This window comes from Marinomonas shanghaiensis (assembly GCF_003259175.1).
GTDB lineage: Bacteria > Pseudomonadota > Gammaproteobacteria > Pseudomonadales > Marinomonadaceae > Marinomonas > Marinomonas shanghaiensis.
This window is the reverse complement of record NZ_QGOK01000003.1, coordinates 576,714-622,234: the sequence shown is the minus strand read 5'-3', so window position 1 is coordinate 622,234 and position 45,521 is coordinate 576,714. Positions and strand designations below refer to the sequence as shown.

The 45,521-nt window shown below is 43.3% G+C and carries 42 protein-coding genes and 8 tRNA genes (1 of these 50 only partly in view); 34 read left to right on the top strand and 16 right to left on the bottom strand.

Annotated features, from left to right (window positions below):
• Window positions 1–79: 79 nt before the first annotated feature.
• The 3 genes from gcvP to glyA form a co-directional block, all read right to left on the bottom strand.
• Window positions 80–2,944 carry an aminomethyl-transferring glycine dehydrogenase gene (gcvP, locus tag DKT73_RS03380; protein WP_111637155.1) on the bottom strand — a complete coding sequence of 955 codons (2,865 nt, stop codon included), beginning with the start codon at window positions 2,942–2,944 and terminating at the stop codon, window positions 80–82.
• A 77-nt stretch (window positions 2,945–3,021) separates the two neighbouring features.
• Complete coding sequence (gcvH, locus tag DKT73_RS03375) at window positions 3,022–3,405, bottom strand: glycine cleavage system protein GcvH (protein WP_111637154.1); 384 nt, start codon at window positions 3,403–3,405, stop codon at window positions 3,022–3,024.
• A 57-nt stretch (window positions 3,406–3,462) separates the two neighbouring features.
• Window positions 3,463–4,740 carry a serine hydroxymethyltransferase gene (gene glyA, locus DKT73_RS03370; RefSeq protein WP_111637153.1) on the bottom strand — a complete coding sequence of 426 codons (1,278 nt, stop codon included), beginning with the start codon at window positions 4,738–4,740 and terminating at the stop codon, window positions 3,463–3,465.
• 371 nt (window positions 4,741–5,111) lie between these two features.
• Here glyA and gcvT point away from each other — a divergent pair, with 371 nt between their 5' ends.
• The 4 genes from gcvT (at window position 5,112) to DKT73_RS03350 (ending at window position 8,768) form a co-directional block, all read left to right on the top strand.
• A complete protein-coding gene (gene gcvT, locus DKT73_RS03365) occupies window positions 5,112–6,212 on the top strand; it encodes a glycine cleavage system aminomethyltransferase GcvT (protein ID WP_111637152.1) in 1,101 nt (366 codons plus the stop codon).
• A gap of 158 nt (window positions 6,213–6,370) precedes the next feature.
• Window positions 6,371–6,910 (top strand): elongation factor P hydroxylase, encoded by a 540-nt coding sequence (locus tag DKT73_RS03360; protein ID WP_111637151.1) that lies wholly within the window; start codon window positions 6,371–6,373, stop codon window positions 6,908–6,910.
• Window positions 6,891–8,024 (top strand): 4-phosphoerythronate dehydrogenase, encoded by a 1,134-nt coding sequence (locus DKT73_RS03355; RefSeq protein ID WP_111637150.1) that lies wholly within the window; start codon window positions 6,891–6,893, stop codon window positions 8,022–8,024. The genes DKT73_RS03360 and DKT73_RS03355 overlap by 20 nt, the downstream gene beginning before the upstream one ends.
• Before the next feature lie 21 nt (window positions 8,025–8,045).
• Window positions 8,046–8,768: a flagellar brake protein gene (locus DKT73_RS03350; RefSeq protein ID WP_111637149.1), complete on the top strand. Its 723-nt coding sequence runs from the start codon at window positions 8,046–8,048 to the stop codon at window positions 8,766–8,768.
• A 71-nt stretch (window positions 8,769–8,839) separates the two neighbouring features.
• Here DKT73_RS03350 and htpX read toward each other — a convergent pair whose 3' ends face one another.
• The 3 genes from htpX to DKT73_RS03335 all read right to left on the bottom strand — a co-directional run bounded on the left by htpX (window position 8,840) and on the right by DKT73_RS03335 (window position 11,747).
• Window positions 8,840–9,718, bottom strand: coding sequence for a protease HtpX (htpX, locus tag DKT73_RS03345; protein WP_111637148.1), 879 nt, complete (start codon window positions 9,716–9,718; stop codon window positions 8,840–8,842).
• 76 nt (window positions 9,719–9,794) lie between these two features.
• Window positions 9,795–11,012 carry a pyridoxal phosphate-dependent aminotransferase gene (locus tag DKT73_RS03340; RefSeq protein ID WP_111637147.1) on the bottom strand — a complete coding sequence of 406 codons (1,218 nt, stop codon included), beginning with the start codon at window positions 11,010–11,012 and terminating at the stop codon, window positions 9,795–9,797.
• Between the two features lie 165 nt (window positions 11,013–11,177).
• Window positions 11,178–11,747 (bottom strand): YajG family lipoprotein, encoded by a 570-nt coding sequence (locus tag DKT73_RS03335; protein ID WP_111637146.1) that lies wholly within the window; start codon window positions 11,745–11,747, stop codon window positions 11,178–11,180.
• A gap of 131 nt (window positions 11,748–11,878) precedes the next feature.
• On the opposite strand from DKT73_RS03335, the gene DKT73_RS03330 reads away from it, so the two are divergent.
• The 14 genes from DKT73_RS03330 to DKT73_RS03265 all read left to right on the top strand — a co-directional run bounded on the left by DKT73_RS03330 (window position 11,879) and on the right by DKT73_RS03265 (window position 19,865).
• A tRNA-Glu gene (locus DKT73_RS03330) sits at window positions 11,879–11,954 on the top strand.
• 60 nt (window positions 11,955–12,014) lie between these two features.
• A tRNA-Gly gene (locus tag DKT73_RS03325) sits at window positions 12,015–12,089 on the top strand.
• Window positions 12,090–12,146: 57 nt separating this feature from the next.
• Window positions 12,147–12,222: transfer RNA gene (locus DKT73_RS03320), tRNA-Glu, on the top strand.
• 67 nt (window positions 12,223–12,289) lie between these two features.
• Window positions 12,290–12,364, top strand: a tRNA-Gly gene (locus DKT73_RS03315).
• Between the two features lie 57 nt (window positions 12,365–12,421).
• Window positions 12,422–12,497: transfer RNA gene (locus DKT73_RS03310), tRNA-Glu, on the top strand.
• A gap of 46 nt (window positions 12,498–12,543) precedes the next feature.
• Window positions 12,544–12,619: transfer RNA gene (locus tag DKT73_RS03305), tRNA-Glu, on the top strand.
• 54 nt (window positions 12,620–12,673) lie between these two features.
• Window positions 12,674–12,748, top strand: a tRNA-Gly gene (locus DKT73_RS03300).
• 27 nt (window positions 12,749–12,775) lie between these two features.
• Window positions 12,776–12,851: transfer RNA gene (locus DKT73_RS03295), tRNA-Glu, on the top strand.
• A 47-nt stretch (window positions 12,852–12,898) separates the two neighbouring features.
• Complete coding sequence (gene pabC / locus DKT73_RS03290; RefSeq protein WP_111637145.1) at window positions 12,899–13,726, top strand: aminodeoxychorismate lyase; 828 nt, start codon at window positions 12,899–12,901, stop codon at window positions 13,724–13,726.
• On the top strand, window positions 13,713–14,852 hold the full coding sequence (gene mltG / locus DKT73_RS03285) for an endolytic transglycosylase MltG (RefSeq protein WP_111637144.1): 1,140 nt from the start codon (window positions 13,713–13,715) through the stop codon (window positions 14,850–14,852). The genes pabC and mltG overlap by 14 nt, the downstream gene beginning before the upstream one ends.
• A gap of 12 nt (window positions 14,853–14,864) precedes the next feature.
• Entirely contained in the window at window positions 14,865–15,503 is a 639-nt protein-coding gene (gene tmk, locus DKT73_RS03280) for a dTMP kinase (RefSeq protein ID WP_111637143.1), read from the top strand.
• Window positions 15,504–16,442, top strand: coding sequence for a DNA polymerase III subunit delta' (holB, locus tag DKT73_RS03275; RefSeq protein ID WP_111637142.1), 939 nt, complete (start codon window positions 15,504–15,506; stop codon window positions 16,440–16,442).
• A gap of 7 nt (window positions 16,443–16,449) precedes the next feature.
• A complete protein-coding gene (locus tag DKT73_RS03270) occupies window positions 16,450–17,250 on the top strand; it encodes a TatD family hydrolase (protein ID WP_111637141.1) in 801 nt (266 codons plus the stop codon).
• Between the two features lie 140 nt (window positions 17,251–17,390).
• The gene (locus tag DKT73_RS03265) at window positions 17,391–19,865 is read left to right on the top strand and encodes a Lon protease family protein (protein ID WP_111637140.1); all 2,475 of its coding nucleotides are present in this window, start codon (window positions 17,391–17,393) and stop codon (window positions 19,863–19,865) included.
• Between the two features lie 16 nt (window positions 19,866–19,881).
• Here DKT73_RS03265 and DKT73_RS03260 read toward each other — a convergent pair whose 3' ends face one another.
• Window positions 19,882–20,184, bottom strand: a complete 303-nt coding sequence (locus DKT73_RS03260) for a hypothetical protein (protein ID WP_232827765.1) — start codon at window positions 20,182–20,184, stop codon at window positions 19,882–19,884.
• Window positions 20,185–20,351: 167 nt separating this feature from the next.
• Between DKT73_RS03260 and DKT73_RS03255 the strand changes: the two genes are divergently transcribed.
• The 11 genes from DKT73_RS03255 to DKT73_RS03205 all read left to right on the top strand — a co-directional run bounded on the left by DKT73_RS03255 (window position 20,352) and on the right by DKT73_RS03205 (window position 34,428).
• Window positions 20,352–20,783, top strand: a complete 432-nt coding sequence (locus DKT73_RS03255; protein ID WP_111637138.1) for a cytochrome b562 — start codon at window positions 20,352–20,354, stop codon at window positions 20,781–20,783.
• A 61-nt stretch (window positions 20,784–20,844) separates the two neighbouring features.
• Window positions 20,845–21,198, top strand: a complete 354-nt coding sequence (locus DKT73_RS03250; RefSeq protein ID WP_111637137.1) for a hypothetical protein — start codon at window positions 20,845–20,847, stop codon at window positions 21,196–21,198.
• Between the two features lie 124 nt (window positions 21,199–21,322).
• Window positions 21,323–22,384, top strand: coding sequence for an AraC family transcriptional regulator (locus DKT73_RS03245; protein ID WP_111637183.1), 1,062 nt, complete (start codon window positions 21,323–21,325; stop codon window positions 22,382–22,384).
• A gap of 148 nt (window positions 22,385–22,532) precedes the next feature.
• Entirely contained in the window at window positions 22,533–24,302 is a 1,770-nt protein-coding gene (locus DKT73_RS03240; RefSeq protein WP_111637136.1) for an acyl-CoA dehydrogenase family protein, read from the top strand.
• Between the two features lie 97 nt (window positions 24,303–24,399).
• On the top strand, window positions 24,400–26,049 hold the full coding sequence (locus tag DKT73_RS03235; RefSeq protein ID WP_111637135.1) for an electron transfer flavoprotein-ubiquinone oxidoreductase: 1,650 nt from the start codon (window positions 24,400–24,402) through the stop codon (window positions 26,047–26,049).
• A 130-nt stretch (window positions 26,050–26,179) separates the two neighbouring features.
• Window positions 26,180–26,629: a YaiI/YqxD family protein gene (locus tag DKT73_RS03230; protein WP_111637134.1), complete on the top strand. Its 450-nt coding sequence runs from the start codon at window positions 26,180–26,182 to the stop codon at window positions 26,627–26,629.
• Between the two features lie 86 nt (window positions 26,630–26,715).
• A complete protein-coding gene (locus DKT73_RS03225; RefSeq protein ID WP_111637133.1) occupies window positions 26,716–28,005 on the top strand; it encodes an NAD(P)/FAD-dependent oxidoreductase in 1,290 nt (429 codons plus the stop codon).
• Between the two features lie 146 nt (window positions 28,006–28,151).
• On the top strand, window positions 28,152–28,574 hold the full coding sequence (locus tag DKT73_RS03220) for a MerR family transcriptional regulator (protein ID WP_111637132.1): 423 nt from the start codon (window positions 28,152–28,154) through the stop codon (window positions 28,572–28,574).
• 9 nt (window positions 28,575–28,583) lie between these two features.
• A complete protein-coding gene (locus DKT73_RS03215) occupies window positions 28,584–31,181 on the top strand; it encodes a heavy metal translocating P-type ATPase (RefSeq protein WP_111637131.1) in 2,598 nt (865 codons plus the stop codon).
• Between the two features lie 256 nt (window positions 31,182–31,437).
• Window positions 31,438–32,595, top strand: a complete 1,158-nt coding sequence (locus DKT73_RS03210) for an MFS transporter (RefSeq protein WP_111637130.1) — start codon at window positions 31,438–31,440, stop codon at window positions 32,593–32,595.
• A gap of 342 nt (window positions 32,596–32,937) precedes the next feature.
• The gene (locus DKT73_RS03205) at window positions 32,938–34,428 is read left to right on the top strand and encodes a SulP family inorganic anion transporter (protein ID WP_111637129.1); all 1,491 of its coding nucleotides are present in this window, start codon (window positions 32,938–32,940) and stop codon (window positions 34,426–34,428) included.
• A gap of 210 nt (window positions 34,429–34,638) precedes the next feature.
• Here DKT73_RS03205 and yjjG read toward each other — a convergent pair whose 3' ends face one another.
• The 7 genes from yjjG to DKT73_RS03170 form a co-directional block, all read right to left on the bottom strand.
• Window positions 34,639–35,319, bottom strand: a complete 681-nt coding sequence (yjjG, locus tag DKT73_RS03200; RefSeq protein ID WP_111637128.1) for a pyrimidine 5'-nucleotidase — start codon at window positions 35,317–35,319, stop codon at window positions 34,639–34,641.
• A gap of 48 nt (window positions 35,320–35,367) precedes the next feature.
• On the bottom strand, window positions 35,368–35,925 hold the full coding sequence (yjjX, locus tag DKT73_RS03195) for an inosine/xanthosine triphosphatase (protein WP_111637127.1): 558 nt from the start codon (window positions 35,923–35,925) through the stop codon (window positions 35,368–35,370).
• 82 nt (window positions 35,926–36,007) lie between these two features.
• Window positions 36,008–37,105, bottom strand: coding sequence for a chorismate synthase (gene aroC, locus DKT73_RS03190; RefSeq protein WP_111637126.1), 1,098 nt, complete (start codon window positions 37,103–37,105; stop codon window positions 36,008–36,010).
• 3 nt (window positions 37,106–37,108) lie between these two features.
• Window positions 37,109–38,023 carry a 50S ribosomal protein L3 N(5)-glutamine methyltransferase gene (gene prmB, locus DKT73_RS03185; RefSeq protein ID WP_111637125.1) on the bottom strand — a complete coding sequence of 305 codons (915 nt, stop codon included), beginning with the start codon at window positions 38,021–38,023 and terminating at the stop codon, window positions 37,109–37,111.
• A gap of 63 nt (window positions 38,024–38,086) precedes the next feature.
• Window positions 38,087–38,842, bottom strand: coding sequence for a hypothetical protein (locus DKT73_RS03180; protein WP_111637124.1), 756 nt, complete (start codon window positions 38,840–38,842; stop codon window positions 38,087–38,089).
• A 177-nt stretch (window positions 38,843–39,019) separates the two neighbouring features.
• Window positions 39,020–40,039 carry a signal peptide peptidase SppA gene (gene sppA, locus DKT73_RS03175; RefSeq protein ID WP_111637123.1) on the bottom strand — a complete coding sequence of 340 codons (1,020 nt, stop codon included), beginning with the start codon at window positions 40,037–40,039 and terminating at the stop codon, window positions 39,020–39,022.
• Between the two features lie 3 nt (window positions 40,040–40,042).
• The gene (locus tag DKT73_RS03170; RefSeq protein WP_111637122.1) at window positions 40,043–40,687 is read right to left on the bottom strand and encodes an HAD-IA family hydrolase; all 645 of its coding nucleotides are present in this window, start codon (window positions 40,685–40,687) and stop codon (window positions 40,043–40,045) included.
• A 67-nt stretch (window positions 40,688–40,754) separates the two neighbouring features.
• Here DKT73_RS03170 and DKT73_RS03165 point away from each other — a divergent pair, with 67 nt between their 5' ends.
• From DKT73_RS03165 to DKT73_RS03155, 3 genes are all read left to right on the top strand, one after another.
• Window positions 40,755–41,180, top strand: coding sequence for a MaoC family dehydratase (locus DKT73_RS03165; protein WP_111637121.1), 426 nt, complete (start codon window positions 40,755–40,757; stop codon window positions 41,178–41,180).
• A 220-nt stretch (window positions 41,181–41,400) separates the two neighbouring features.
• Window positions 41,401–41,706: a hypothetical protein gene (locus DKT73_RS03160; RefSeq protein WP_111637120.1), complete on the top strand. Its 306-nt coding sequence runs from the start codon at window positions 41,401–41,403 to the stop codon at window positions 41,704–41,706.
• Between the two features lie 42 nt (window positions 41,707–41,748).
• Window positions 41,749–42,342, top strand: coding sequence for a CBS domain-containing protein (locus DKT73_RS03155; RefSeq protein ID WP_111637119.1), 594 nt, complete (start codon window positions 41,749–41,751; stop codon window positions 42,340–42,342).
• Window positions 42,343–42,397: 55 nt separating this feature from the next.
• On the opposite strand, the gene tusA is transcribed toward DKT73_RS03155, so the two are convergent.
• Together tusA and DKT73_RS03145 are read right to left on the bottom strand one after the other, a co-directional pair.
• Complete coding sequence (gene tusA / locus DKT73_RS03150) at window positions 42,398–42,631, bottom strand: sulfurtransferase TusA (RefSeq protein ID WP_111637118.1); 234 nt, start codon at window positions 42,629–42,631, stop codon at window positions 42,398–42,400.
• A 34-nt stretch (window positions 42,632–42,665) separates the two neighbouring features.
• Window positions 42,666–43,250 (bottom strand): alpha/beta family hydrolase, encoded by a 585-nt coding sequence (locus DKT73_RS03145; protein ID WP_111637117.1) that lies wholly within the window; start codon window positions 43,248–43,250, stop codon window positions 42,666–42,668.
• A gap of 208 nt (window positions 43,251–43,458) precedes the next feature.
• Here DKT73_RS03145 and hemN point away from each other — a divergent pair, with 208 nt between their 5' ends.
• Together hemN and fnr are read left to right on the top strand one after the other, a co-directional pair.
• On the top strand, window positions 43,459–44,829 hold the full coding sequence (hemN, locus tag DKT73_RS03140) for an oxygen-independent coproporphyrinogen III oxidase (RefSeq protein ID WP_111637116.1): 1,371 nt from the start codon (window positions 43,459–43,461) through the stop codon (window positions 44,827–44,829).
• Between the two features lie 21 nt (window positions 44,830–44,850).
• Window positions 44,851–45,521: the 5' portion of a fumarate/nitrate reduction transcriptional regulator Fnr gene (gene fnr, locus DKT73_RS03135; RefSeq protein ID WP_111637115.1), read on the top strand. Its footprint extends 94 nt past the window's final position; the window shows 671 of its 765 coding nt (coding positions 1–671); its start codon is at window positions 44,851–44,853; its stop codon lies off the right edge, out of view.

Here is a 45,521-nt window from a genome sequence, read left to right as displayed (position 1 = left end):
GTTTGCCAGCTTCGCTGGGCAAACAAAAAAGGCGAATCATTGCTGATTCGCCTTTCTGTTTTTGCTGCTGTTTAGAAGATTAGTCTTCGTAGCTGTTTATTGGTGGGCATTCGCAGAATAAGTTGCGATCACCGTAGACGTTGTCAATGCGGCCAACCGGTGGCCAGTATTTACGTGCCTTGATCCAATTCAGTGGATAAGCCGCTTCTTTGCGAGAGTAGGCGTGGTTCCACTCCATGTCTAGGAGGCTGTCTGCGGTGTGTGGTGCATTCACTAACGGGTTGTCTTCTAGTGGCCATTCACCCGCTTGGACTTTACTAATCTCTTTACGAATCTGAATCATGGAGTCGCAGAAACGATCCAGTTCTTCAAGGTTTTCAGATTCTGTCGGTTCGATCATTAAGGTACCAGCAACAGGGAAAGACATAGTTGGTGCGTGGAAACCAAAGTCCATTAAGCGCTTAGCAATATCTTCTTCGCTGATACCTGACTCTGCTTTTAGTGGGCGAATGTCGATGATACATTCGTGTGCCACGGTACCGTTTTTGCCTGTGTAAAGCACTGGGTAGTGATCGGCTAAGCGTTTAGCAATATAGTTAGCGTTTAAAATGGCGTTGAAGGTTGCATCACGCAAACCTTTGTCGCCCATCATTTTGATGTACATCCAAGTGATCACCAGAATGCTTGCGCTGCCGTAAGGTGCAGCAGATACCGCACCGTGCTGCTCAAGCATGCCCATTACTGGCGCAACAGCGTGGCCTGGTAGGAAAGGCGCAAGATGAGATTTAACACCAATTGGACCCATTCCAGGACCACCGCCACCGTGTGGAATGCAGAAGGTTTTGTGCAGATTAAGGTGAGAAACGTCACCGCCGAACGTTCCCGGAGGCGCAACACCCACTAGTGCGTTTAAGTTGGCGCCATCTATGTATACTTGACCGCCAAACTTGTGAACAATGTCGCATACTTCACGAATATGCTCTTCGAACACTCCGTGAGTCGATGGGTAGGTGGCCATTATGCAGCTTAGTTCTGCAGCATGTTTTTCGGCTTTTTCTGCAAGGTCAACCAAATCAATGTTGCCATTTTCGTCACATTTCACGATAACCACTTTCATGCCCGCTAATGCAGCAGATGCTGGATTGGTGCCGTGAGCGGAGCTTGGAATCAAGCACACATCGCGTTCATGGTCGCCACGAGATTTGTGGTATTTATCAATGGCAATAAGACCTGCGTATTCGCCTTGTGCGCCAGAGTTTGGCTGTAAAGAAACGGTATCGTAGCCTGTTGCTTTAGAAAGCATATCGACTAGCTCTTGCAACAAGGCATGGTAACCAGCAACTTGATTGCTTGGTGCAAACGGGTGAATGCGGCCGAACTCTGCCCAAGTCACTGGAATCATTTCAGATGCCGCGTTTAGCTTCATCGTACAAGAGCCAAGCGGAATCATGCTTTGATTAAGTGCGATGTCTTTCACTTCCAATTGGTGCATGTAGCGCATCAATTCAGTTTCGCTGTGATGGCTGTTAAACACGGGGTGAGTCAGTATAGCGTCTTGGCGTAGCATAGCGGTGTCAAAACCGTATGCCGTTTCAGCGTTGGTAACGTCTTCTAGCGACAATTCTGCACCGAAGCATCCAGCCAAGTCGATAAGATCGTTTGGTGTGATGGTTTCGTTTAGGGCAACCGATATTTGGCTCTCAGATACTTTGTAGAAGTTCATTAACTTCGCCGCACCGTTAGCCATGATACTGTCTGTTTGCTCGCCAGTATTAATAACAAGGGTATCAAAGTAGCTTGCGTTCGTTGTGAAGTTTTGCTTTTTAATGGCGTTCGCAAAGCAATTCGTTAATGCGGCAATGCGATTGGCAATTTTCTTAAGACCAGCAGGGCCGTGATAAACCGCATAGAAGCCAGCCATCATGGCAAGTAATGCTTGGGCTGTACAAATGTTTGATGTGGCTTTTTCGCGGCGAATGTGTTGCTCGCGCGTTTGCATTGCCATACGAAGTGCTGGTTTGCCATGGCTGTCTTTAGATACGCCAATAACGCGACCTGGCATAGAGCGTTTAAATGCGTCTTTCGTTGCTAGGAAGGCAGCGTGAGGTCCACCAAAGCCCATCGGCACACCAAAGCGTTGAGCCGAACCGAAAACAATATCCGCACCCATATCGCCAGGTGATTTTAGTAGCACAAGTGAAAGGAGGTCTACCGCGATACTAACAAGAGCATCTTGCTCATGTGCTTGTGCAATAACAGGAGTCAAATCCGTGACGGTACCGTCAATGCCTGGGTATTGGAAGATGGCGCCAAACACATCATGCTGTGCAAAGTTAGCGATATCATCGACAATAACGTCAATGTCTAATAGCTCGGCACGAGTTTTAACAACATCAATGGTTTGTGGCAAGCAGTGATTTGCAACGAATAGCTTATCGCTCTTTTTGCGATTTGAGCGCTTCATCAGCGTCATGGCTTCGGCAGCGGCCGTTGCTTCATCTAACAAAGAAGCGTTAGATATCTCCATGCCTGTTAGGTCGATAATGACTTGTTGGAAGTTTAATAACGCTTCCAAACGACCTTGAGAAATCTCTGGTTGGTAAGGTGTATATGCTGTGTACCAGCCTGGGTTTTCAAGTAAGTTACGTAAAATAGGGGATGGCACATGCGTGTCGTGATAGCCCATGCCGATAAAAGAACGCGCCACTTTGTTGTGGTTGGCGATGGCTTTCAACTGCACAAGCGCTTCGCTTTCGCTAACAGGGTTGGCGGAAAGGTCTAGATTTGCTTGACGAATGGCCTCTGGAACGGTTTTTTCAATCAGTTCTGAAAGGCTGCTAATGCCGATTGTTGCTAGCATTTTGGCTTGCTCTGATTCATCAGGGCCAATGTGGCGAGCAATAAATTCATCGTTGTTTAACAAATCGCGAATGCACGAGGTCATGGTTCAATCACCTATTAAGATAAAATCTGGGAGATTAGGCTCTCAACACAGGATAGAGGGAGAGCCTATGTTTGAGACTATTCGATAGTGGCTGAATAGCCTGCAGCATCAAGTAGTTTATCAAGATCGGCTGGGTTGCTTAGCTTGATTTTAGCTATCCAAGCGCCTTCATAAGGAGCTTCATTGATTAGTTCTGGTGCATCGTTTAGGGCGTCATTGACCGCAATGACTTCGCCATTTACAGGAGCATAAATATCGGACGCCGCTTTAACAGATTCGACTAGAGAAAACTGTTCAGTTGCGACGACTTCTGCGCCCACTTCTGGTAGCTCAACGTAAACAACGTCGCCTAGTAGGTCTTGTGCATGGTCGGTAATGCCGACAGTGACAGTGCCGTCACCATTGTCTAAAACCCACTCATGAGAGTCTGCGTATTTTAAGTTATCCGGAATAGTGCTCATAGTGCTTATGCCTCTTGAAAAAAATACCCAAGGAGGTGTGTCCTTGGGTACATGATGTTAGCGGTAAAGTGGGAAGCGTTTACAAAGCTCTTTGACTTCGGCTAATACACGAGCTTCTACTTCAGGGTTGCCCTCAGGCATGTCAACCAAGCCGTCTAGTACGTCACTGATAAGATGACCCACTTTTTGGAACTCTTCAATACCAAAACCACGTGACGTTGCTGCTGGTGTGCCGATACGGATACCAGAAGTAATCATTGGCTTTTCAGTGTCAAAAGGAATGCCATTTTTGTTACAAGTGATGCCAGCGCGTTCTAGTGCTTTATCAACAACGTTACCTTTCAAACCTTTAGGGCGAAGGTCAACCAGCATTAGGTGGTTGTCTGTTCCGCCAGTGACGATATCGCAACCACGCTCAATCATAACTGCAGCCAAGGCTTTGGCGTTAGCAACAACTTGATCGATGTAGACTTTAAACTCAGGCTTTAGTGCTTCACCGAATGCCACCGCTTTACCAGCAATAACGTGCATTAGTGGGCCACCTTGGTAGCCAGGAAACACCGCAGAGTTAATTTTCTTACCAAGGTCTAGATCGTTGGAAAGAATCATGCCGCCACGTGGTCCACGTAGTGTTTTGTGTGTTGTGGTTGTGACAACGTGCGCATGTGGAAGTGGAGACGGGTGAGCGCCAGTCGCAACAAGGCCAGCAATGTGTGCCATGTCAACGAATAGATAAGCGCCAACTTTGTCAGCGATTTCACGGAAACGCTTAAAATCAATAACGCGAGGAATAGCAGAACCACCCGCGATGATCATTTTTGGTTTGCATTCTAGTGCTTGCGCTTCGATTGCATCGTAATCGATCAAGAGTGTCTCAGGGTGAACTTGATACTGAACCGCATTAAACCATTTACCAGATTGAGCCGGTGGCGCGCCGTGAGTCAAGTGACCACCTGCGTCCAAAGACATGCCCAAAATAGTATCGCCTGGTTGAAGTAGGGCAAGCATGACAGCGCCATTTGCTTGAGCGCCAGAATGAGGCTGTACGTTAGCAAATTCACAGTTGAACAGTTGCTTGGCGCGATCGATAGCAAGTTGCTCAGTAACATCAACTGCTTCACAGCCACCGTAGTAACGACGATTCGGGTAACCTTCTGCATATTTGTTGGTTAGAACAGAACCTTGTGCCTCTAAAACAGCTTTTGAAGTGATGTTCTCAGAAGCAATCAATTCAATACCAGTTTCTTGACGTTCTTGCTCTTCAACGATGGTGGCAAAAAGTTCTGGATCTCGTTCAGCTAGGGTTTGGCTGAAAAAGGCTTCGGTGTTGGCCATGGGGTAATTCCTCTTAAATAAACATGTATGCCCAAAAGACAATGAGTCTTGCGTATAATAACACTAAGGCAGTCTAAGATGATGAAAAAAGATCATCTTTCTAAGAGCGTCAGTCATTGTTCGGTTTACGTCAATTTTGCTTATCATAATCAAAAAGTTTCCAATTGGAAACAGTAAAAAGGGGGCAATTAAAAAGTTTGTTTTTAATTATATTTGACCTATCGTTCAGGTTTTTTAATGATTTCTGTTGTATTTGGCTGCAAATATTCTTTAATAAATAGTGCTTAATGCTTGTCAAACTGAGTTTGTTTTAGATACTCTGTTTCCAATCGGAAACAGATCTAATCACAATTTTAATGAAGGTTATCGTTATGAAACGTACTGCTCTGTGTGATCTACATATCGCCTCTGGCGCTAGAATGGTTGAGTTTGCGGGCTATGAAATGCCAGTTCAATACCCGTTGGGTGTTATGAAAGAGCATTTATGGACTCGTGAGAATGTCGGATTGTTTGACGTGTCACACATGGGGCAGGTAATTCTTCGTGGTAAAAATGTGAAATCGGCGCTTGAATCTATTCTGCCTGTCGATGTGCTTAGTCTTGCCGAAGGCACACAACGCTACGGCATGTTTACCACTAAAGAAGGTGGTATTACAGATGATCTTATGTTCGCCAATTGGGGAGATGAGATTTTCATGGTGGTAAACGCAGGTTGTAAAGAGCAAGATTTTGCTTATTTAAAAGCTTCTTTGGTTGATTGTGATGTTAACGTGATTGAAGATCGATCTTTGCTAGCGATTCAAGGGCCAAAAGCGCGTGAAGTTTTTGCTCGTATGGTGCCTGATGCAGTAAAGATGACCTTCATGCAAAGCTTGAAATTTCAGTGGCAGGGTATTGAGTTGTGGGTGAGCTGTTCAGGTTATACGGGGGAGGATGGTTACGAAGTTTCTGTGCCAAACGACCATGCTGAAGCCTTTGCGAATGCCTTGTTGGCTTTTGATGAGGTTGAATGGATTGGTCTGGGGGCTCGAGATTCTCTGCGTTTAGAGGCCGGACTGTGCTTGTATGGCCATGACATTGATACTACAACAACGCCGATAGAAGCATCTCTTAATTGGGCAATACAAAAAGTACGTCGTTTTGATGGTGAGCGTGCAGGTGGTTTTCCGGGTGCTGATATCATATTGCCGCAGTTTGTAAATAAGTCCGCTAGAAAGCGTGTGGGTTTCTTAGTTGAAGGTCGTGCACCTGTGCGTGAAGGCGCTGAGGTTGTCGACGCCACAGGTCAAGTGAAAGGCGTAGTAACAAGTGGTGGTTTCTCACCAACTCTTTCTCAGCCGATTGTGATGGCCTATGTGTCGACATCGGCTTTAGACGCAGGTGAATCCTTGTTTGCGAATGTGAGAGGGAAGAGTATACCTCTTACATTGACAACAATGCCTTTTGTTGCTTCTCGTTATTACCGAGGGTAATGTATTCAAACTGACCGTTTAGGGTGATCTGTGATCACCAATTGATTCATGGAAGATAACGGCAATGGTTTGTTTCGAGTGCGTCACGTGAAGTTTTCTCCTTTGCGTGGCGCATTTTTGTTTCTTCTGTATAATTCTTCGTTTTTGGAGTGTTATCGTTGGCAAGTGCAACACAACTTGTGGCCGCTTTTCGTGCCTGTTTTCATTCAAGTTTTAATACCCGCCTCATTGGTGGTGCAGATGAGCCTCTTTATACACCAGCAAGTGATCATGCTCCTGCGACGATTTTTTTTCGTTATGATTACCCTTCAAGCGCACTACACGAAGTAAGTCATTGGTGTATTGCCGGTCACGACAGGCGTTTGCTAGAAGATTACGGCTATTGGTATGAGTCTGATGCTCGTGACTTACAAACACAGAAGGTGTTTGAGCAAGTGGAAGTGAAACCGCAAGCGGTTGAATGTGTTTTGCATTGGGCGGCGGGTTTGCCCTTTCGTGTCAGTGTCGATAATTTGGCTTTGCCGGATTATGACGCAACGCATTTTGAGCAAGCGGTGATGACTCAAGTTGGTTCGTATATTGATTCTGGTTTACCAAAAAGAGCGGAAATCTTTTCTCGATATTTATTGGCACAACGTTGCCCTAATGTACTATTTGATGAGTTTTTAAAACGACAGTATGAAGATCATTGCAGATGAGAACATGCCAAATGTGAAAGCGTTGTTTTCACATTTAGGTGCTGTAGAGTTAGTAAACGGTCGGAATTTGACTCAAGAGCAAGTAAAAGAGGCCGATATATTGTTGGTGCGCTCCGTTACCAAAGTAACACGCGAGTTACTGGAAGGGAGTTCGGTGCGTTTTGTGGGCAGTGCCACGATTGGTGTGGACCACATTGATTTAGAGTATCTTGCAGAAGCAGATATCGCTTTCAGTAGTGCGCCAGGCTGCAATGCTGAGGCGGTAGCGGACTATGTCTTTAGTGCATTAAGCCATCTTTACATGACAAAAAAAATACGTTGGTTGAAGCAAAAAATCGGCGTCATTGGTTATGGAAATGTGGGTAAAACCGTGTATCAGCGTTTTGCCCGTTTAGGGTGTGAGGTTTGCGTCTATGATCCTTTAAAAGAAAAGGATCAGAGCGAAGTCAATTTTGTGTCTTTAGAACAAATATTGTCTTGCGATGTTATTTCGCTGCATGCTCCATTGACAACCTCTGGGAGCCATCCTACAAAAGGCATGTTAGGTGCGGATGAGTTGAGCCAGCTATCTCCTGGGACGGTAATCATTTCCGCAGGTCGCGGTGGTGTGATCAATGAGAGTGCTTTAATTGAGCGCCATAAGCATTTAGAAGGCAATTTGCACCTTGTTTTAGATGTTTGGGATGGTGAGCCGTTGATTGACCAAGAGTTGGCTTCCATCGTGGATATCGCTACGCCTCATATTGCGGGATACAGTAAGCAGGGTCGTGAAAAAGGCACATGGATGGTTTACTTGGCCTTATGCGAGCATTTAAATAAAGCCGCGTCTGCCGTGTCTCAGAGGGAGGCCATTAGTGCAGGATGGTTTTCGTCATTAAATTTGAATGCTCAGCGACCGCATGAAGAAATGCTGGCTCGTTGTATTCAGGCCATCTATGATGTGGCGCGAGATGACGCACGATTGCGTTTTAAGTACCGAGAAAATAAAGAAAGTAATGTATTTGACTGGTTGCGCAAAAATTACGTAGAAAGAGATGAGTTTAATACCTGTTTAATCGCTTCCACTGGTGATGTATCTCGTTTGTTGGGTGCAATCGGCTTTTCAGTAAAATAATATGAGAACTAAGGTTAGTGCATGGCTGGAGTAATGCAGGTCGATTTAGGCGATCTTGATGTGCCAATAGGAACCAGTGTTCAGTTGGAGTTTATTTCTCCTCCTGGGCGCTATATGGTTAAAGTCCTTGGTAGTCTTCCAGGTCGATCGTTGATTTTATCAACGCCTAAGCTGAATGGGAAAAATATCTTGGTAAGGGAGAGTCAGATTGTCAATGTTAGGCTTATGCTTAGTACTCATGTCTGTGCTTTTTCGAGTAAGGTGGCGAAGAGTTATTTGGAGCCTGCCGCCCATTTACACATCGCTTATCCTAGTTATGTTGAAACATCGGAAGTAAGGCAAGCGGTTCGAGTTGAGACACGTTTAATCTGTAACTTGGAGCCAAATACGTCTGATGCGACCATTGCTGCGCCTTCTTCAGCAATTGTCATTGATCTTAGTTTTGGTGGTGCCAAGTTGATCTCAAAAGAAGATTTTGGCTCGGTAAATCAAACGATGCGCTTGATCTGTAATGTGAAAATTGGACCATACAATCATATTTTAAAGCTAGACTGTGAAATTCGTTCGCAAGAAATTCAGATGCTAGAGCAAGTCCAAGCGGGCTTGGTTGATAATGACTTCCTGACGCGTATGGGGGTAGAGTATTTTTACGTGTATGGTGTGCGTTTTATGGACCTAGCTAAGGAGTTTGGCATCCCACTCATGGCCTTCATTCTAGAGACTCAACATAATAAAACGAAGTAAACTGTATTTGTTTTCTAATGCTATAAAAAACGCCAGCTTTTTGCTGGCGTTTTCATTTCTAAGAATGAATCTTAGAGTGCTTGAAGTGCTTTGATTCTTACTTCAATAGGCGGGTGGCTTGAAAAGAGTTCGCCCAAAGTGGGTGTTTTGCCGCGACGAATTCCAAATGCCAGCATAGAGTCAGGCATACGGCTTTCTTCATGCTCTTGTTGAAGGCGAGCCAGAGCCGCAATCATGGCCCCTTTGCCAGCCAATCTAGCGCCGGCTTCATCTGCTCTAAACTCTCTGAAGCGAGAGAACCACATAACGATCATAGAAGCCAATACGCCAAAGATGATTTCAAATACAAATGTAGCGATATAGTAGCCCCAGCCAACTGAGCCTTCATTGTCGTTTCGACGCAAGAATTGATCAACGGCATAAGCCGCAATGCGTGCGAAGAACATCACAAACGTGTTCACAACGCCTTGTACCAAGGTGAGGGTGACCATGTCTCCATTCGCAACGTGACCAATTTCATGGCCAAGGACGGCTTTGATCTCATCAGGAGAGAAGCGATCTAACATGCCGCTTGAAACCGCAACCAGCGCTGCGTTTTTGTTCCAGCCGGTTGCAAAGGCGTTTGCCTCATGAGCAGGAAATATGGCCACTTCTGGCATTTGTATCCCAGCTTTCTGAGACAACTCCTTAACCGTGTCGAGAAGCCAAGCTTCTTTATGGTTACGAGGTTTCTCTATGACAACGGCACCAGATCCACGCTTTGCCATGAATTTGGAGAGAAACAAAGAAATGAAGCTCCCTGTAAAGCCAAAGACCGCACAGAAAATTAATAAAGACGTAAAGTTTAGACCGTTACTGGTCATATATCCGTTAACGCCTAAAAGGCTTAAGACAATCCCGGCTACCACCATGACAGCTAGGTTTGTCAGTAAGAAAAGAACAATACGCATAAATACGCTCCTCAATAAGTTGTTAAGGAGCATAGTAGGGGTTTATTGGATTATTTCAAGAAAAAATGGCGCAGTATTAACGCTTCCTTAATCGACCTAAAAATGCAGCAAAACGCTCCATCGCAGGCGTGAGTTCTTCGATGTGAGGGAGGAAAACAAAGCGCACATGATCAGGCGTTGGCCAGTTAAATCCTGTGCCTTGAACGATAAGAACTTTTTCTTCGCGTAAAAACTGCAGAACGAGATCCATGTCGTTTTTGATTTTGTACATTTTGGGATCGAGTCTTGGGAATAAATACAGTGCGCCCTCGGGTTTGTGGCAGTGGACGCCGGGGATAGAATCTAATGCTTCCCATGCGACTTTGCGTTGCTCATAGAAGCGCCCACCAGGCACGATAAGCTCATTTATACTCTGATACCCTCCTAGCGCTGTCTGGACAGCGTGTTGAGCTGGTACGTTAGCACATAGTCTCATTGAGCTGAGAATGTCTAGCCCTTCTATATAGTCACTGATTCCGCTTCGGTCACCCGTAATAACCATCCAGCCAGAACGGAAGCCTGCAGTGCGATATACTTTTGAAAGGCCACCAAAAGTAATGCAAGGGGCACGGCCCTCTGTCAGAGTGGCTGTTGGGATGTGCTCAGCTTCGTCGTAAAGGATTTTGTCATATATTTCATCCGAGAAGATAAGCAGGTTGTGCTCTTCCGCCAGATTGATAATAGACTCAAGAACGCCTCTTTCGTACACCGCACCCGTTGGGTTGTTGGGGTTGATGATAACGATGGCTTTGGTTTTGTTCGATATTTTAGACTTAATGTCTTGAATGTCTGGTTGCCATCCAGAGCCTTCGTCACACAGGTAATGACGAACATAACCGCCAGCTAATGTTGCAGCGGCAGTCCAAAGTGGGTAATCCGGTGCTGGGATAAGAATTTCATCGCCATCATTTAGCAGCCCTTGCATTGCCATTACAATCAGTTCGCTGACTCCGTTACCCATCCAAACGTGGTTTACATCAGCGGATTTAATGCCCATGGCTTGGTATTTTTGCATAACAGCTTTGCGTGCAGAATAGAGGCCTTTTGATTCAGAGTAGCCTTGCGCTGTTGGTAGGTTGCGGATCACATCAACGAGTATCTCGTCAGGTGCTTCAAAACCAAATGGAGCAGGGTTGCCGATATTAAGCTTTAGAATGCGCTGGCCTTCTTCTTCCATGCGCACCGCTTCTTTTAATACTGGCCCACGAATTTCATAGCATATATTGGCGAGTTTGTTTGATTTGCGAATTTGCACCACTTTATCCTTACTGAAGCTGGGTGAAAGACACTAACTCTACACTGAACTTGTGAGCATTCAAGATGGGAGGTTTATATAGAGAGAAAAAAACTCAATATTATGTCGGAGCAGGGGGCAGAGGGGGTCGGCTTTCTGTACTAGACTAGAAAGCCGACTTTTAGACTATTTTAACAAAGTAATGATGTTTGGATCACTTAAGAGGCGTGTTACTGTTTGGCTGGCCAATTCATTCATATCATCTTCAATTGCCTTTTGATAAGGCATGGTGCCGTATTCTCTTACTTTCTCAGAGCCATAGTTTGCTTTATAGGTTTGTCCTTTTGCTGCGAGTGTTGTTTTAAGTTCAAATTCTAATGTCGCTACTGTCTTTAATGCTTCAACTTTTGTGGTGTAGCTCATTTTGCTGATTTCGATTTGTAAGTCAGCAGCTGGCATAACGCCTTGTTCAGGCGTAAAGCCCATTTCTCTCAAGCCGCTCAAAACGCTATCTCGAATGCTTTGCTTAATATCATTGGTTGTAAAAATGTCCGCTCGTTCGTTGATGCCTGTTTTGATTGAGCCAACAGCATTGGTGAGTCGAGAGCTTGTGGTGACATGGATGACTCTATCATTTGATAGGGCGGTGGACTTCACATCCGCTTGTGGTGTGATGCTTATATAGTGGGTTGTAGAGCAGCCTGCTAACAAAAGCGTTGATAGGGATAAGGTTAAAAAAAGTTGTTTATTTAGCATAATAGCTCCGATCAGATTGATTTCTAAAGCGACTTTTTATCTAAGTTGCTTAAATTAATGAAAAAAACTGTTGATTTTAAGATTGGTAACAGTAATATACGCACCCGCTCACACAGCAAGATTGTAACGTTGTCCCATTCGTCTAGAGGCCTAGGACACCGCCCTTTCACGGCGGTAACAGGGGTTCGAACCCCCTATGGGACGCCATCTTTTCATTCAGTTGGTGTATAGTTTACATAAAATTAATGCGAAGTGAGAGTGTTAATTGCGGGAATAGCTCAGTGGTAGAGCACAACCTTGCCAAGGTTGGGGTCGCGAGTTCGAGCCTCGTTTCCCGCTCCATCATCATTGTTAGCGATAGCAAGGTGATTTGTTTATAGTTTTATCAAAACTGATTGTGTCCCATTCGTCTAGAGGCCTAGGACACCGCCCTTTCACGGCGGTAACAGGGGTTCGAACCCCCTATGGGACGCCACTTTTTAGGTTGGCTTTATTAATAAAGATAACCAAGAAAACGCTTGAATAGAGTAGAGCGGTACAATGCGGGAATAGCTCAGTGGTAGAGCACAACCTTGCCAAGGTTGGGGTCGCGAGTTCGAGCCTCGTTTCCCGCTCCATCATCGTTGTTAGCGATAGCAGGGTGATTTGTTTACAGTTTTATCAAAACTGATTGTGTCCCATTCGTCTAGAGGCCTAGGACACCGCCCTTTCACGGCGGTAACAGGGGTTCGAACCCCCTATGGGACGCCACTTTCATGTTAAGTGAAAAATGTTTTTGTAGTCGTTAAAAGTTTATGTCCCATTCGTCTAGAGGCCTAGGACACCGCCCTTTCACGGCGGTAACAGGGGTTCGAACCCCCTATGGGACGCCACTTTTACCTTTTCAAAGGTAATTGTATTGCTGAGAAGTTAGCAGCAATAGCAATGCGGGAATAGCTCAGTGGTAGAGCACAACCTTGCCAAGGTTGGGGTCGCGAGTTCGAGCCTCGTTTCCCGCTCCACTTTCTTTGAATAAGAAAGTTTTATATGTCCCATTCGTCTAGAGGCCTAGGACACCGCCCTTTCACGGCGGTAACAGGGGTTCGAACCCCCTATGGGACGCCATCTTTTTACGCTATCATAGCTAACCTTATTTTATTGAGTTTTTAGCCATGACTTGGTTCGTCAATTACAGATTAGACAATTCTCTTTCCGTTGCTGATCGTGGTTTGGCTTATGGCGACGGTGTTTTCGAAACTATTCGTGTTTTTCCCCAATTTTTTTCTCATATCTCGGATCATCTTTCGCGTTTGTGGCGTGGGCTTGCTAAGCTTGGAATGCCTTTGACACTCAGCCAAAAGCATTATTTGTATGACTTTTTGCACTCCAATGTACTGCCATTGATTCTTGAAGAGTCCGTTGTAAAGATCATTGTGACCCGTGGAGAGGGGGGGAGAGGCTATTTAGCACCTAAAAACTGCATTCACTCAATTATAATTGGTATCCTCCCTGCACCACATTATCAATACCAACGTGATAAAGGCATCTCCCTTTCGATTTCTCCCGTTCCTGTTAGTACTAATCGCTTTCTTGCGGGCATGAAACATTTAAACAGGCTTGAAAATATTATTGCTAAGCAATTTCTGGGGCCGGATGATTTTGAAGCTATCATGCTAAACGATAAGCAAGAGTTAGTAGAATGCATCCAGAGCAATCTTTTTTGGTACAAAAATGGCATTTTATATACCCCTTCACTTGCGTTGTCTGGAGTGCAAGGGACTTATCGAAGCGCTATTGTACAAAATCAAAATAATTATATGGTCCAAATAGGGCATTTTTTGCTTGACGATCTGATGGCAGCGGACGAAGTGTTTATTAGCAATAGTCTGATGGGTATAGTGCCTGTTATCCGCGTTTCAGGAGAATCTTTCCCAATTGGCATTCATACTCGTAAGTTACAAATTTTAATGCAAGCTAAGGATATGCATGGCGTTCATTAAATGGTTCAAGCGCGCTAAACGGTTACACCGAGTGAAAAAAACATATCGCTCTAGAAAGTCTTACCGTGCTAAAAAGTCTCGTCTTGCAAGATGGTCTTATCTTAATAAATGGTTTTATCGTGTGGTTGTTTTGGGCATTGCAGTCACTGCCATTGCTGTAGGCCATATTTACAAATCAATTACATCCACTATTCCATTAGATTCGGTTGAAACTTTTGAGGTTCGCAAAGGCGATACCGCCTACAGTTTAGGTGTGAAGTTGAGCGAAAATGGTTGGATTAAGTACCCTTTTTTAACGCGTATTGTGGCAAGGCTGGATCCTGAATGGGTCCCCAAGGTCGGTAAATATGCGATAGAACCGACTATGAATTTACTGGATGTCATGGCTCTGTTTGATTCTGGGCAATCTATTTTTTACTCCATAACGTTATTGGAGGGTAAAACCACTCAAGACTTTCTTTCAGCTATGGCGGCACGCGGTAATATAACGATGACGTTAACGGGTTTATCGAGTGAAGACATTGCTAAGACATTAGGGCTCACGTCTCCACATTCTGAAGGGCAGTTTTTTGCTAATACGTATCGCTATCATGAAGGGGATACTGACGCTAGCATCTTGAAGCATGCGAATGATCTTTTGGTGCAAACATTGGCTGATTTATGGGAGAGTAAGGCCGCTAAACTACCCTATAAATCGCCCTATGAAGCATTGGTAATGGCCTCTATTATCGAGAAAGAAACCGGTGTTCCTGAAGAGCGGCCTTTGATTGCACGGGTTTTTATAAGCCGACTAGAAAAAGGCATGCGTTTGCAAACCGATCCCACGGTTATTTACGGCCTTGGGGATCTGTATAAAGGTAACTTGACCCGTAAAGGGTTGCAGCATTCTTCTCCTTATAATACCTATAGAGTATATGGATTGCCGCCTACTCCTATTGCTAACGTTGGTCGAGAAGCGATTGCCGCGGCATTAAACCCAGGCAACACGGATGCGCTTTATTTTGTGGCTAAAGGCGACGGTACGCATGCCTTTTCTAAAACTCTACAAGAACATAATAAAGCGGTAAGAGAGTTTCAGTTTAAGCGCCGAGAAGATTATCGTTCGACGCCAGCCATTGCGAAATAGAGGAGTGTTAGCATGAGAGGTAAATTTATTTCGCTTGAGGGTGGAGAAGGCAGCGGTAAAACAACCGCTATCGAATGCATTCGTCATTGGTTAGAGGCGCATAATATCCCCTATGTTATGACTCGTGAGCCCGGCGGTACGCCATTGGCAGAAGAAATTAGACAATTGATTTTAAGTCCACGCGAAGAAGCGGTAAATGATGTAACCGAATTGTTGTTAGTTTTTGCTGCTAGAGCCCAGCACATTGCAGAAAAAATTCAACCAGCCTTAGAGAAAGGTGTTTGGGTGATAAGCGATCGTTTTTTGGATTCTAGCTATGTTTATCAGGGTAAAGCTCGTGGTGGCAATATCAACATGCTGAACCAGTTGGCGAATTGGGTAGTTGGCGATAATAAACCCGATGCCACATTGCTTTTGGACGTGCCGGTTGAGCTAGGTCAAGAGCGTGTTATTCAGCGTCAGCATCAAGACCGTTTGGATAAAGAGTCATTGGCATTTCATCATAAAGTTCGAGAGGGTTTTCTCGAGTGCGCACGTTTGGATCCAGAGCGAATAAAGGTGATTGATGCCAGTTTGTCTCTGGATTTGGTAAAAACACAAATTGAAGAGCAACTATTATTGTTGCGCAATGTTTGGTCTGGTGACGTGTAGATGACAGAGCTTGCCCATTGGCTAATGCCTTGTTTGCGACAAGTTCAAGCCTTAAAACAAACCAGTCGTCTTTCTCATGCTTTGTTAATTACTGGGGCAGATGGTGTTGGTCAAGAGGTATTAGCGCGTGAAATAGTCAAAGACTTGATGTGTGAGCAGAATGGTGCGGCGGCATGCGGTCATTGCCATTCTTGTCAATTAATGCAAGCGGATACACATCCAGATTTTCGCGTTTTAGATGGACAGGCAGCCACAATTAAAGTCGATCAAGTTCGCACCCTAGTGCGCCAAATTAGCCAAAAGCCTCAGGTAGGGCAAAACAAGGTTGTGCTGATTACTCATGCCCAAGCAATGAATATCAACGCTGCGAACGCGGTTCTGAAGGCATTAGAAGAGCCCGCGCCACGCACTTATTTTATTCTCACCAGCTCTCAGTCGACCAGCCTTTTACCGACTGTACGCAGTCGCTGCTTGTTGGTCAATGTGCCCACACCTAACGCTTCTGAAGTAAAACAATGGTTAATGTTGCAACCCGAAGGGCAAACATTAAACGCTTTGTTTTGGTTGACGACTCAGCCTTTTCGTTTGTTGGCCATTCAGCAGCAAGGAAAGGTTTCTTTGTTTGCAAATTTACCTCATCAGCTCGCATCGATGCTGCAAGGGGCAACACCAGCAAGCGATGTATTAAAGGGTTTGGATAGTAATAACATCGACGATTATTGCAATGGTTTGGCCGCCATCCTTCATCAATGTATTTTGCACTCCACAGGCGCGCCAATCGATGAGGCCCTTCAAGATATCTATAAGGCATTAATGACACGACTGGGCATCCAGTCTTTAATGGCACGGTATCAGTCTTTGCAAAGATTGAAATCAGACCTTCAAAAAACCAATTTAAACCCTATTATGCAACTCACGCATGAACTGAATCAGTGGTAACGTTTTTATGTTAATTGATACTCATTGTCATCTCGATATGCTGGATTTAGAACCTTACAACCATGATATAAAAGGCGCGCTTGATGCGGCTTATAACAAAGGTGTTAGGCAATTACTCAGCATCTCTGTTGATCTTAATAAGATGCCAATATTGTTAGAGTTCACAAAACGCAACGGCGTCTATGCCAGTTGTGGTGTACATCCTTTGCAAAGTGATGGTTTGATCACAAGTGATGGTCTATTGCGTGAATACGCCAATAATCCCAAAGTCATTGCCATTGGAGAGACAGGGTTAGATTATTTCTATGAAGCCTCTGATGCCGCTCATGAGGCGCAGAAAATCAGCTTCATGCATCATTTAAAAGCCGGCGGGGAGTTAGGGTTACCTATCATAGTACACACTCGGAATGCCAAGGATGATACTTTGTCGCTGATTAGACAGCATGGTAACGTGAATAGCGCTGGCGTGCTGCATTGCTTTACGGAAGATTATGAGATGGCGAAAGCGGCAGTGGATGAAAATTACTTGATTTCTATTTCTGGGATTGTGACCTTTAAAGCCGCCGATGATTTAAAAGAAACTGTGCGCAAATTGCCTCTAGATTCCTTGATTATTGAAACAGATTCTCCTTATCTAGCTCCTGTACCGTATCGCGGCAAGAAAAATGAGCCGAAATACGTTTCAGAAATCGCACAATATGTGGCTGATTTAAAAGGCATTCGCTATGAAGCACTACTAGAAGCGACAGCGGCTAACTTTCATCGCGTGTTTACTAAGGTCGATCCACAACATCAGTTACAGCTTTGAGCATAATAAAAGGTGTGGCTCTAGGCGAAGAATCGGCGCGGTGGTAGTCTCAACACATTGTCATTATTTAAAAATTTTAGAAGAAGACTATTGTTTTCTTTCGCAAGCGAGAAGCTTGTTAAACAAAAGGAAGTCCATTGATGTCCAACATGGTTACCTCTCTGCCTTATCAGGCGTTATCAGCCAAAGTGCCAGCCGACCATTTAACGTTTAAAACATTAAATGATATTGAGCCTCTTAACGGTATTTTGGGTCAAGAACGTGCGGTTGAAGCCATTCAATTTGGCGTTGCCATGCAACGACCAGGTTACAATATTTTTGCCATGGGGGACTCAGGTACGGGTCGTTCATCCTATGTGATGAGTTATCTTAAAAGTGAAGCGAAACGTCGCCCAGCACCAAATGAATGGGCTTACGTCAATAATTTTACTGAGAGCCATCGCCCAAAAGCGATCGAGTTTTCACCTGGTCAATCCTCTGAGTTTGAAAAAGAGATCCGTGCATTAATTGATGGCTTAATGGCGACTTTTCCTGCCGCGTTTGAAAACCCATCATACCAGCAGCAAAAAAGTGTCATTGATCGTGCTTTTAATGATCAATACGAAGCCGCGATTAATAAGGTGGAGCGTGTTTCTGGGAAAATTGGCGTGGCGATGTTTCGTGATGCCTCTTCTGTTAGTTTCGCACCAATGAAAGATGGTAAAGCATTAGAGGAAAATGAATTTGCTTCTCTGACCGATGATGAGCGCGATGCCTTTCAAGAAGGTGTATCAACCCTTGAAGGACTGCTAAACGAAGAATTGTTAGGCTTACCTCAATGGAAACGTGCCACTTATGAGCTCATTCGTCAGCTTAACTTAGATACGGTAAAAGAAGCACTTGATCCTTTGATGTCCGGTTTGTTTGAAAAATACCAAGACAATGCCGATATCAGTGCCTATTTAACCGCACTTAGAGAAGATCTAGACAAAACCATTATCGACCAGATGGCGGATGACAAGGCTTCTGAAAATCGTGATGAAATAGGGCGTCGACAGTTTTATGAAGAGCTGTATTTGCCAAATATTGCGATTACCCATAAGCCGAATGGCGGTCAACCAGTGGTATACGAACCCCACCCAACCTATCGTAATTTATTTGGGCAGGTCGAGCACAGCAGTGATCAAGGTATGTTGGTAACCAATTATCGCTTAATTCGATCTGGAAGTTTGCATGCCGCCAATGGAGGCTATTTGATTTTAGATGCAGAAAAACTGCTGACGGATCATTATCTTTGGGAAGCACTTAAACGAGCATTGAAAAGTAAAACCATTAAAATTGAGCACCCTTATGCTGACATGGGATTGATGAATACCATGACGCTGTCGCCTCAAAATCTACCTTTACAAGTAAAGGTAGTGTTAATAGGTGCTCGGGATATTTATTATTTATTACAGGATGCAGACCCTGATTTTCAAGAAATGTTTCGTGTCTTAGTCGATTTTGACGATACATTAAAGCGTTCTAAAGAGTCTGAATTGTCTTTTGCTCGTTTGATGAAAGATAGAGTGGACAAAGAAGAGTACGCAAATGTGACTCGTGATGGTGTCGCTGCTTTGATCGAATACAGCAGTCGTTTAGCAGAGCATCAGCGTGAAATGGCGGCAAAAATTGGTGATGTCTTTGAGTTATTAGGCGAAGCAGATTTTGTGCGTCAGATGGCTAAAGACAGTGAAATTACAGCGGATCACATTACGCGAGCGTTAAAAGCGAAAAAGCACCGCACAGGACGAGTCAGTGAAAAAATAATCGAAGAGATTATAGAAGGCACAGTCCTGTTGGAAAGTGATGGCTACGCAGTTGGTAAAATCAACGGTCTTACGGTAATGCAAATTGGAGATAGTAGCTTTGGCGCGCCAGCGCGTATCTCTACTACCGTCTACCCTGGTGGTAAGGGAATCATTGACATAGAGCGAGAGTCTAACCTAGGCCAGAATATTCACTCTAAAGGCGTTCTCATTCTGTCTGGATACCTTGGTAATAAATATGCCCAGCGTTTCCCATTGGATATCTCGGCTTCAATTGCCATGGAACAAAGTTATGGCTATGTTGATGGGGACAGTGCATCTACGGCAGAGTTATGCTGTTTGCTTTCTGCTTTGATACAAGTGCCATTACGCCAAGATCTTGCAATTACCGGATCATTAAATCAATACGGCGAAGTTCAAGCAATTGGTGGCGTAAATGAAAAGATTGAAGGTTTCTTCAGTGTTTGTCATGCTCGTGGCTTAACGGGAACACAAGGTGTCATTATCCCTAAATCGAATACGATTAATCTCATGTTAAGCGATGAGATTGTCGAGGCGGTGAAAGCGGGTAAGTTTCATGTCTATGCTATTTCAACCGCGGATGAAGCTTTGCATCTATTGACAGGAATAGAGCCTGGCCAGGTTAATGAAGAAGGTGATTACCCTGAAGGGACTCTTTCTGCCCGAGTGATTCAGCGTTTAGAAGAAATATCTAAACTCGGAGAAGAAGAGGACGAGGACGAAGAAGAGGATGATTCATCCGAAGAGGAGTCCGAAAAAAATAAAAAAGCAGATAAGCCAAAAAAGCCTGAAAAAAACAAAAAGTGACAAGACCATCAAAAGACTAATGCTTACCATTAGTTCTCTTGATTATCTCAGCGTCACAATCAGAGTTCACTAAAGAATACACGGTATAATAGAGGTCGTCAGCTTTGACATAAACATAGCTGGCGACTTCTTTGCGTTTACTGGGTAGATGCTTTTTCAACACCCGAGCGTTTTTGAACGTTTTACCGCTTACGTATTTTTGCGCACTTTTATCAGCGGCTATTTTGGCATTAAAGTCAGCGCACTCGGCCATCACGACATTACTTAACGCTAATCCTAATACGGTAGCGAATACTTGTTTAAAATTACAAATAATCAACTCCAGCGATGTTCTATCATAAAATCTATCAATCCTGACAAATCATACGCTAGCCAAGGTGTAGATCAAATGACCTTAGTTACAATAAAGTAGATGTTTTTTTCACAGAGAATGCTATTTTAAAGTCAGTTGAATGTTTTGTATTCTGAAATAAAAGGTGTGTACTTATGAAAAAAGGTCTTCTAGCGGCTACGATAGTGTCAATGTCTTGTTCGTCGGTATTGTTTGCCAATCCTTCTTGTGATGAAACGGCACTGCATGGCTACATGGAAAATATAAAAAATGAAATGCAGGCCATGTCATCAGATGTGAAGTCAGGTGACAATGATGCTGCTGCACAACGAGTCACTACCTTAATTAGTTATTTTGAAAAATCTCGTGGTGAAACGCCTTATAAGTTTACAGCGGAAAATTTGCAAGGAGATGCGTTAGCACAGCAACAAGATAAATTTACGAAAGTGGTTGACGATACTATCGTGATATTGAAAAACCTAGAAGGCGCGTTACAGGCCGATAATGAGGCTGACGTCAAAAAATGGTTAGGAGAAGTGGGCGGTCAAAGAAAGATTGGTCATGGTGCTTTTAAAGCAAATTGCTAGTTCTGCTGGATGACCTAGCGTGAATTCACTGCTACAATGCGCGCGATAAAGTGAGGATATTATGGCTCGTGTTAAAAAATCGCGCAGTATGCGTGGCAAACTTGGTAAAACTGGCTCAAAAGAGATGATGAAAGAGCAAAATAAAGCTCGCAAAGCCTCATCAACTCGTCGTTTTGTGACAAAAAAAGCCAAGGAACGCAAAGAACAAGCGCACAAAAAACTTGAACGTCTAGGCCTACTTCCTGAAAAAGAAGTTGGAGCAGCGCCTGTACGCCCACGTCGCTTTGTATTCGTAAAACCTGTTGATGAAAAAGCAGAGCAAGCGAAAACAGAGGCTCAGTCTAAAGAGTTAGACACTGGTAGTGATGATTTGTCATTAGACGAATTATTGTCTGCTTTTACTGAAGAAAAGTAAGTAAAAAAAGTAAAATGAAAAAAGGCTGCTTATGCAGCCTTTTTTTATGCTAACTTTTTGTTTAGCTTTATATTTTAAAGAAACAGTGCAATACAATAAGAATTCGTTTTACAAGGTGAGTAATGTGAAAGCTTCTGTGCCAATGTCGAGTGTTCGTTATCTATTAAAAGCCGTTGAAGAACAAGGACTGGATCGTCAAGCCGTATTGGCCAGTTTAGATATAGCGCAAGATGAAATAGAGCAAAATGACTCTTTCTCTGCCTATCGATACGGGATGCTGTATCAGAAAATTATGTGGCTGATGCAAGATGAATCTTTTGGCATGCTGAGTGGTGGAAAAGTACCCAACGGCACATTTAGGATGATGTGTCTTTGCATCATTCATGCTAGAAGCTTGGCGCATGCTTTGTACCGATGCAGTGATTTCTATGAAATTTGTCGAGGGCCAACAGTGAAGCCTGTTTTGATAAAAAAAGGTCGCTTCGCCATGGTTACCTTTGCCCCATTAGACTCGTCTGTTGAAAATATAGATAGCTTAGTTGTCCCAGAGTCAAAAGAGCAACTGAGGACCACGCTATCCATGTGGCATCACTTCATTTGCTGGCTCATTGGCCGCCGTTTAAATTTGAAAGCGGCATATTTTACCAGTGAGCGTCCTGATGATGTTGAATACTACAAGACGCTTTTTCAATCAGAAGTAAAGTTCAATCAGCATGCGAATGCGTTAGTGTTTCCCGCCAGCTATCTTGATATGCCGATTGTGCAAACAGAAGACAGTCTACGAGGTTTTTTAAAAACCGCGCCTTATCAGTTGTTGGTGATGGTTGAAAATGATAACAGTTTAAAATCACAAGTAATGGCGATGCTAGGAAAAGACTTTTCTCGGGAAATGCCAAGTGCTGAAGAAGTCGCCAGTGCACTTAACATGAGTGTGTCTACATTACGTCGACGCCTGAACGATGAAAAAACCTCTTATCAGCATATTAAGGATGATTGTCGCAAGGAAGCGGCCATTACTTACATGAATGCGCCTCAACTTAGTATCAATGATATTGCCGCCTTAATGGGCTTTGATGAGCCAAGTGCTTTTTTTCGCTCCTTTAAAAAATGGACGGGGATGACACCGGGAGAATATCGAAAAAGTGAGGAATACTTAAAGTTTGGTAAAGCGATGAAACGCCCGTAATCTGTACGTTCTTGGTTTTATTTTTAAGAGGCTGATTGTATTTGTTAGAAATAAAGCACTGAATTGTTATTGAGATATTTGCCATCTTTTACCATTCTGTTAAGAGAGATTTTTAGATCCGCTCGGATAATTAACCGGAGAATAAAAAATGAGCGAATACAAATACCCAATCAACGATATTTTATTCAGTTTGCAGTCAGTTGCTCAAATAGAGCGTTTAAACCCTTATTTAGATGATGCGGTCGATGAAGACCTGTTGGAAGCTATTCTTAGCGAGGCTGGAAAGTTGGCGGAACAGGTCATTGCTCCAATTAACGCCAGTGGTGATAAAGAAGGATCAAGAGTCGAGCAGGGTGAGGTCATCGAAGCAAAAGGGTTTAAAGCTGCTTTCCAAGCTTATGCTGAGGGGGGATGGATCGGACTTTCGGGTGATCCTGAATACGGCGGTCAAGGTCTACCTTCTTATGTTGCTACTGCGGTCAACGAAGGCGTACAAGCGGCTAATTTAGCCTTTTCACTTTGTCCACTACTGAGCTTGGGCGCGATTGAAGCCATTAACCAACACGCCAGTGATGCACTGAAAAATCGTTATCTTCCTAAGATGTTAGCAGGTGAATGGGCGGGAACGATGAATCTTACTGAGCCTTCTGCCGGGTCTGATCTTGCCGCCATTGCTTGTAAAGCCATTCCTGATGGTGATGTGTTTCGTATCAAAGGACAAAAGATCTATATTACTTGGGGTGATCATCAGATGAGTGACAATATCATTCATTTAGTGCTCGCTCGTCTGCCTGGTGCACCTGAAGGTGTAAAAGGTATTTCTTTGTTTATCGTGCCCAAATTTTTACTCAATGAACAGGGGGCTCCTGCTGAACGCAATGACGTTCATGTGGTTTCTGTTGAGCATAAATTAGGCATTAATGCCTCACCAACATGTGTGATGAGCTTTGGTGATCAGGAAGGTGCAATTGGCTATCTTGTAGGCAAAGAAAACGATGGCATAAAAGCCATGTTCACCATGATGAATAACGCAAGACAGGGCGTTGGTCTACAAGGCTTGGCGATTTCTGAAAGAGCTTATCAACAAGCTTTGGCGTATGCCATTGAGCGCAAACAAGGGATGAACGCCAGCCGCACAGGCCGTGCTGCGATTATTGAACATCCAGATGTATTACGTATGTTGATGATGATGAAGTCTCAAATTGATGCCATGCGATCCCTTATATACGTAGCGGCTGTTGAGAATGATTTGTCGCATTTTGCGACAGGGGAAGTGCAAAAACAGGCAATCATAAGAACGGCGTTATTCACTCCGATCGTAAAAGGCTGGATCACTGAGCAAGCTCAAGAAGTAACATCATTGGCCATCCAGGTTCACGGTGGAATGGGTTTTATTGAAGAGACCGGCGTGGCCCAACATGCCCGCGATGCACGAATTCTTCCCATCTATGAAGGGACTAATGGCATACAAGCCATCGATTTAATTGGACGCAAATTGCATTCTGATAAAGGCGAAGGAATGTTGTCTTTGCTTGCCGATATTGAGGCCGAACTGGCTCTATGGAAAGGGTCGGAAATGGCACCCTATGCTGAAAAGGTGAACGCAGTGTTGGAAAAAGCCAAAGAGGCTACTCAGGCTTGTCTCGATGCTATGCAAAAAGATTCTGTTTTGGGAACCGGCTTAGCTTATCCTTATATGATGTTAATGGGGTATTTAGTCGGTGCTTGGTTGCAGATGAGGGCTTTGCATTCAGCTAAGGAGAATGTTCGGTTAGATGACATGCAAAAGGCTTCTTGGCAGCATTCGGTATATTTTTACTGCGATCATGTTTTGCCAAGGGCATTTGGTTATGCGCATGAAATAATGTTTGGCAAGACAACTGTTGACAATTTAAACAAAAATGCTTTCAATCGATAAAAGCATCATTCATAAAGACTCTTATCTTTTGTTGTGGGTAAAAGTCTTTGATAAAAGAATGCCTTAAAATAAAAAAGTATCCGTGTTGGGAGGCAATATGACCGATAGAGAAGTGATGGAGTTTGATGTTGTGATCGTTGGAGGTGGCCCTGCTGGATTATCTGCGGCCTGTCGCATCATGCAAAGAGCCAAAATCGAAGAGAAAGAAATCAGTGTATGTTTGGTTGAAAAAGGCTCTGAAATAGGCGCTCATATTCTATCTGGTGCTGTCATTGATCAAAAAGCCTTAGCTGAATTATTTCCAGATTGGCAAGCCATGGGCGCACCATTACATACCAAAGTGAATCAAGATGAGCTTTATTGGCTTGGTTCAGACAGTACTGCAAAGCAGTTTAGTCAATGGATGATACCGAAAACGCTGCATAATGATGGTAACTATGTCATTAGTCTAGGGAACCTCTGTCGATGGCTCGCGGAGCAAGCAGAGGCATTAGGTGTTGAAATTTTCCCAGGGTTTTCCGCCGCTCATCTCGCTTACAATGAAAATGGCCATGTCGAAGGTATTGTCACAGGCGATATGGGCTTAGCCGAAGACGGTAGTGAGAAAGATGGATTCATGCCGGGCATGTTGCTGAAAGCAAAATACACGCTTTTTGCCGAAGGTTGCCGAGGGCATTTGGGCAAAGAGCTTATAGCCCGTTTTGAGTTAGATAAAGATAAAGCGCCACAACACTATGGGCTTGGCATTAAAGAATTATGGGATGTCCCAGCGTCTCAAAGTAAGCCGGGTACTGTGATTCATACTGCGGGTTGGCCATTGGGCAAAGAAGCCGGTGGCGGCGGATTTTTGTATCATTTGGAAAATAATCAGGTAGTAGTGGGTCTGATTGTTGACCTGAATTACAAAAACCCTTATCTGAGTCCATACGATGAGTTTCAAAAATACAAACATCATCCCATTATTTCAGAGCATCTAAAGGGTGCCAAACGCGTATCCTACGGTGCTCGTGCCATTGCAAAAGGCGGTTGGGCATCTTTGCCTAAAATGAGTTTTCCAGGTGGTTTGGTAATTGGTTGTGATGCTGGTACGCTTAATCCTGCCAAAATTAAAGGCACGCACACAGCGATGAAGAGCGGTATGTTAGCGGCAGAGAGTATTTTTAATGCTTTGCAATTAGAAACTCCGCCTGCGGAATTACTGGAATTTAATGCCATATTAAAAGATTCTTGGTTAGGTAAAGAGTTGCAACAAGCTCGTAATTTTGTTCCTGTGATGCATAAACTAGGAACCTTCTGGGGTGGGGCTTATAACTGGCTTGATCAAAACTTTTTTGCTGGAGGCTTGCCTTTCACCTTCAATGATATGACACCAGACTATGCGTCTACTGAGCCTGCTGAAAAACATATTGCTCCGGAATATAAAAAACCGGATGGTTTGTTAAGCTTTGATAAATTGTCTTCGGTGTTTTTATCCAATACAAATCACGAAGAGAATCAGCCTTGTCATTTGCAACTAAAAGACCCCAATATTCCAATTCAAAGCAATCTTCCAAAATACAATGAGCCCGCTCAGTTTTATTGTCCAGCAGGTGTGTATGAGGTGGTAGAATCGAATAACGAATCGATTTTTCAAATTAACTCGCAAAACTGTATTCATTGCAAAACATGTGACATTAAAGATCCTGCACAAAATATCACATGGGTAACACCTGAAGGGGCTGGCGGGCCTAATTACCCGAATATGTAGCGCTGTTTTCACTTGCTCTCTAGCGGTTACGCAAACGGATTACTTGGATGTGCTCCGTTTGTTCTTATTCACTACTGGATTTCACTCTCAGGCTGTTTAATAATGGTGACCTACAAAAAAGGGGAACACTATGCGCCTTTGGGTCGATGCCGACGCCTGTCCAAATGTTATCAAAACCATTCTTTTTCGTGCTGCTGAACGTGTGCAAATCCCTTGTATCCTTGTTGCTAATCAGGCTATTGCTATCCCGCCATCAAAATGGATTGAACGGCGTGTGGTTAGCTCCGGCTTTGATGTTGCCGACAATTATATTGTCGAAAATATTGATGTTCAGGATTTAGTGATTACAGCAGATATTCCATTGGCCTCAGAAGTCATAGAAAAAGGAGCCTTAGCGATTAATCCGCGTGGTGAACTTTACACAAAAGAAAATATTAAACAGCGGCTAAGTATGCGTGATTTTATGGAACAGATGCGCTCTTCAGGTATCCAGACTGGTGGCCCCGCGACGTTTAATCAGCAGGATAGAATGGCGTTTGCGAATACACTCGATAAGTTATTGGCGCAAAGGATCAGATAGCACTTTTTCGGAAACACCATTTGTGCAATCTGGAAAGGGCTCACCGAGTATTTTCCAGATTACTCAAGGTTTATAGGGGATTTTACATGAAAAAAATCGTAGTGGTTGGTGGTGGAGCAGGTGGCCTAGAGCTAATCACCAAGCTGGGCCATACTTTTGGCAAAAAACGCCAAGCCGAAGTTGTCCTGATTGATAGAAGTCAGACGCATATCTGGAAGCCGCTATTGCATGAAGTGGCAACGGGTTCTTTAGACATCAACAACGATGGTGTCAACTACCGAGCTCATGCTGCAAAGCATCATTATCAGTTTCAACTAGGAACTTTAATGGCGGTTGATCCTGAAGCGAAGACTTTAACATTAGACTCTCTGTCGGATGACATGGGGCACATAGTGTTACCCGAACGTACGATTTCTTATGACATTCTTGTTATGGCTGTGGGCAGTGTCAGTAATGATTTTGGTACACCAGGTGTATCGAACCATTGTTATTTTTTGGATTCGCACAAGCAAGCAGAGCGTTTTCAGCAAGCATTGCTGAACCAGTTTTTGCGTATTCATCAAGAGGGAACGGATGCAAAATTGAAGCTTGCCATAGTTGGTGGTGGTGCAACGGGAGTTGAATTATCAGCTGAGTTGTTTCATGTGGCCGATATGCTTAAAGCTTACGGTATGCCAGAAATGTCGGGGAAACGTGTCAATATCCAATTGATCGAAGCGGGACCTCGAATATTGCCAGCACTGCCAGATCGTATTGCCGCCTTAGCAACCAAAGAATTGATTCGACTAGGGGTGACTGTTAGTAAAAACACACGTGTTGTGCGTGCGTATGATGGTGGCTTTCAAACAGCGGATGAGACCAACATAGAAGCCGATCTAATGATATGGGCGGCTGGAGTGAAGGCGCCGGATTTTGTGGCGAAAATTGACGGTTTTGAAACCACACGAAATAATCAAATTCTAGTAAAAGGCACACTACAAACCACGGCTTTTGAAAACATTTATGTGATTGGCGACTGCTGTGCTTGTAAGCAAGCTGATGGCTCTTTTGTTCCACCACGTGCTCAGTCAGCGCATCAAATGGCCTCGTTAGTCTTTGATAACATCAAAGCATCCTTCTTAAGCGAGCCGCTTAAAGAATATACCTATAAGGATTATGGGTCTCTGGTAAATTTAAGTCGTTACAGTACAGTGGGGAATCTAATGGGCAATTTAATGGGGGGCTCTATGTTTATCGAAGGACGTATTGCACGCTTTGTCTATGTTTCCCTATATCGTCTGCACCTTATTGCAATTCATGGCTGGTTTAAAGCCACCGTTATCATGGCAGCGCAAAAAATTGGTAAGGTCGTTAAGCCTAAGCTTAAACTGCATTAAGTAATACGCGAAATATTACACCTAAAAAACCGAGACATGATCTCGGTTTTTTTTGCGTTATATTTCTCTAAGTCTTGACCTATGTGCTACCTATAGGTTTTACACTGTGATTATTGTTTGGCTAGTCTATTTAGAAAGGAGTTTATATGCGTGTGAGTGAGCTGGCACGTCATGCCAATGTTACAGCCGAAACCGTCCGTCATTACACTAGGCTAGGACTTATTCAGGCGGAACGTGATGCAAATAATGGTTACCAGATCTACGATAAATTGGCTTTACAGCGGTTGCATTTTATTCGTCAAGCCAGTGAATTGGGATTTAGTTTAAAACAAATCGAAGAGATCTTTCTGCAATCAGACAGCGGTGATTCTCCTTGCCCTATGGTCAGAGATTTACTGCAGAAAAAAGTGCCTGAGACCAAGTTTAAAATAGCTCAGTTGCAAGCTCATCTCCAGAAAATGGAAGAGGCATTGGCAGCTTGGGAAGAGATGCCTAATGGAAATCCAAATGGGCATTCAATTTGTTGCTTGATCGAAGAATGGCAAGAAAAAACAATGCATAAAGAGTAGGGGCGCATCATGACAACAAAAACCTCAACAGTTATCGAACGCTTGCCATCTGACCAGCCATTACAGCTTAAAGTAACAGGTATGTCATGCCAAGGTTGCGTCTCGAAAGTTCGAAAACGGATTCAGCAACACAGTCCAGAGGCTGTTGTAACAGGTATCCCGAAAGAAGATACGCTTTTGGTGCAGTCTGATCTTTCCTTGTCCTCTTTAGAGGCCATGATAGAAGAGGCTGGGTTCCAATTTTACGGACTATTGAAAGACAGTGAGCTTGCTCATTTAGATGGTAGTCAAGATGATAATCCAGCCAAGAAAAAGGAATCAGATCTTGATAAGGGCGAAACCAATATCAGGCAGATTCCGGTCAGTTACCAGTTATCTATCGGCGGTATGACCTGTGCTGGTTGTGTCAATTCCGTACAAAAAGCACTGTCTAGTTCAGATAATGTGAAGTCTGCAGAGGTGAATTTTGCTAATCATACTGCGCAAGTCACTACACTGGGCGAGTTAGATGCACTAATTAAAGCGGTTGAGGATGCGGGCTATCAGGCCAGCTTGATCGTTGATGCGGAACAAAATGAAGACCAAAGAGGAAAAAGAGAATTAGAGGAATATCACTACAAACGTCAATCTGCTGTCTTGGGATTGGGCTTGGGTGTGCCTCTGATGTTTTACGGGGTATTGGGCGGAAGCATGGTTGTGAGTACGCTCACTGAAAGGGTGGTTTGGCTACTCATTGGCCTGATCACTTTATGGATCATGGTTCGTGCCGGTAAGCATTACTTTCGTGGCGCTTGGAAAGCTTTCACCTTACATCAAGCTAACATGGATATGTTAATTGCGTTAGGTACTGGGTGTGCTTGGCTGTATTCCATGCTTGTGGTGATGGTGCCGAGTTGGTTGCCAGAAAACACCCATCATTTGTATTTTGAAGCCGCCGTCATGATCATAGGTCTGATTAATCTTGGGCAAGCATTAGAGTTGCGAGCAAGACGCAGAACCAGCCAAGCGTTGCATCGTTTGTTAGATCTTCGACCTAAAATGGCAACTCGGGTTGAACATAACCTAGAGTCACGAATTCCAGTTTCGGACATTAGGTTAGGCGATGTATTGCGTGTACGCTCTGGCGATAGTATTCCGGTTGATGGCGTGGTTCTAGAAGGGCTATCAACGGTGAATGAATCTATGTTAACAGGAGAGGCTGCGCCTATTGAAAAGCGTGAGGGTAGTTTGGTGTCCGCTGGAACCATTAACGGTCAGGGGAGTTTATTGTTCAAAGCGACTCGCATCGGCTCAGACACCTTGCTTGCACACATTATTACCATGGTGAGTAAAGCACAAGGGTCCAAACCGCCGATCAGTATTTTGGCGGATAAAGTATCTTCAGTGTTTGTACCAAGTGTGATCATTATTGCTATTTTGACGGCAATGGTATGGTTCAATTTTGGTGGTGATGCGGTTTTTTCCTACATGCTGGTGACCAGTATTTCCGTGCTCATTATTGCATGCCCTTGTGCACTAGGCTTGGCGACACCGATCTCAACCATGATAGGAATTGGTAAAGCGGCAGAATATGGCGGCTTGATTCGTAACGGTGATGCACTACAGCGGGCAAGCGAATTAACCGTAGTGGTATTGGATAAGACGGGGACGATTACCGAAGGCAAACCAACAGTCGTCCATCAGATAATCATTGAGCACGCTCAAAGTGAGTTCATTGCACAGTTGGTCTTGGCTCTTGAAGCACGAGCAAATCATCCATTAGCAGAGGCTTTACTGCAGCATTGCCAAGGAGAAAGCAAAGACAAAAATACCATGGTGTTAGACGATTTTGAGTCGCTAGTTGGTTTGGGGGTGAAAGGTTATGTTGAAGGCAAGGCCTATTACCTTGGCAATGAACGTTTGATGAAAGAAAAAGGTATTCATCTCGACGTAGACAATGTTGAGAATCAACACAACACCGCGACGCGGGTATATTTGGCAGATGAAAGCCTACTATTGGCGATATTCTACATTGAAGACCCAATTAAAAAGGGCATGAAAGAAGCTATTGCCAGTTTTAAAAAGCAAGGCCTGAAGATCGTTATGCTCACGGGAGATAATCTAACAACCGCCGCAGCGGTCGCAAGTGAGGTGGGTATTGAAGACTATCATGCGCAGCTAATGCCGGATGATAAACTAAATTGGGTTAAGGCGCTTCAAGACCAAGGTGAGGTGGTGGGCATGATTGGTGACGGTATTAATGATGCGCCCGCTTTGGCACAAGCCGATGTTGGTTTTGCCATGGGAGCAGGTACGGATGTGGCAATGGAAAGCGCAGACATCACGCTCATCAACAATGATTTAAAAGGCGTTGCTGATGTTATCCAAATTAGCAAAGCCACCTTAAAAAACATCAAGCAAAATCTATGGGGGGCGTTTGCCTATAACGCTTTAGGGATTCCTATTGCTGCGGGGATTTTGTTTCCCTTTACGGGTTGGTTGTTAAGCCCAGTGATTGCGGGTGCGGCCATGTCCTTATCGTCAGTTACTGTGGTTACTAATGCTAATCGACTTCGACTATTACGCCTTTCATCTTTAACGGAAAAGGCAAAGCAGGAGGTTAAGTGAGCATACTCATTAATATGATTGGGATTTTATTAATAGCGTTTGTTATTTTCTGGTTTTGGTGGCCGAAAAAACACAGCAAGCGACCTGACTAAACTAACAGCCCTATCGATGAACAGGGCAATTAGCGATGAGTAGGGTAATTAGCAGGGAAATTTGCTTACACTTACTATAAAATGCGCTTTCATTAAATAAGCCAAGCGATTCTCTTGGCTTATTTTGTTTATTGATTATGAATCAAAATGATCGGAGTCTTTGTATGCTTGCTGCTTATCAATGGGGCATTTTTGCTATTGCATTGGGTACTTTTGGAATAGGTACCACAGAATTTATGCCTATGGGATTACTGCCAGTCATTGCGGAGGGTGTGAATGCATCAATCCCAGCAGCAGGCCTGCTTATTAGTGCTTACGCGGTTGGTGTAATGGTTGGAGCGCCACTGATTACACTGTATTTAACCAAATATAGTCATAAAACATCACTGCTTGCTTTGATGGCCGTATTTGTAGTGGGGAATTTACTTTCCGCTGCGGCAGTGAATTATGAAACATTCTTGTTATCACGCATCATTACCAGTCTTTCCCATGGTGCTTTTTTTGGTATTGGTGCCGTAGTAGCGATGAATTTAGCGCCATATCATAAAAAAGGCTCGGCGGTTGCGTCTATCTTTTTGGGCTTAACCATTGCCAATATAGTTGGTGTTCCCATTACTACCTGGTTAGGGCAAACGTTCGATTGGCGGCTTTCCTTCGCGGTGACGGCGGTGTTAGGGGTGGTGGCAATTTTTGGCATTAGTCGTAGCTTGCCAGCCATGGAACGAGCACAAAAACCCGATGTTAAAACGGAGCTGAAAGCCATCATGCAGCCTGCTGCATTGCGCGCGTTTGCGACAACCGTCATGTGTGCAGGTTCCATGTTTACGCTGTATACCTATATTGCCCCTGTGATGCAGACCTTGGCTCTGGCAACAGACAACGTCATTGCCACCATGCTGATGTTGATTGGTATTGGTTTTACATTAGGCAATTATATTAGCGGTAAGGTCACAGACAAATCACCAGATTTAGCTTTGTTTGTCTTTCTTGGTTTGCAAGTGCTGGTACTGTTACTGTTTCGTTTTACCGCGACAACCACGCTTGGGGCTGGGCTGACTGTTTTATTATGGGGTACCGTGATTTTCGGCAGTGGACCACCACTACAGATGCAAGTAATGAAAATCGCTGACAAAGCGCCAGGATTGGCTTCATCTATTAATATAGGTGCATTCAATTTAGGGAATGCTTTAGGTGCCGCCCTGGGGGGATTGGTGATTAGTATTGGTTTTGGCTTTGCGTGGATTCCAAGCGCCGCTGCAGTGCTATCGTTTTTAGCACTCATAATGGTGTGGATTAATCGTTATAAATCAATACGTAATTAGCGCAAGGTCGACTAATGAAGGACATGCACTGGGTTATTTTAGGGATAACTCAGTAGTGCTTTAGTTGACTAATGTCAATATTTTGTTAAGATATATTTTTCTTAAAACCCCAAAAGGGATAGTATTTTGCGTCTTACGCCACCCTAAGTTTTCTCATCTTTTCGTCACACATCTGTGAGACGATATCTCTATACTGCCACTGTATAGTCAGCTGGTTGTGGGCATTTTTTGCCAAATCATAATGTAATTTTAATTTTTACTCTGTTTAATATTTCTAACTGGAAGTCCCTAATGCTTCGCACTGGGTGCGATTGTATTGGTATGCTTATAAAAAGGTAACTTATGCTCGAAAAAATGAAAATGGAATGGTTCTCTAACATCCGCGGGGATGTATTAGCCGGTACTGTTGTGGCCTTAGCCTTGATACCAGAAGCGATCGCGTTCTCTATTATTGCCGGTGTTGACCCCAAAGTCGGCTTGTACGCTTCCTTTTGTATCGCTGTGGTCATAGCCTTTGTAGGAGGGCGCCCAGGTATGATTTCGGCCGCAACGGGTGCGATGGCTTTGCTGATGGTTACCTTGGTTAAAGAGCATGGCTTGGAATATTTGTTGGCGGCGACCTTGCTAACGGGGGTGATCCAGATTATGGCGGGGTACATTAAGTTAGGCAGTCTAATGCGGTTTGTCTCGCGGTCTGTGGTGACGGGATTTGTGAATGCCTTGGCGATCCTAATTTTTATGGCTCAGTTACCTGAATTAACCAATGTTACTTGGCACGTTTATGCCATGACGGCGGTAGGTTTGGGTATTATTTACCTTTTCCCTTATGTGCCTGTCATTGGTAGAAGCCTGCCTTCACCTTTGGTCTGCATTGTCGTATTGACGGCCTTTGCCATGATAGTAGGCTTGGACATTCGTACTGTTGGGGATATGGGTGAACTGCCTGATACTTTGCCTATCTTTTTGTGGCCTGACGTACCTTTAAATCTAGACACATTGTTGATTATCTTGCCTTATTCAATTGGTTTGGCGGTAGTTGGCTTATTAGAATCCATGATGACAGCGGCCATTGTTGATGATCTTACCGATACAAAAAGCGATCGTAATCGTGAATGCAAAGGCCAAGGTATTGCTAATATAGGGGCGGGTTTACTCGGTGGTATGGCGGGTTGCGCCATGATAGGTCAATCGATTATTAACGTAAAATCGGGTGGTAGAGGGCGCTTGTCCACCTTTATTGCAGGAACACTTCTTTTGATTATGGTGGTGTTTTTGGGCGAGTGGATAAAACAAATCCCCATGGCAGCCTTGGTCGCGGTTATGATCATGGTGTCAATTGGTACTTTTTCGTGGAGTTCCATTACCAATCTTAAAAAACATCCTTTATCCACTAATATTGTGATGATCACTACCGTGATTATTGTGGTGTGGACTCATAATCTAGCATTGGGTGTGTTTGTTGGTGTTTTACTCGCTACTTTGTTTTTTGCCAATAAGATTGGCCGTTTCATGATAGTAAAAACAGAGCAAAATGACGACAAATCCGTTCGTACATATCGTGTGATTGGCCAAGTGTTTTTCGCATCATCTGAAGCTTTTGTTGAGTCATTTGATTTTAAAGAGGCTGTCAATAAAGTGGTTATTGACCTAACTAATGCGCATTTTTGGGATATTACTTCTGTGTCTTCTTTAGATAAAGTTGTGATCAAATTCCGCCGTGAAGGTGCAGACGTTGAGTTAGTGGGTATGAATGCTGCGACAGAAACCGTAGTCGATAAATTTGCTGTGCACAACGATCCAAAAGAAATCGAAAAAGTCATGGGCGGACACTGATATTTAACATGAACTGAAAACTTTAGTTGGTGTTTTGTTAAAAAGAAATGAGGTTAAACCAGAACACCAACCATGATTTCTAGATGCTTAGCATCTGAGAGATCTAATTACAGCGAAACATGTTAATACATCTTCACTATTTCCGATAAATGTTATTATCGGAAATAGTGAATGATTGCATATTATGGTCCTATTGGCTTAATTTTTGAGTTACCAGCGTTTAACTTTATCCAATAACTCAATGAGTGAATTGACTTGGTAAGTTGGTCGAATCTCTTCTGGATGTATCTTGTCGTGGTGATTAAGCCAGCATGTGTCAAAACCAAAGTTGTTGCCACCCAAGATATCCGACTCCAACGTATCGCCGACCATTAATATCTGGTTTTTATCTGGTGAGTCCATGTGTTCTAAGGCATGTTCAAATATTTTAGGATGTGGCTTAGCAACACCGACCAGTTCTGAAATCACTACCGGTGAAAAATACGGCAATAATCCTGTACGCTCGAGGCGGATTTTCTGTAACTGAGCAAAACCATTCGTAATAATGCCCATGTTTATTTTGCTTTCATGCAAATGTTCTACCAGTTCAATCGCCCCTGGTAATGTCTTGCAGATATCCGCCATGGCATCTAAAAATTGTTTGTTAAGTTCTTTGGTACTGATCGATAATCGTTCACTCCATAACGCAAAGCGACGTGTTTGTAATTGTTCGGCGCTGATGTGACCGTTTTGATAGTCTACCCAGAGTTGTTTATTGACGATTTGGTATTCATCATATTCTGCTTTTTCAAAAGTAACGCCATGTTTAGCAAACATGTGTTTTAGACCAGCGAAATTATCGAAATGAAAAAGTGTTTCATCCGCGTCAAAGAGAATCCATTTATACTTCATTGCTTTCACTTTTGTATTTTTGAACCATAAAAACGTAAATGCCCTGTATTAGTAGTGTTCTGGGTGAAGTGCCGGCGCTAATGCAAGAACCAGTGCTTGTGTATAGACGCTTTCTCTGGTGGCAGCATGATTGGTCAATAAGCCAATAGCTCCGCCTTTTTGACGGATATTATCCGTATTGAATAATTCGTCCATAACGATTCCGAGTTCTTCATTCGCCTGTAAGCGTTGATAAATCTTGTTTGGTAAAGGTAAGTTAGCAGAACGCCCCGTCATTAGTTTTCCTTTATCATCCATAATAGCCACATAGGCAAAGGTAGCAGCGCCCTCCTCGAATGCATCCACGCCTCCTTCCATCGCCACAAAAAAATTCATGTCGGAGCTAGCATTTTCAAAACAATAGCGGGCTCTGTTTTGTGCCCCAAGACGAGTGTCTGCTTCTGTCATTGGTTGATCAGCAACGCCAGACGGCGCATGTTGCCCTTCACAATGAATAATGTGGTTAGGATAAGCCTGTGAAAAAGCGTGTCTGGCTGCGTTGACTTTGACGGGATTGGTTGAGCCAACACGAATTCGAATGACGGTAGTGCCGAGTTTAGTGACCATACAATAACCTTGTCCTGAAAGATCAAAATAAAAAAGCCGCTATTAGCAACATAGCGGCTTGTTATTTACCGTTTTTAAAGGCTTAAGCTTGGCCTTTTATAATGGGTGTTGGACAGACGACATCAGCATTTTGCGCTCTGTGTCTCAGCAAATGATCCATAATCGTGAGGGCCAACATTGCCTCGGCAATCGGGGTCGCTCGAATACCAACACAAGGGTCATGACGACCTTTGGTGATGACTTCGATCGGGTTGCCTGCGCGGTCGATGCTTTTACCAGGGATAGTGATGCTCGATGTGGGTTTTAATGCCATATGCACCACAATATCTTGGCCTGATGAAATACCGCCCAACACACCGCCTGCGTGATTGCTTAAAAAACCTTCAGGTGTCATTTCGTCACGGTGTTGGCTACCTTTTTGCTCCACAACGTCAAAACCGTCACCAATTTCAACGCCTTTCACCGCGTTAATACTCATGATGGCTTTAGCGATATCTGCATCAAGACGATCAAAAACGGGCTCGCCTAGACCGGGCATTAAATTTTTAGCAATAACCGTGATTTTTGCCCCCACAGAATCGCCTTCACGACGTAATGCTGTCATGTATTCTTCGAGCTGAGGAATAGCATCGGGGTCTGGGCTGAAAAAGCTGTTGTCATAGACTTGGCTTAGGTCTTTGACCTCCAATTTAATGGGACCAAGTTGAGACAAGAAACCTTGGATTTCGATACCGAATTGTTGCTTCAAGTATTTCTTGGCAATGGCGCCGGCGGCGACACGCATCGCGGTTTCACGAGCAGATGAACGACCGCCACCACGATAATCGCGGAAACCATACTTTTGATCATAAGTATAATCGGCATGGGCAGGACGGAAGGTGTCTGCAATATTGCCATAATCTTTTGAGCGCTGATCGGTATTTTCAATCATTAAACCAATCGGTGTTCCTGTGGTTTTGCCATCAAAGACGCCAGATAAGATTTTTACTTCATCGGCTTCACGTCGTTGAGTTGTGTGTCTAGACGTACCGGGTTTACGCAAGTCTAAATCGCGTTGTAAATCCGCTTCGCAAAGTTCAATGCCTGGTGGGCACCCATCAACAATGGCGCCAAGCGCCAGACCATGGCTTTCACCGAAGGTAGTAACTTTAAAAAGTGTTCCAAATGTATTACCAGACATAGGCTATTTCTGCTCTTGTAATAGTTCGATAAGTTGTTCTTTGGTTAGGATAAAAACACCGTTTCCACCCTGCTCTAATTCAACCCACATGAAGGGAGTGTTTGGATAAGCGGCTTGTAAGGCGGTTTCGGTGTTTCCTACTTCGTAGACTAATATACCGTCATCTTGCAGATAATGCGCGACTTGGGCTAAAAAATCGTGGGTAAAATTGAGGCCATCTTCTCCGGATGTTAAAGCCAATTCTGGCTCATTATGAAATTCTGCTGGAGCGTTTTCAAAGTCTTCGGCATCCACATACGGTGGATTGCAAATAATAAGATCATATTGCTTGCCAACTAATCCTTTAAACATGTCCGAATGAATAGCACGGACTCTGTCCTCTACCTGATGGCGTACAATGTTTTCATTGGCCACCAATAAAGCGGCTTCGCTGATATCTGAAATATCGACGTCAGCGTCCTCAAATACTAAAGCGGCCGCTATGCCCAAGCAGCCAGAGCCTGTACACATATCTAAGATATTTAATGGATAGTTTTTCAACCAAGGCACAAATTCACTTTCTAATAAAGAAAGGATTGGAGAGCGTGGGATCAACGTATCTTTAGTGACTTTAAATGGCAGCCCCATAAACCATGCTTCGCCTAAAAGATACGGCAATGGTTCACGCTTAGTGATGCGCGTTTGTACTAACTTAAGAATGTGTTTTTTTTCATTATAAGTCAGTGCACAATCGAGCATATCACGATCAAAGTCCAAGGGTAGCTTTAATGCCCCCATGACCAGATGAACCGCTTCATCCCATGGGTTATCTGTGCCATGACCATAAAACAAGTCAGCTTTTTTGAAACGACTAAATGTCCAACGAATGAAGTCTTTGATGGTGGTTAAATCACGAATGGCAGATTGTTTATTGCTCATCTTCTCTTCTTAAATAATGGGGACGCGAATACAAATCGTACGGCATTATAACGGTTATTGTTTCTAGCCTCTATCTTTGCGTGACATGGTTTTCAGCGAGCGAGTCAGTGTGTCGAGTTTTTTTGCCATTTCTTGCCATTTTATCTCGTCATTTTCCATTTTATCCTTCCTGTTATCTTCCAGTGCACTAGCCAGTTTTGTATTTTCCTCGTGCAGCCTAGTCAAGGTATTGTCTTGTTTGGCTAAGTCCACTTCTTTTTGGGAAAGATTGATTCTGAGCTCTTGATTGTCCTTTTGTTCCTGTTTGATCTGGTTCGTTAGCACGGCATTTTGAGTCATGACGTCTTGATATCGTTGCTCACTCAATGCCAATTTTTGCTTGGCCATCACAGCGTCATCACAGACTGTCTTGTGCTCCATGATCAATGCGTCATGGGCTTCCTGTAACTCAATTAACGCTGAAGACAGTGACAAATAACCACTTTGTGTTGCTTCTAGTTTACGTATTTGGTGTTGCTCAAGATCAGAAGACTTTTCATCTAATAATTGCCCGAGCTGTTGGGTCACTTCTCTAGAAAAGCGTTTAAATACCGGCTGAAGGATATCGCTTAGTTCTTTTAATTGATGCTGTTGCTGATCTTTATAGGCATCCTCCCATTCAGCAATAGCATTCATGAGAGTGGTGTTGGAGCAGCGTCGGCCATCTTTTTTCATAAAGAACTCAGCCAAACGCGGAATATTAGGGAAGCTGTTTTGCTCTAACAATTCCCAGCAGGCTTGGTGAATTTCTTCTCTTGCTATGTTTGCTTTGCGAGCCATCGTTCATTTCCCCTACTGACCGTAAAAAGTTTGATAAGATAAATAGTGAATTTATTTTATCAAACTTATTTTATTGATAACACTATGACATGGTCAACTACCGATTTGATTTTTCATATCGCTGTATGGCAGGCATTAAAAAAGCCCCCGAAGGAGCTTTTCAATAAACAAGATATTTTATTGTAGATTGGTACTGTTTAGGACTTTTGTCGCCATTTCTACCCCCAGCTCTTTAGCGAGCTCTTTCCAAGAATCTTGTTTTGGTTCGTAAAAAATAGGTTCAGCATTAGGAAAACGAGCGTTTAAAATATCATTGACACTGGCCAAACCATCTATGAGGCCGATTTTAACCGCCTGCGATCCTGTAAAAACCATACCTGAAAACACATCGTCAGTGATAACAAGTCTGTCGCCACGGCCTTCTTTCACCGCGTTAATAAACTGTTGATGTGTTTCATCTAATACCGCCTGCCATTTGCTTTTCGCTTCTTCAGTCATTGGCGCAAAAGGGTCTAAGAAGGCTTTATTGCGACCAGCCGTAAAAGTACGTCGTTCTACACCAATTTTTTCAAGTAAATTACTGGCGTCAAAACCAGATGAAATGACACCTATTGAGCCAACCAAACTGGCTTTATCAGCGTAGATCTCATTCGCAGCAGAAGCAATGTAATAGCCACCTGAGGCGGCCATATCTTCAACCACCACGACAACAGGGATATCAGGATAACGACTTTCTTTTGCACGAATCGCATCATAAATGATCCCAGAATGTACAGGGCTGCCACCAGGACTATTCATTTCAATCACGACACCTTTTAAACGACTATTCTGGTAGGCAGCATCAAGTAAACCAACAAATTCAGAGGATTCAATTTCATTGTCGGCACCAATCACACCACGCATTGGGATCATGGCCACGATATCCCCCTCCAGACTCACGTCCTGAAAGTTAGACTTAGCAAACCAACCACCAATAACCGCCAGGAAAATAGCGATCGTCGTAAAACGAAAGAAAATCCTCCAACGTCTGGCACGGCGTTTTTCAACAATATTTTCATTCAGTGTTTTTTCAAGCAATACCCAAATCTCTTTATTGGGATCCGTCTTGTCAGTTTCTGGCTTTGTCGTATTTTGTTCATGCTCACCCTTAGATTCATCTAATGACGGCTTGCGGTCTTCCTCTTCTGTCCAGCTCATTTCTTATAATCCTAAAATATTTGATAATTGATTAAAATCGTTGATAAGTGCGTGCGGCTGGCAAGCTTTTAGTCGTTCTGCTTTATGAGCGCCATAAGTCACGCCAATGCTTTTCATACCTGCATTAGTAGCCATGTTTAAATCGTATTCTGTATCGCCAACCATAATGGCCTGCTCTGGGCGTATGTTTAGCTCCGTCAATATTTGCACTAACATCAGTGGGTTGGGTTTCGATAGCGTTTCATCGGCACAGCGAGAAGCAACAAAATAATCGTTTGTCTTGCTTAGCAACATCGCTCGCTCAAGTCCCCGTCGGCTTTTTCCTGTTGCCACTGCCATTTTGACATTGGATGCTTGCAGTTTATCCAACACTTTGATTACACCAGGATAAGCCAGCGGTGGTGTCTGGTCGGCCGCAACATAAATACGTTTATAATGCTCAATAATGGTGTCGTGTTCGTTAATAGATAGCTCCGGCCAAATAACATCAACCGCTCTTTCCAAAGACAAGCCTATAATGTTTTTTACATCGTCTTTTGTCCTAGTGGGCGCTTTTGCCAAATTGCCAGCTTGCAGCATGCTGGCACAGATTTTATCAATAGAATCAAATAAGGTACCGTCCCAATCAAAAATTACCAATTTAACCATAGATACCTCTTATGAATAGTACGATGAAAGTGTACCATAACCGAAAATGACAAAATAAGGATTGGTAATGACGACTGGTTATACATTAGAGCAACTTTCCATAAACCAAAGCACTGAGTACCGAAAAGTGGTCACAACAGAGGATGTTCAGGCTTTTGCAGAAGTGACGGGAGATACAAACCCTGTCCATTTGAATGCTGAATACGCAGCGACAACATCATTTGGTCAGCCTATTGCTCACGGCATGCTGACTGCCGGATTTATATCTGCCGCGATTGGCACGCAGCTTCCAGGACCTGGTTGCATTTATCTTGAGCAGACGCTTAAGTTTCGAGCTCCTGTTTTTATTGGGCAAGAGGTCGTAACAACCGTGACGGTGACAGATATCAACGAGCGCCGCCGCCGAGCAACACTAAAAACAGTGTGTGAATGCGAAGGTAAAGTTGTGGTGACCGGTGAAGCAACCATTATGTTGCCAGCAGTGGTAGCCTAATATAAATAAGTATTAGCAAAAAGCTCTGGGGTTAGGAACCATCAATCACGTTTCCTAACCTTATGTTAACGTTTATAGGTATTATGTTGCATTTAGTCATGATCTATTAACAAAACACAAGATAGTGGAAATATACGTCATTTTATAAAAAACGCTGGGATTTACAGAAAGGCAAGCCTATATTAATTGCATACATTAGTTTGTAAACGTTGGTATTACTATGAAAATTCAGTTACTTGTGTTGATTGCGGTTGTGATATCGTCTTTATTGACGATTTCTCAACGTGTTAATGCGCACGAAGTAACTCAATTGCGTTGGATAGAGCCAACAATAGATCAAAAGTTTTGTGAAGTCGTTGTCCCAGATCAAGAAAAAAGTTCCGACACTCATTTTGTTTATTCGGACTTTTACGCCTCAAAGGTGCTAAGTCGTTCTTTACCTGATTTCATTTATAACCATCTTCCTGTTCACTCCCGAATAATCAGTAATAAGAGCCCAAGGGCGCCACCAGTTTCATTGATATAACTTACCCATTCTTCTTTTTATCTACTTTATTGGGGTTCTATCATGAAAACATTGACTTACGTATCAACAAAAGACGTTAATAATTTAACTTGGCCTACAACGTTAGCCAACACTAACTTGTACTCACCTGCTTTGTCTGTATTTACTGACTTTCAAAAGGCAGGCCCTAGAGTCATAGAATCCAGCACGCGTGCTGATGAATTGGTTTTGCTAATGCGCAAAGAGCACGTCCGCATGAAACTTGTTGTTGATGCAGATAATCATTTTATTGGCGTCATCAGCCTTGAAGATTTATCGGAAGATGTCTTCATTAAACAGGTTGCGAATGGTTATAAGCGCTCAGAGCTAATGGTAGCTGATTTGATGAGACCGAAAGAAACTTTGTTGGCTCTGTCCTATACTTCACTGCAAAAGTCTGATATCGAATCATTACTTTTCAGTCAAAGAAATAATAAATTTCAGCATCTCTTAGTGATTGATGAAGAGACCAAAACCATAAGAGGCTTGGTCTCTTCGAACGATATTGCCCGCCAACTTCGCTTAGATATTGACGTGGGTTTTTCAAATTTCGAGCACATTTATCAAAGTGCGATTCTTGGTGAAAAAGAGCACACTAAAAAGCTTAAAGTTGCCTAAGTTTTTTAGTCGTTAATTTAATCCCTCAGATTATTACTGATAGTCTGGGGGATTTTTATTTTTCCTTCTTTTCAATCCAAAATGTATAAACATCCTCTTCCTGGTTTTGCTGTACCAGCTTGTGCCCAAGAAATTGACAAAACTTTGGTATGTCTCTGGTCGTAGAAGGATCTGTTGCAATGACTTTTAATGTCTGTTTCGCGGTCAATTTTCGCATTTCCACATGCAGCAGCATTACAGGCTCTGGACAAAGTAGGCCTGTGGCATCAAGAATCGCTTGGTATTCCATGGTATTCCTTTGGTGTTAAAAGAGTATGAATTGCTCAGATGGTTTTCATTAACCAATGCTGCGTAATGGCAGCAATATGATTAATCGTATCATTGATCGTAGTATTGTATTTTTTTAGGGTTTTAAAGTCATGATCTGCGCCTTCAATCCACACAATTTCAATGTTTTTAGGCAGTGTTTGCTGACTTACCCACTCATAACGACCCAATGCATCCCTAGTGCCCTGCACAATGAGACAAGGCACCTCAATCTTAGACAGGAAGGCAAGCCTATTTTTTTCTGGTTTTCCCACGGGGTGAAATGGAAAACCAAAACACACAATCGCTTTGACCATAGGAAGATGTGATAACTGCGTTGCCACTCTTCCTCCCATTGACTTGCCAGCAACAATACAAGCCTCCTCGTGCTCAATATAATTCGCGTATTCAGGTATCAGTGTAGAAAAACGTGGCGGAGGCCTTCTTTTCATTGATAATGCCTGCTCCTTCATATAGGAAAATGTCAAAGGAATAATCAATTGCTCTCTTTGTACTGAGATGGCGGCACCCAGTTGAGATAAAAAATCGTTTGTATGACCAACACCAGCACCATGCGCGAGATATAGGGGGAACGAACTCATAAAAAAACCTTCACACAGATTGCGCAATAAATGGGGTGTTATTAGACCAAATTTGGGAGGCTGTGAGAATATTCGTATCCTATCATTACTGTCAGTGACCTAAGTAAAGCGGATTTTTGATTTCAGCATCATAAATCATGATCTGAGTCAGCTAATGCGAATTCACTAAAGAGTACACTCCTATTAGAAATTTTAATAGGAAGACATCATGATTTGGGATTCTGAACTGATTGGTAAATATGATTTATCAGGGCCTCGATACACCTCATACCCTACCGCACCACAATTTGATGCGAATATCAGTAAAATTGCGTTAATAGATAAAATGTTAGTGCCGTCTGATGCTCCTCTGAGCTTGTACTTTCACATCCCTTTTTGTGCGCACCTGTGTTATTACTGTGCTTGCAATAAGATTGTCACCAAGCAGTATGAGAAAGGCATAGAATATGTAGAGTTGTTAGGCGAGGAAATGAGACTACGCAGCCTTATGCTGGATCATACCCGCAAAGTTACGCAGCTGCACTTTGGTGGGGGAACACCTACCTTTCTCACTGAAGACTTAATAAACGCCCTCTTTAATAATATTAAACAGCACTTCACTTTGGTCAATAACGGGACACAAGACTACAGTATTGAAATTGACCCTAGAGAAATCAATTATTCCAAGCTTAAATTGCTGACTGAGATGGGCATCAATCGAATCAGTGTTGGCGTGCAAGATTTTGATCCAATAGTGCAAAAGGCAATTCATCGAGTTCAGCCGTTTAAAATGGTTAAGAACCTGATGGACCATGCGCGAGAATTAGGCATAAAATCGGTTAACTTTGATTTGATTTATGGCTTACCCTATCAGTCTCTTGCTGGTTTCCAAGATACCTTAGACAAGGTGATACAGTTATCACCTGAGCGTATCTCTTTGTTCAACTATGCACATTTACCTGAGCGCTTTTTAGCTCAAAAACGGATTTTGGATGAGAGTTTGCCCATTGCCACGACGAAACTTGATTTACTCAGAATGAGCATTGAGTATCTTATGAATGCAGGTTATGAATACATTGGAATGGATCATTTTGCCAAACCGTATGACAGTCTTGCTCAAGCACAAAAACAAGGCAGCTTACAAAGAAATTTTCAAGGTTATACTACACACGCAGATACGGATTTAGTGGCTTTTGGTGTTTCAGCCATTAGCGATTTGAATGGCGTTTATATACAGAACCATACGGACTTGACCCTGTATCGGAACAGTATTGAAAAAGGCCAATTAGCCATTGCTAAGGGATATATTAGCAATCGTGATGATAAAATTCGTCATCATGTCATCATGTCACTGATTGCTCAATTTGAACTAAATACCGAAATCATTGAAAAAGAATTTAAGATTCGCTTCTTTGATTATTTTTCTCAAGAAGTAGACAATCTGACATCCATGATCGAAGATGGCATGTTAGAAATCAACCATAATGGAATGCAGACCATTATTAAAGTGACAGAGCGCGGTAGACTACTGATTCGGTGCATTTGCATGGTTTTCGATAAGTACCTAAATGGCGCGATAAAATACTCAAAAGTTATATAAATCGAGAACAGGGAGAACAGTATGACCACCATGACACACACAAAGTCACGATTTAACAGCACTCTAACATCGCAATGCCAAAACTGTAGCCTAAGCGCACTGTGTTTGCCTATTGCACTAGCGGACGAAGACATTAATCGTTTAGATCAAATTATTGAGCGCAAAAAGCCACTCAAAAAAGGGGATTTTTTGTTTCGTCAGGGCGAAGCTTTTGATTCGGTTTATGCCGTGCGCTCTGGAACATTGAAGACATTTAATATAACGTCATACGGTGAAGAGCAGATTACAGGGTTTTACTGTCCAAGTGAGCTGGTTGGTTTAAGTGGTATTGATTCCAACATTTACCCCGTCTCAGCCAAAGCGCTAGAAACCACAACCGTTTGTGAAATCCCATTTAGCCACCTAGAAGAGCTGTCTTCTCAAATTCCCTCTCTCAAACATCAGCTATTCAAAGTCATGAGTCGCAAGATCTCTGATGATCAGCAAATGATGGTACTGCTAGGTAAAAAGAATGCAGATGAAAAAGTGGCTTCTTTTTTGTTAAACCTATCTACTCGTTTTAAAAAGCGCGGTTATTCTGCGAGTGCCTTTCGTTTGTCTATGTCGCGTGGTGAAATAGGTAACTATCTTGGTTTGGCCGTGGAAACGGTAAGCCGCGTCATTACTCGGTTTCAAAAAAATGAGTTGATACA

What these genes read in the sequence shown, in the direction of transcription:
- gcvP (WP_111637155.1), bottom strand. Translation starts at nt 2,944, where the DNA reads ATGACCTCGTGCATTCGCGATTTGTTAAACAACGATGAATTTATTGCT.
- gcvH (WP_111637154.1), bottom strand. Translation starts at nt 3,405, where the DNA reads ATGAGCACTATTCCGGATAACTTAAAATACGCAGACTCTCATGAGTGG.
- glyA (WP_111637153.1), bottom strand. Translation starts at nt 4,740, where the DNA reads ATGGCCAACACCGAAGCCTTTTTCAGCCAAACCCTAGCTGAACGAGAT.
- gcvT (WP_111637152.1), top strand. Translation starts at nt 5,112, where the DNA reads ATGAAACGTACTGCTCTGTGTGATCTACATATCGCCTCTGGCGCTAGA.
- DKT73_RS03355 (WP_111637150.1), top strand. Translation starts at nt 6,891, where the DNA reads ATGAAGATCATTGCAGATGAGAACATGCCAAATGTGAAAGCGTTGTTT.
- DKT73_RS03350 (WP_111637149.1), top strand. Translation starts at nt 8,046, where the DNA reads ATGGCTGGAGTAATGCAGGTCGATTTAGGCGATCTTGATGTGCCAATA.
- htpX (WP_111637148.1), bottom strand. Translation starts at nt 9,718, where the DNA reads ATGCGTATTGTTCTTTTCTTACTGACAAACCTAGCTGTCATGGTGGTA.
- DKT73_RS03335 (WP_111637146.1), bottom strand. Translation starts at nt 11,747, where the DNA reads ATGCTAAATAAACAACTTTTTTTAACCTTATCCCTATCAACGCTTTTG.
- pabC (WP_111637145.1), top strand. Translation starts at nt 12,899, where the DNA reads ATGACTTGGTTCGTCAATTACAGATTAGACAATTCTCTTTCCGTTGCT.
- mltG (WP_111637144.1), top strand. Translation starts at nt 13,713, where the DNA reads ATGGCGTTCATTAAATGGTTCAAGCGCGCTAAACGGTTACACCGAGTG.
- tmk (WP_111637143.1), top strand. Translation starts at nt 14,865, where the DNA reads ATGAGAGGTAAATTTATTTCGCTTGAGGGTGGAGAAGGCAGCGGTAAA.
- holB (WP_111637142.1), top strand. Translation starts at nt 15,504, where the DNA reads ATGACAGAGCTTGCCCATTGGCTAATGCCTTGTTTGCGACAAGTTCAA.
- DKT73_RS03270 (WP_111637141.1), top strand. Translation starts at nt 16,450, where the DNA reads ATGTTAATTGATACTCATTGTCATCTCGATATGCTGGATTTAGAACCT.
- DKT73_RS03265 (WP_111637140.1), top strand. Translation starts at nt 17,391, where the DNA reads ATGTCCAACATGGTTACCTCTCTGCCTTATCAGGCGTTATCAGCCAAA.
- DKT73_RS03255 (WP_111637138.1), top strand. Translation starts at nt 20,352, where the DNA reads ATGAAAAAAGGTCTTCTAGCGGCTACGATAGTGTCAATGTCTTGTTCG.
- DKT73_RS03250 (WP_111637137.1), top strand. Translation starts at nt 20,845, where the DNA reads ATGGCTCGTGTTAAAAAATCGCGCAGTATGCGTGGCAAACTTGGTAAA.
- DKT73_RS03240 (WP_111637136.1), top strand. Translation starts at nt 22,533, where the DNA reads ATGAGCGAATACAAATACCCAATCAACGATATTTTATTCAGTTTGCAG.
- DKT73_RS03235 (WP_111637135.1), top strand. Translation starts at nt 24,400, where the DNA reads ATGACCGATAGAGAAGTGATGGAGTTTGATGTTGTGATCGTTGGAGGT.
- DKT73_RS03230 (WP_111637134.1), top strand. Translation starts at nt 26,180, where the DNA reads ATGCGCCTTTGGGTCGATGCCGACGCCTGTCCAAATGTTATCAAAACC.
- DKT73_RS03225 (WP_111637133.1), top strand. Translation starts at nt 26,716, where the DNA reads ATGAAAAAAATCGTAGTGGTTGGTGGTGGAGCAGGTGGCCTAGAGCTA.
- DKT73_RS03220 (WP_111637132.1), top strand. Translation starts at nt 28,152, where the DNA reads ATGCGTGTGAGTGAGCTGGCACGTCATGCCAATGTTACAGCCGAAACC.
- DKT73_RS03215 (WP_111637131.1), top strand. Translation starts at nt 28,584, where the DNA reads ATGACAACAAAAACCTCAACAGTTATCGAACGCTTGCCATCTGACCAG.
- DKT73_RS03210 (WP_111637130.1), top strand. Translation starts at nt 31,438, where the DNA reads ATGCTTGCTGCTTATCAATGGGGCATTTTTGCTATTGCATTGGGTACT.
- DKT73_RS03205 (WP_111637129.1), top strand. Translation starts at nt 32,938, where the DNA reads ATGCTCGAAAAAATGAAAATGGAATGGTTCTCTAACATCCGCGGGGAT.
- yjjG (WP_111637128.1), bottom strand. Translation starts at nt 35,319, where the DNA reads ATGAAGTATAAATGGATTCTCTTTGACGCGGATGAAACACTTTTTCAT.
- yjjX (WP_111637127.1), bottom strand. Translation starts at nt 35,925, where the DNA reads ATGGTCACTAAACTCGGCACTACCGTCATTCGAATTCGTGTTGGCTCA.
- aroC (WP_111637126.1), bottom strand. Translation starts at nt 37,105, where the DNA reads ATGTCTGGTAATACATTTGGAACACTTTTTAAAGTTACTACCTTCGGT.
- prmB (WP_111637125.1), bottom strand. Translation starts at nt 38,023, where the DNA reads ATGAGCAATAAACAATCTGCCATTCGTGATTTAACCACCATCAAAGAC.
- DKT73_RS03180 (WP_111637124.1), bottom strand. Translation starts at nt 38,842, where the DNA reads ATGGCTCGCAAAGCAAACATAGCAAGAGAAGAAATTCACCAAGCCTGC.
- sppA (WP_111637123.1), bottom strand. Translation starts at nt 40,039, where the DNA reads ATGAGCTGGACAGAAGAGGAAGACCGCAAGCCGTCATTAGATGAATCT.
- DKT73_RS03170 (WP_111637122.1), bottom strand. Translation starts at nt 40,687, where the DNA reads ATGGTTAAATTGGTAATTTTTGATTGGGACGGTACCTTATTTGATTCT.
- DKT73_RS03165 (WP_111637121.1), top strand. Translation starts at nt 40,755, where the DNA reads ATGACGACTGGTTATACATTAGAGCAACTTTCCATAAACCAAAGCACT.
- DKT73_RS03160 (WP_111637120.1), top strand. Translation starts at nt 41,401, where the DNA reads ATGAAAATTCAGTTACTTGTGTTGATTGCGGTTGTGATATCGTCTTTA.
- DKT73_RS03155 (WP_111637119.1), top strand. Translation starts at nt 41,749, where the DNA reads ATGAAAACATTGACTTACGTATCAACAAAAGACGTTAATAATTTAACT.
- tusA (WP_111637118.1), bottom strand. Translation starts at nt 42,631, where the DNA reads ATGGAATACCAAGCGATTCTTGATGCCACAGGCCTACTTTGTCCAGAG.
- DKT73_RS03145 (WP_111637117.1), bottom strand. Translation starts at nt 43,250, where the DNA reads ATGAGTTCGTTCCCCCTATATCTCGCGCATGGTGCTGGTGTTGGTCAT.
- hemN (WP_111637116.1), top strand. Translation starts at nt 43,459, where the DNA reads ATGATTTGGGATTCTGAACTGATTGGTAAATATGATTTATCAGGGCCT.